56 protein-coding genes and 1 pseudogene (1 of these 57 running past the window's edge) are annotated in these 54,959 nt (G+C 65.6%); 41 read left to right on the top strand and 16 right to left on the bottom strand.

Annotated elements, in window-relative coordinates; all coding sequences use genetic code 11:
- On the top strand, positions 1 to 162 hold the end of the coding sequence (locus DTS01S_RS22715) for a sensor domain-containing diguanylate cyclase (protein ID WP_017404029.1). 2,100 nt of this gene lie to the left of the window's left edge; the window shows 162 of its 2,262 coding nt (coding positions 2,101–2,262); its start codon lies beyond the left edge, outside the window; its stop codon occupies positions 160 to 162.
- Positions 163 to 178: 16 nt separating this feature from the next.
- On the opposite strand, the gene DTS01S_RS22710 is transcribed toward DTS01S_RS22715, so the two are convergent.
- Together DTS01S_RS22710 and DTS01S_RS22705 are read right to left on the bottom strand one after the other, a co-directional pair.
- Positions 179 to 871, bottom strand: a complete 693-nt coding sequence (locus tag DTS01S_RS22710; protein WP_017404028.1) for a Crp/Fnr family transcriptional regulator — start codon at positions 869 to 871, stop codon at positions 179 to 181.
- Between the two features lie 114 nt (positions 872 to 985).
- Positions 986 to 3,310 (bottom strand): DUF6351 family protein, encoded by a 2,325-nt coding sequence (locus tag DTS01S_RS22705; RefSeq protein WP_026062032.1) that lies wholly within the window; start codon positions 3,308 to 3,310, stop codon positions 986 to 988.
- A gap of 276 nt (positions 3,311 to 3,586) precedes the next feature.
- On the opposite strand from DTS01S_RS22705, the gene DTS01S_RS22700 reads away from it, so the two are divergent.
- The 8 genes from DTS01S_RS22700 (at position 3,587) to DTS01S_RS22665 (ending at position 13,123) form a co-directional block, all read left to right on the top strand.
- Positions 3,587 to 4,519, top strand: a complete 933-nt coding sequence (locus DTS01S_RS22700; RefSeq protein ID WP_016449767.1) for a LysR family transcriptional regulator — start codon at positions 3,587 to 3,589, stop codon at positions 4,517 to 4,519.
- Between the two features lie 120 nt (positions 4,520 to 4,639).
- On the top strand, positions 4,640 to 6,229 hold the full coding sequence (locus DTS01S_RS22695; RefSeq protein ID WP_017404025.1) for an ABC transporter ATP-binding protein: 1,590 nt from the start codon (positions 4,640 to 4,642) through the stop codon (positions 6,227 to 6,229).
- Positions 6,216 to 7,322 carry an ABC transporter permease gene (locus tag DTS01S_RS22690; RefSeq protein ID WP_016449765.1) on the top strand — a complete coding sequence of 369 codons (1,107 nt, stop codon included), beginning with the start codon at positions 6,216 to 6,218 and terminating at the stop codon, positions 7,320 to 7,322. Before DTS01S_RS22695 ends, DTS01S_RS22690 begins: the two co-directional genes overlap by 14 nt.
- Positions 7,322 to 8,242 carry an ABC transporter permease gene (locus DTS01S_RS22685; RefSeq protein ID WP_017404024.1) on the top strand — a complete coding sequence of 307 codons (921 nt, stop codon included), beginning with the start codon at positions 7,322 to 7,324 and terminating at the stop codon, positions 8,240 to 8,242. Before DTS01S_RS22690 ends, DTS01S_RS22685 begins: the two co-directional genes overlap by 1 nt.
- 48 nt (positions 8,243 to 8,290) lie before the next feature.
- Positions 8,291 to 9,463: a BMP family ABC transporter substrate-binding protein gene (locus DTS01S_RS22680; protein ID WP_016449763.1), complete on the top strand. Its 1,173-nt coding sequence runs from the start codon at positions 8,291 to 8,293 to the stop codon at positions 9,461 to 9,463.
- Positions 9,464 to 9,713: 250 nt separating this feature from the next.
- The gene (locus DTS01S_RS22675) at positions 9,714 to 10,871 is read left to right on the top strand and encodes a BMP family ABC transporter substrate-binding protein (protein WP_016449762.1); all 1,158 of its coding nucleotides are present in this window, start codon (positions 9,714 to 9,716) and stop codon (positions 10,869 to 10,871) included.
- A gap of 195 nt (positions 10,872 to 11,066) precedes the next feature.
- Complete coding sequence (locus DTS01S_RS22670) at positions 11,067 to 12,074, top strand: aromatic ring-hydroxylating dioxygenase subunit alpha (protein ID WP_017404023.1); 1,008 nt, start codon at positions 11,067 to 11,069, stop codon at positions 12,072 to 12,074.
- Positions 12,074 to 13,123: an adenosine deaminase gene (locus DTS01S_RS22665; RefSeq protein ID WP_017404022.1), complete on the top strand. Its 1,050-nt coding sequence runs from the start codon at positions 12,074 to 12,076 to the stop codon at positions 13,121 to 13,123. The genes DTS01S_RS22670 and DTS01S_RS22665 overlap by 1 nt, the downstream gene beginning before the upstream one ends.
- A 6-nt stretch (positions 13,124 to 13,129) precedes the next feature.
- Here the strand turns inward: DTS01S_RS22665 and DTS01S_RS22660 are convergent, their stop codons facing one another.
- Positions 13,130 to 13,570: an HIT family protein gene (locus tag DTS01S_RS22660; protein WP_026062030.1), complete on the bottom strand. Its 441-nt coding sequence runs from the start codon at positions 13,568 to 13,570 to the stop codon at positions 13,130 to 13,132.
- Positions 13,571 to 14,031: 461 nt separating this feature from the next.
- Here DTS01S_RS22660 and DTS01S_RS22655 point away from each other — a divergent pair, with 461 nt between their 5' ends.
- From DTS01S_RS22655 to DTS01S_RS22625, 7 genes and pseudogenes are all read left to right on the top strand, one after another.
- Entirely contained in the window at positions 14,032 to 15,138 is a 1,107-nt protein-coding gene (locus tag DTS01S_RS22655; RefSeq protein ID WP_026062440.1) for a BMP family ABC transporter substrate-binding protein, read from the top strand.
- Between the two features lie 112 nt (positions 15,139 to 15,250).
- Positions 15,251 to 16,543 carry a guanine deaminase gene (guaD, locus tag DTS01S_RS22650; protein WP_017405635.1) on the top strand — a complete coding sequence of 431 codons (1,293 nt, stop codon included), beginning with the start codon at positions 15,251 to 15,253 and terminating at the stop codon, positions 16,541 to 16,543.
- 68 nt (positions 16,544 to 16,611) lie between these two features.
- On the top strand, positions 16,612 to 17,184 hold the full coding sequence (dcd, locus tag DTS01S_RS22645; protein ID WP_013803686.1) for a dCTP deaminase: 573 nt from the start codon (positions 16,612 to 16,614) through the stop codon (positions 17,182 to 17,184).
- 228 nt (positions 17,185 to 17,412) lie between these two features.
- Positions 17,413 to 18,612, top strand: coding sequence for a tyrosine-type recombinase/integrase (locus tag DTS01S_RS22640; protein ID WP_016451583.1), 1,200 nt, complete (start codon positions 17,413 to 17,415; stop codon positions 18,610 to 18,612).
- Positions 18,613 to 18,787: 175 nt separating this feature from the next.
- A complete protein-coding gene (locus DTS01S_RS22635) occupies positions 18,788 to 19,066 on the top strand; it encodes a hypothetical protein (protein ID WP_012202428.1) in 279 nt (92 codons plus the stop codon).
- Between the two features lie 4 nt (positions 19,067 to 19,070).
- The gene (locus DTS01S_RS22630; protein WP_012202427.1) at positions 19,071 to 19,595 is read left to right on the top strand and encodes a helix-turn-helix transcriptional regulator; all 525 of its coding nucleotides are present in this window, start codon (positions 19,071 to 19,073) and stop codon (positions 19,593 to 19,595) included.
- A pseudogene (locus tag DTS01S_RS22625) lies at positions 19,595 to 19,741 on the top strand (addiction module antidote protein); the annotation flags it as partial. The gene DTS01S_RS22630 and the pseudogene DTS01S_RS22625, both read left to right, overlap by 1 nt.
- Positions 19,742 to 19,824: 83 nt before the next feature.
- Here the strand turns inward: DTS01S_RS22625 and DTS01S_RS22620 are convergent.
- From DTS01S_RS22620 to merR, 8 genes are all read right to left on the bottom strand, one after another.
- A complete protein-coding gene (locus DTS01S_RS22620) occupies positions 19,825 to 20,256 on the bottom strand; it encodes a hypothetical protein (RefSeq protein WP_012202425.1) in 432 nt (143 codons plus the stop codon).
- 95 nt (positions 20,257 to 20,351) lie between these two features.
- Positions 20,352 to 21,074: an arsenical resistance protein ArsH gene (gene arsH, locus DTS01S_RS22615; protein ID WP_012202424.1), complete on the bottom strand. Its 723-nt coding sequence runs from the start codon at positions 21,072 to 21,074 to the stop codon at positions 20,352 to 20,354.
- Positions 21,067 to 21,489 carry an arsenate reductase (glutaredoxin) gene (gene arsC, locus DTS01S_RS22610; protein ID WP_012202423.1) on the bottom strand — a complete coding sequence of 141 codons (423 nt, stop codon included), beginning with the start codon at positions 21,487 to 21,489 and terminating at the stop codon, positions 21,067 to 21,069. Before arsC ends, arsH begins: the two co-directional genes overlap by 8 nt.
- Before the next feature lie 14 nt (positions 21,490 to 21,503).
- Positions 21,504 to 22,589, bottom strand: coding sequence for an ACR3 family arsenite efflux transporter (gene arsB, locus DTS01S_RS22605; protein ID WP_012202422.1), 1,086 nt, complete (start codon positions 22,587 to 22,589; stop codon positions 21,504 to 21,506).
- 10 nt (positions 22,590 to 22,599) lie between these two features.
- Complete coding sequence (locus tag DTS01S_RS22600) at positions 22,600 to 23,097, bottom strand: arsenate reductase ArsC (RefSeq protein ID WP_012202421.1); 498 nt, start codon at positions 23,095 to 23,097, stop codon at positions 22,600 to 22,602.
- Positions 23,098 to 23,109: 12 nt separating this feature from the next.
- The gene (locus DTS01S_RS22595) at positions 23,110 to 23,580 is read right to left on the bottom strand and encodes an ArsI/CadI family heavy metal resistance metalloenzyme (RefSeq protein WP_012202420.1); all 471 of its coding nucleotides are present in this window, start codon (positions 23,578 to 23,580) and stop codon (positions 23,110 to 23,112) included.
- Positions 23,581 to 23,592: 12 nt separating this feature from the next.
- Positions 23,593 to 23,922, bottom strand: coding sequence for an ArsR/SmtB family transcription factor (locus DTS01S_RS22590; protein WP_016451582.1), 330 nt, complete (start codon positions 23,920 to 23,922; stop codon positions 23,593 to 23,595).
- A 175-nt stretch (positions 23,923 to 24,097) separates the two neighbouring features.
- Complete coding sequence (gene merR, locus DTS01S_RS22585) at positions 24,098 to 24,505, bottom strand: Hg(II)-responsive transcriptional regulator (RefSeq protein WP_012202418.1); 408 nt, start codon at positions 24,503 to 24,505, stop codon at positions 24,098 to 24,100.
- A 71-nt stretch (positions 24,506 to 24,576) separates the two neighbouring features.
- Between merR and merT the strand changes: the two genes are divergently transcribed.
- The 3 genes from merT to merA are packed head-to-tail and all read left to right on the top strand — an operon-like array spanning position 24,577 to position 26,918.
- Complete coding sequence (merT, locus tag DTS01S_RS22580; protein WP_046239654.1) at positions 24,577 to 24,927, top strand: mercuric ion transporter MerT; 351 nt, start codon at positions 24,577 to 24,579, stop codon at positions 24,925 to 24,927.
- 12 nt (positions 24,928 to 24,939) lie between these two features.
- On the top strand, positions 24,940 to 25,218 hold the full coding sequence (gene merP / locus DTS01S_RS22575) for a mercury resistance system periplasmic binding protein MerP (protein WP_012202416.1): 279 nt from the start codon (positions 24,940 to 24,942) through the stop codon (positions 25,216 to 25,218).
- Between the two features lie 11 nt (positions 25,219 to 25,229).
- Entirely contained in the window at positions 25,230 to 26,918 is a 1,689-nt protein-coding gene (merA, locus tag DTS01S_RS22570; protein ID WP_047219395.1) for a mercury(II) reductase, read from the top strand.
- A gap of 63 nt (positions 26,919 to 26,981) precedes the next feature.
- Here merA and DTS01S_RS22565 read toward each other — a convergent pair whose 3' ends face one another.
- From DTS01S_RS22565 to DTS01S_RS22550, 4 genes are all read right to left on the bottom strand, one after another.
- Entirely contained in the window at positions 26,982 to 28,931 is a 1,950-nt protein-coding gene (locus DTS01S_RS22565; RefSeq protein ID WP_012202414.1) for a cytochrome c/FTR1 family iron permease, read from the bottom strand.
- Between the two features lie 231 nt (positions 28,932 to 29,162).
- Complete coding sequence (locus DTS01S_RS22560; protein ID WP_012202413.1) at positions 29,163 to 29,966, bottom strand: undecaprenyl-diphosphate phosphatase; 804 nt, start codon at positions 29,964 to 29,966, stop codon at positions 29,163 to 29,165.
- Positions 29,967 to 30,053: 87 nt separating this feature from the next.
- Complete coding sequence (lspA, locus tag DTS01S_RS22555; protein ID WP_016451581.1) at positions 30,054 to 30,560, bottom strand: signal peptidase II; 507 nt, start codon at positions 30,558 to 30,560, stop codon at positions 30,054 to 30,056.
- The gene (locus DTS01S_RS22550; RefSeq protein ID WP_174484806.1) at positions 30,550 to 33,423 is read right to left on the bottom strand and encodes a heavy metal translocating P-type ATPase; all 2,874 of its coding nucleotides are present in this window, start codon (positions 33,421 to 33,423) and stop codon (positions 30,550 to 30,552) included. The genes lspA and DTS01S_RS22550 overlap by 11 nt, the downstream gene beginning before the upstream one ends.
- 232 nt (positions 33,424 to 33,655) lie before the next feature.
- Between DTS01S_RS22550 and cadR the strand changes: the two genes are divergently transcribed.
- The 17 genes from cadR to DTS01S_RS22460 all read left to right on the top strand — a co-directional run bounded on the left by cadR (position 33,656) and on the right by DTS01S_RS22460 (position 50,916).
- Entirely contained in the window at positions 33,656 to 34,096 is a 441-nt protein-coding gene (gene cadR, locus DTS01S_RS22540; RefSeq protein ID WP_012202410.1) for a Cd(II)/Pb(II)-responsive transcriptional regulator, read from the top strand.
- Positions 34,097 to 34,259: 163 nt separating this feature from the next.
- On the top strand, positions 34,260 to 34,781 hold the full coding sequence (locus DTS01S_RS22535) for a MerR family transcriptional regulator (protein ID WP_012202409.1): 522 nt from the start codon (positions 34,260 to 34,262) through the stop codon (positions 34,779 to 34,781).
- Positions 34,778 to 35,251: a hypothetical protein gene (locus DTS01S_RS22530; RefSeq protein WP_012202408.1), complete on the top strand. Its 474-nt coding sequence runs from the start codon at positions 34,778 to 34,780 to the stop codon at positions 35,249 to 35,251. The genes DTS01S_RS22535 and DTS01S_RS22530 overlap by 4 nt, the downstream gene beginning before the upstream one ends.
- A 134-nt stretch (positions 35,252 to 35,385) precedes the next feature.
- Entirely contained in the window at positions 35,386 to 36,699 is a 1,314-nt protein-coding gene (locus DTS01S_RS22525; RefSeq protein WP_016451578.1) for a TolC family protein, read from the top strand.
- A 20-nt stretch (positions 36,700 to 36,719) separates the two neighbouring features.
- The gene (locus DTS01S_RS22520) at positions 36,720 to 38,357 is read left to right on the top strand and encodes an efflux RND transporter periplasmic adaptor subunit (protein ID WP_016451577.1); all 1,638 of its coding nucleotides are present in this window, start codon (positions 36,720 to 36,722) and stop codon (positions 38,355 to 38,357) included.
- On the top strand, positions 38,354 to 41,524 hold the full coding sequence (locus tag DTS01S_RS22515; RefSeq protein WP_016451576.1) for an efflux RND transporter permease subunit: 3,171 nt from the start codon (positions 38,354 to 38,356) through the stop codon (positions 41,522 to 41,524). Before DTS01S_RS22520 ends, DTS01S_RS22515 begins: the two co-directional genes overlap by 4 nt.
- 417 nt (positions 41,525 to 41,941) lie before the next feature.
- Positions 41,942 to 42,247 carry a hypothetical protein gene (locus DTS01S_RS22510; RefSeq protein WP_016451575.1) on the top strand — a complete coding sequence of 102 codons (306 nt, stop codon included), beginning with the start codon at positions 41,942 to 41,944 and terminating at the stop codon, positions 42,245 to 42,247.
- A gap of 108 nt (positions 42,248 to 42,355) precedes the next feature.
- Complete coding sequence (locus tag DTS01S_RS22505; protein ID WP_016451574.1) at positions 42,356 to 42,793, top strand: copper-binding protein; 438 nt, start codon at positions 42,356 to 42,358, stop codon at positions 42,791 to 42,793.
- Positions 42,794 to 43,258: 465 nt separating this feature from the next.
- Positions 43,259 to 43,609 carry a DUF2958 domain-containing protein gene (locus DTS01S_RS22500; RefSeq protein ID WP_012202402.1) on the top strand — a complete coding sequence of 117 codons (351 nt, stop codon included), beginning with the start codon at positions 43,259 to 43,261 and terminating at the stop codon, positions 43,607 to 43,609.
- A 65-nt stretch (positions 43,610 to 43,674) separates the two neighbouring features.
- Positions 43,675 to 43,953, top strand: coding sequence for a hypothetical protein (locus DTS01S_RS22495; RefSeq protein WP_012202401.1), 279 nt, complete (start codon positions 43,675 to 43,677; stop codon positions 43,951 to 43,953).
- Positions 43,954 to 44,663: 710 nt separating this feature from the next.
- The gene (locus DTS01S_RS22490) at positions 44,664 to 45,488 is read left to right on the top strand and encodes a DUF932 domain-containing protein (protein ID WP_012202400.1); all 825 of its coding nucleotides are present in this window, start codon (positions 44,664 to 44,666) and stop codon (positions 45,486 to 45,488) included.
- A gap of 64 nt (positions 45,489 to 45,552) precedes the next feature.
- On the top strand, positions 45,553 to 47,616 hold the full coding sequence (locus DTS01S_RS22485; protein WP_016451573.1) for a ParB/RepB/Spo0J family partition protein: 2,064 nt from the start codon (positions 45,553 to 45,555) through the stop codon (positions 47,614 to 47,616).
- Positions 47,617 to 47,679: 63 nt separating this feature from the next.
- A complete protein-coding gene (locus tag DTS01S_RS22480) occupies positions 47,680 to 47,889 on the top strand; it encodes a hypothetical protein (protein WP_012202398.1) in 210 nt (69 codons plus the stop codon).
- A 260-nt stretch (positions 47,890 to 48,149) separates the two neighbouring features.
- A complete protein-coding gene (locus tag DTS01S_RS22475; RefSeq protein ID WP_012202397.1) occupies positions 48,150 to 48,422 on the top strand; it encodes a metal/formaldehyde-sensitive transcriptional repressor in 273 nt (90 codons plus the stop codon).
- Positions 48,423 to 48,474: 52 nt separating this feature from the next.
- Complete coding sequence (dmeF, locus tag DTS01S_RS22470) at positions 48,475 to 49,422, top strand: CDF family Co(II)/Ni(II) efflux transporter DmeF (RefSeq protein ID WP_017405395.1); 948 nt, start codon at positions 48,475 to 48,477, stop codon at positions 49,420 to 49,422.
- Complete coding sequence (locus DTS01S_RS22465; RefSeq protein ID WP_012202395.1) at positions 49,419 to 49,811, top strand: YkvA family protein; 393 nt, start codon at positions 49,419 to 49,421, stop codon at positions 49,809 to 49,811. The genes dmeF and DTS01S_RS22465 overlap by 4 nt, the downstream gene beginning before the upstream one ends.
- Positions 49,812 to 50,601: 790 nt before the next feature.
- On the top strand, positions 50,602 to 50,916 hold the full coding sequence (locus tag DTS01S_RS22460; protein ID WP_016451571.1) for a DUF736 domain-containing protein: 315 nt from the start codon (positions 50,602 to 50,604) through the stop codon (positions 50,914 to 50,916).
- Between the two features lie 364 nt (positions 50,917 to 51,280).
- Here DTS01S_RS22460 and DTS01S_RS22455 read toward each other — a convergent pair whose 3' ends face one another.
- Positions 51,281 to 51,574, bottom strand: a complete 294-nt coding sequence (locus DTS01S_RS22455; protein WP_012202393.1) for a helix-turn-helix domain-containing protein — start codon at positions 51,572 to 51,574, stop codon at positions 51,281 to 51,283.
- A 216-nt stretch (positions 51,575 to 51,790) separates the two neighbouring features.
- Between DTS01S_RS22455 and DTS01S_RS22450 the strand changes: the two genes are divergently transcribed.
- The 5 genes from DTS01S_RS22450 to DTS01S_RS22430 form a co-directional block, all read left to right on the top strand.
- Positions 51,791 to 52,138, top strand: coding sequence for a DUF2958 domain-containing protein (locus tag DTS01S_RS22450; RefSeq protein WP_012202392.1), 348 nt, complete (start codon positions 51,791 to 51,793; stop codon positions 52,136 to 52,138).
- A 343-nt stretch (positions 52,139 to 52,481) separates the two neighbouring features.
- A complete protein-coding gene (locus DTS01S_RS22445) occupies positions 52,482 to 53,255 on the top strand; it encodes a DUF2285 domain-containing protein (protein WP_016451570.1) in 774 nt (257 codons plus the stop codon).
- A gap of 83 nt (positions 53,256 to 53,338) precedes the next feature.
- Positions 53,339 to 53,629 carry a helix-turn-helix transcriptional regulator gene (locus tag DTS01S_RS22440; RefSeq protein ID WP_016451569.1) on the top strand — a complete coding sequence of 97 codons (291 nt, stop codon included), beginning with the start codon at positions 53,339 to 53,341 and terminating at the stop codon, positions 53,627 to 53,629.
- Positions 53,630 to 53,655: 26 nt separating this feature from the next.
- The gene (locus DTS01S_RS22435) at positions 53,656 to 54,513 is read left to right on the top strand and encodes a replication initiator protein A (protein WP_012202390.1); all 858 of its coding nucleotides are present in this window, start codon (positions 53,656 to 53,658) and stop codon (positions 54,511 to 54,513) included.
- Positions 54,514 to 54,766: 253 nt separating this feature from the next.
- On the top strand, positions 54,767 to 54,959 hold a 193-nt coding region (locus DTS01S_RS22430; protein ID WP_156493784.1), incomplete at its 3' end, for a nucleotide-binding protein.

The raw sequence follows: 54,959 nt of genomic DNA, 5'->3' as shown, positions 1-54,959 counted from the left end.
GCGCACGAGGGCCAGCGCTACCTGATGGGCGCCAGCGTCGGCATGGTGGTGCTCGATGCCCGCCAGCACACGGTCAGCAGCGCGCTGCGCTCGGCCGACATGGCCTGCTATGCGGCCAAGCGCAAGGGCCGCAACCGCGTCGAGGTGCTGGAGGCCGCATGAGCGCCGGGGCCGCGCCTCATTCGAAGGATTCGCTGAAGCGCCGCAGTCCCTCGGGATCGATCAGGGTCAATGCCCCATAGGAGACGCGGACCGCTCCGATGTCCTCCAGCTCTCCCAGGGTGCGATTGACGATCTGGCGCGACACGCCGGCCAGGCTGGCCAACTCCTCCTGCGACATGCCCAGGTGCCGGTTGCCGGTGTCCGGATACAGCCTCGAATCGGTCAGCTCCGAGATGCAGTGCGCCACATGGCGGCTGGAATGGTGCAGCCGCGCATGCTCGCAGCGGCCGATGAACTGGCCCAGGCGCGCATTGAGCTGGTCCAGCAGGAAGCGGTTGAAGCCGAGGCTGCGCTCCAGCAGCCAGTGAAAGGTGCTGGCCGGCATCAGTGCCACCAGCGTATCCTCGATCGCCGTCGCGTCGAACGGCCAGCATTCGTGCTTGAGCAGTGTGCCCTCGCCGAACCAGCAACCCGGGGTAAAGGTGGCCAGCGTGGTGCTGCGCCCGGTAGGCGACAGCGCATGGATCTTGACCGCTCCCTGGACGATGCCGGCCCAGTGGCCGGCCCGGTGCGTCTTGTGGCAAAGCGGGGCGCCGGCCGGTATGTGCCGCAACAGCACCTCCCGCCGCAACCTGAGCAGGTGGGCCCTGCTCAGGTGGGGCGCAAAGGGCGCGGACTTGAGGACGGCGTTGATCGTGGGCGGCTGCATGGTGCTTGATGCAAATCTTCAATGAAAGTCTGCTGCTTCATTGCATGGATTGGCACGCTGCAAACCCTGATCACCGGCCCCCGGACCCCTGCGGGACTTCGCGCAGGGTGCAGCTCAATCGTTGCGCGAGACCGGCGCAGGCCCGGCCTTGGTGCCCGCCGGGCCGGCACTGAAATCGGTCAGGAAGGCCGCCTCCTGGCTCTGGCCCGTTCCGGCCTGGCTCCAGTCGCACACTCCTGCCGCAAACACTGCGGCAAGGCGCTTTTGCTGGGCCGGGCTGAAGGTGATGCCGGCGTACTCCGGGCTGGTGAACGAAAGGGGCTTGAGCTGGCACTGGTAGATGTCCTCCGCGAGCGGACCTCCGGCCACCTGGCGTGGCGACAGGGTCGGCTTGAGGGGACAGGCTGGGTCGTCCAGGGCCAGGACTTTGTCGAGATCCGAAGGGGCGGCTCCCGTTGCGGCGATGCATCCATCCCTGACATCCGAAGGCCTGTTGCGCACCACTTTCTGTGCCAGCGCCGCGCCGGTGGTGTCGCGCTCCACGGCGGTCAGCCAGCGGTCCATCATGACAAAGGCCTCGCGTCGCATGGCAGGGGCGATCAGCAGCGGGACCATGCCCTTGCTGGCGCGGATCACGTGGTTGTCATGGTGGCCGTTGGCGGCATCCAGCCGTGCGCGTTGCTGCAGGCTGCGCCAGGTCATGTGGATGTCGCTGCCGCCCTCGGGCCGCAGGTCGATGATGGCCACCTGGGACAGGTTCCTGCCGTTGCTGGTGAGGCCACTGCTGTAGAGCCTGGGCAGCAGGCTGGCCACGGCCCGCTCGCGGGCTGCCGGCCTGGACGCAGTGCCGCCGGTCCAGTCCATGTCGTTGGTGTAGCTGCCGATGCCTTCGTTGAGCTGCACGAAAGCCTCCGCGTCGATGGCGCCCGACTGCAGTGCCTTGAGTCCGTACTGCAGGCCCGTGTTGTCATACGGCAGCTGCGGCTTGGTGTGGCCGTCGGTGTCCTTGAACGTCCCGAACACCGGGACCAGCATGTCGTGGATCGAGCAGCGCACGCCCTGGCCGCGTGTGCGCGGGTCGTAGACGATGGAGGCGGGAAAGCCCACGCCGCAGTTGTCGGGCAGCCGGGGGTTCTGGGGGGCGATGAAGCTCCCTACCCATTTGTCGCAGTAGCTGGCCGGATGGCCATTGATGGCGGCCTTCGCGGTGTCGCTCAGTGCCTGTCCTGCGGCCGTCCTGTAGTAGTTGGACAGCAGGCCGCAGTCGCGTGTTTCCATCCAGGTGGACACCGCATCGGGATAGCTCAGCCCCGTCTGTATGCCCTGCAGCAGACCCGGCATGGCGGAGGCGATCACTGTCTGCATCATGGAGCCACCCGAGTCGCCGTCGCCCATGGTGTAGCGCACTTCGCCGTAGTTCTCGATCAGGTGCTCCTTGATGCGCATCATGTTCTCGGCGGCCAGCAACTCGTTGTTGTTGTGCAGGTGGTTGGTCAGCATGGCTTTCACGACCATGTGGCCTGCCGCGAGCGCGTTGGGGTCGAACGGCAGGCTGCCGCTGAACTGGTCGAGGAGGTTGACCGCCGGCTCCTGGAAGCGATTGCCGGAAGCGGCTGCGCCGAATCGCCACAGCACCTTGCCGTTCCATCCCTTTTGCGGCTCCCAGGGCGTCCAGGCAAGCGCGGGGTCATGGTAGGCCAGGATCTGGTAGGTGCCGCGGCCCATGACGCCAGTTTCCATGCGCAGCAGGTGCTTGACCGTATCTCCGCGGTCGTTGGTGAAGTCGGCGATCTCGCTGTCGGCCGGGCGCTGCGATGGGTCGTAGGCCACATGGCAGGGCGTGGCGCCTGCCGGACCCATCGTGCAGGCGCTGCCTTGCCTGGCCTTGGGCATGTAGTAGTAGGTGTACTGGGTCCTGGTATTGCACTGGACATCCACCGGATCGGTATCGAGACCGCTGACGCGCGTGGTCACGGTCGCCGAAAGTGCCGTGCCGGGCACCGAAACGGTGGCTTGCGCGCCATTGCGCGTGGCGCAGATCCACGGCGCGGTCTGCGGCCCGGCGAAGATGGGATCGCCCCGGCCATGGTTGGTGATGTCCAGCCGTGCCCTCGCGCTGCCGGCCGCCGTGGCGGTGAGGGTGTTGGCGCCCACCCTCAATCCCTCGACCCGGCCCAGAATGCGGCCATTGGCGCGCTGGGCGAACCGGGCGGTGACATCCGTGCCATTGAGCGCCACCTTCAGCGCACCGGGCGGGCTGCCCTTGGGCAGCACAATTTCAATATAGGCATTGCCGTCGCTGATCATGTCGGCCCGGTTGGACAGGCTGCGTATCTCGATGACACCCAGGCCTGAATCACCGCTGCCGCCGCAGGCGGTCAGCACACTGGCGAGCGTGGCTGCGGCCACCATGCCCGAAAAAGGGGTTGGCTGTTTCATCGTCTTGTCTCCTGCAATCCACTTCCTTTTGAAGCGATTTCATTGAATCACGCTAACAGCCTGGAAGTCTGTATAGGTTTGGACAATGGTTTGCCGGCGACTGGCTCGCATATTGCATGTGCTGCGTGCACAAGTGTTTAACCGCCCCTGCCCAGGGCATTCTTGGTGCTTGTATCTAGCTGGCGGGGGTCATGGCTGGGTTACGCTGCGGGCTCCCCATGACCTGCGGCGCGTCCCCGGCGCGACCGCTCTTTTTTTCGCTGATTGCTTCGCTACATGCGCGACCAGGCCCTGTTCGACAAGATTGATCTGCACCTGATACGGGTGCTGCACACGGTGCTGACCGAGCGCAGCGTCTCGCGTGCCGCATTGCGCCTGGGCATGCACCAGCCGGCGGTGTCCGCCGCGCTCAAGCGCCTGCGCGACCTGGCCGGCGATTCGCTGCTGGTGCGCTCGGGCGCGCACATGCAGCCCACCGAGGCCGGGCTGCGCATGGTGCAGCCGGCGGCCGACATCCTGCGCGCGGCCGAAGGCCTGTTCAGCGATGCACGGCATTTCGATCCCCGCACCTCCACGCGCACCTTCCGCATCGCCGCCAGCGACTACCTGGACCCGCTGTTCCTGCCGCGCCTGGTGGCCCATCTCAAGACCGAGGCGCCCGGCTGCCCCGTGGACATCCTGGCCCTCAACGGCGACGCGCACTACGAGGTGCAACTGGCCCAGGGCGATGTGGACGTGGTGATCGGCAACTGGCCCGAGCCGCCGCAGGGCCTGCACATGGCCAGCCTGTTCGAGGACGAGGTGGTCTGCCTGGTCAGCCCCCAGCACCCGGCCGTGCGCCGCGGCTGGGACGTGGCCCAGTGGCTGGAGGCCGAGCACATCGCGCCCACGCCCACCTACCCGGGCGCGCGCGGCGTGATCGACGACCAGCTCTCCCGCATGGGCCTGCAGCGCCAGGTGGCGGCGCGCTGCGCGCATTTCAGCCTGATTCCCGACATCGTGGCCACCAGCTTGCTGGTGCTGACCACGGGGCGGCTGTTCTGCGAGCGCTTCAGCCAGCGCCTGCCCCTGGTGATCCTGCCTTGCCCGGTGGAGTTTGCGCCGCTGGTGTACTACCAGCTGTGGCATGCCCGCACGCACATGGGCGCGTCCACGCGCTGGCTGCGCGACGCCGTGCGGCAGGTGGCGCTGATGTCCCGTGCCCGCTAGGCGACGGCGACAGGAACCGCCTTTTGGGTGAACAAAGTGATGGCCGATATGAGGGCCGCCGACGCGGTTTCAAGGACTTGTGTTCCAGTTTGTTGCAGAAATTGAAAGACAATCCCAGCCATGAATCCCCCCGATACAGTCCCCCTGCCAGCAGCAGCGCCGCCGCGGCTTCAGCTGACAGGCATCACCAAGCGCTATCCGGCGGTGGTGGCCAACAACGGCATCTCGCTGACCGTGGGCGCCGGCGAAGTGCATGCCATCCTGGGCGAGAACGGCGCCGGCAAGTCCACGCTGATGAAGATCATCTACGGCGCCGTCAAGCCCGACGAGGGCCGCATCGAGGTCGATGGCAAGCCGGTTCACATCCGCAACCCGCAGGAGGCGCGCCAGCTGGGCATCGCCATGGTGTTCCAGCATTTCAGCCTGTTCGACACGCTGTCCGTGGCCGAGAACGTCTGGCTGGGCCTGGACAAGAGCCTGCCGCTGGCCGAGGTGGTGCAGCGCATCGAGTCCACGGCGCATGACTACGGGCTGGAGGTCGATCCCCACCGCCCCGTGCACACGCTGAGCGTGGGCGAGATGCAGCGCGTGGAAATCATCCGCGCCCTGCTCACGCACCCGCGCGTGCTCATTCTTGACGAGCCCACCTCGGTGCTCACGCCGCAGGCGGTGGAGAAGCTCTTCGTGGTGCTGCGCCGCCTGGCGTCCGAGGGCTGCTCCATCCTCTACATCAGCCACAAGCTGCACGAGATCCGCTCGCTGTGCACGGCCTGTACCGTGCTGCGCGGCGGGCAGGTGACGGGCGTGTGCAATCCGGCCGTGGAGAGCAATGCCTCGCTGTCGCGGCTGATGATCGGCTCGGAGCCGCCCGAGCTCACGCACCGCGAATCCCAGGTCGGCGCCAGCGTGCTGCGCGTGCAGGGCCTGGCGCTGCCGCGCTCGGAGCCCTTCGGCGTGGACCTGCATGGCATACAGCTCGATGTGCGCGCGGGCGAAGTCGTGGGCATCGCCGGTGTCTCGGGCAATGGCCAGAAGGAATTGCTGTATGCGCTGTCCGGCGAGGACACGCGCGCAGCGCCCGAAATGGTGCAGATTGCCGGCCGGGAGGCGGGGCGCCTGGGCCCCGGCCGGCGCCGTGCGCTGGGCCTGCACTTCGTGCCGGAGGAGCGTCTTGGCCGCGGTGCCGTGCCCAGCATGGGCCTGGCGCACAACCTGCTGCTGACGCGCAAGACCGCGCTGGGCAAAGGCGGCTGGATTCGCATGGGCCAGCTGCAGGAGCAGGCGCGCGCCATCATTGCGCGCTTCAACGTCAAGGCCGGCGGCCCCAACGCGGCGGCGCAGTCGCTGTCGGGCGGCAACCTGCAGAAATTCATCGTGGGCCGCGAGATCGATGCCAGGCCCGCGCTGCTCATCATCTCCCAGCCCACCTGGGGGGTGGACGTGGGGGCGGCCGCGCAGATACGCGGCGCCATCCTGCAATTGCGCGACGAGGGCTGCGCCGTGCTGGTGCTCAGCGAGGAGTTGGACGAATTGTTCGAGATATGTGACCGCCTGCATGTGGTGGCCAAGGGCCGGCTGTCGCCCTCCGTGGCGCGGGCCGATGCCACCGTGCAGCAGATCGGCGAGTGGATGAGCGGCCTGTGGGACGGTGCTGCCGCCCCGAACGCCGCCCCGAGTGCCACCAAGGGAGGCGCCCATGTTCAAGCTTGAGCAACGCCCCCAGGCCTCGAAACTGTGGACCTACGGTTCGCCCGTGCTGGCGCTGGCCATCACGGTGCTGATCGGCGTGTGCCTGTTCGTGATGCTGGGCAAGGACCCGGTGCGCGGCCTGCAGGCCTTCTTCTGGGACCCCGTCAAGTCCACCTATGCGCTGGGCGAGCTGGCCGTCAAGGCCACGCCGCTGCTGCTGATCGCGCTGGGCCTGGCCGTGTGCTTTCGCTCCAATGTGTGGAACATCGGTGCCGAAGGCCAGTTCGTGATCGGCGCCGTGGCCGCAGGCGGCGTGGCGCTGCTGGCGGACAAGACCACGGGGCCCTGGATCGTGCCCGCCATCCTGGTGGCCGGCATGCTGGGCGGCATGGTCTGGGCCGGCATCGTGGCCCTGCTGCGCGACCGCTTCAATGCCAATGAAATCCTGGTCAGCCTGATGCTGGTCTACGTGGCCACCCTGGTGCTGGGCTTTCTGGTCTACGGGCCGTGGAAGGACCCCATGGGCTACAACTTCCCGCAGACCAAGACCTTCGAGCGCGTCACGCAGATCCCCAAGCTGATGCAGGGCATGCGCACCAATATCGGCCTGCTGCTGGCGCTGGCCGCGGCAGCCATGCTGTGGATCTTCCTGTTCCGCACCCGCGCCGGCTTTGCGCTGCAGGTCGGTGGGCTGGCTCCGGCCGCCGCACGCTACGCGGGCTTTTCCTCGCGCCGTGCGCTGTGGACGGCGCTGCTGATCTCGGGCGCCGCCGCCGGCCTGGCCGGTGCGCTGGAAGTGGCCGGCCCGCTGGGCCAGCTCACGCCCTATGTCCCGGCCGGCTACGGCTTCGCCGCCATCATCGTGGCCTTCGTCGGCCGCCTGCATCCCGTGGGCATGATCTTTTCCGCGATTCTCATGAGCATGTTCTATATCGGGGGCGAACTCGCCCAGTCGCGCCTGGGCCTGCCCAAGGCGCTGACCGGCGTGTTCCAGGGCCTGCTGCTGTTCACGCTGCTGGCCTGCGACACGCTGGTGGCCTACCGCGTGCGCTGGGTGTCCCGCACGCCCGTGGTCCCGCCCGCAGCGGCGCCTGCCGTCAAGGAGGCCCGCTGATGGAATCCTATGCACTGCTGCTGGGCTCCACGCTCAGCGCCGGCACCGTGCTGGCGCTGGCCGCGCTGGGCCTGCTGATCAATGAAAAGGCCGGCATCGTCAACCTGGGTGCCGAGGGCATGATGCTGTGCGCCGCCATCGCGGGCTTTGCCGCCGTGGTCCACACGGGCAGCACCAACGTGGGCTTTCTGGCCGGCATGGGTGCGGGCGCGCTGCTGGCCGCCATCTTCGGCGTGCTGGTGATCTGGCTGAACACCAACCAGTACGCGACGGGGCTGGCCCTGTCGCTGTTCGGCACGGGCTTCTCGGCCTTCCTGGGCCTGGGCTATGTGCAGGCACGCCTGCCCGAGCTGCCCAAGTTCGCCGTGCCCTGGCTGTCCGACCTGCCCGTGGTGGGCACGGCGCTGTTTCGCCTGCATCCGCTGGTCTATGGCGCGGTGGCCATTGCGGCGGCCCTGGTCTGGTTCCTCTACCGCACCCGGGCCGGCCTGGTGCTGCGCGCCGTGGGCGAGTCGCCCCAGTCGGCCCACGCGCTGGGCTATCCGGTGCGCCGCATCCGCCTGGCGGCCGTGGTCTTCGGCGGTGCCATGTGCGGTCTGGCCGGTGCCTACATCTCCACCGTCTACACGCCGCTGTGGGTGGAAGGCATGGTGTCGGGCCGGGGCTGGATCGCGCTGGCGCTGACCACCTTCGCCACCTGGCGCCCTGCGCGCGTGCTGCTGGGCGCCTACCTGTTCGGCGGCGTGACCATGCTGCAGTTCCATTTGCAGGCCACGGGCGTGCAGGTGGCCAGCCAGCTGCTGTCCATGCTGCCCTACCTGGCGACCATCGTCGTGCTGGTGCTGATCTCGCGCAATCCGGCCTGGATCCGTGCCAACATGCCGGCCTCGCTGGGCAAGCCCTTCTACCCGGGCTCATGACGCTTTCATTGTTTCTCTCTCCCTCCAGAACCACAAAAGGACAAACGCATGCCCGCTTTGCGCGAACGCACCCTGAAACCTGGCCTCAAAAGCACGCTTGTGAAGATGATCGGCCTGTCGGCCATCTCGGTGGCGGCCCTGACCGCCTGCGGCAAGAAGGAAGAGGCCGCAGCGCCGGCTCCCGCTGCCGCGCCCGCAGCGCAGGCGCCGGCCGAGAAGCTCAAGATTGGCTTCATGTACGTCAGCCCCATCGGCGACGGCGGCTGGACCTTCCAGCATGAGCTGGGTCGCAAGGCCATCCAGGAGAAGTTCGGCGACAAGGTGGAAACCTCCTTCGTCGAAAGCGTGCCCGAGAGCGCCGATGCCGAGCGCGTGATGCGCGACATGGCCGGCCAGGGCAACAAGCTGATCTTCGCGACCAGCTTCGGCTACCAGGAGTTCGTGCAGAAGGTGGCGGCCGACCTCAAGGACGTGAAGTTCGAGCACGCCACCGGCTACAAGAATGCCGACAACGTGGCCACCTACGACACCAAGACCTTCGAGGGCGCCTACCTGGCCGGCATCGTGGCCGGCGGCATGACCAAGACCAAGACCATCGGCGTCGTGGCCTCGGTGCCTATCCCTGAAGTGGTGCGCAACATCAACAGCTTCGTGCTGGGTGCGCAAAGCGTCGATCCCTCGATCAAGGCCAAGGTGGTCTGGGTGAACGAGTGGTTCGCCCCGCCCAAGGAGTCCGAGGCCGCCACCTCGCTGATCAACGGCGGCGTGGACGTGCTCTATCAGAACACCAACTCCCCGGCCGTGCTCAAGACGGCCGAGGAACGCGGTGCGCGCGCCTTCGGCAAGGACGGCGACATGAGCGCCTTCGCGCCCAAGGCCCACCTGGGCTCGGCCGTGATCGACTGGACGCCTTACTACAGCAAGGTCACCCAGGACACGCTGGACGGCAAGTGGCAGGGCGGCTCCTTCTGGTGGGGCGTGAAGGAAGGCGCCATCGACCTCGTGAAGATCGCCGACGACGTGCCCCAGGACATCAAGGACAAGGTCGCCAAGGCACGCGACGGCTTGAAGGACGGCAGCTTCGCCGTCTGGACCGGCCCCATCAAGGACAACGCGGGCAAGGAAGTGCTGACGGCAGGCCAGGTCGGCGACCTGGGCTTCATGACCAGCATCAACTTCTTCGTCAACGGCGTCGAAGGCAAGGTGCCGGGCGCCAAGTGATCCGGCGGCAGTCCATGCAACAAGGGCCCTTCGGGGCCCTTTTTTCTGCCGCGATCCGCCAGACGGGTCCGCCCTATGCACCACGATTGTGCAAAGCCCCCAAAATGTGGTTTTCCCGCATGCCTGGTGGCTCTGGCGCAGCCGGCTGGCGCCATTCTTGCTTTATTCTCGGGACCCATCGCGGCGGGTCTGCGCCCCTGCGGACACCGCCTTCTTCCTGCCTGCCGCAGGACCACTTGAGGAAACTTCGATGACTGATCTTCACAAACGCTCCCTGATCAAGGTGGCAGCGCTGTCGGCCGTGGCCGCCGCCGCGCTGGCCGGCTGTGGCAAGAAGGAGGAGGCCGCGCCTGCGCCCGCTCCCGTTGCCGAGGCCCCTGCTGCCGCTGCAACCGAGCCTTTGAAGATCGCCTTCGCCTACGTGGGCCCCGTCGGTGACGGCGGCTACACCTTTGCCCACGACCAGGGCCGCCTGGCGCTGGAGAAGGAATTCGGCGACAAGATCAAGACCTCCTACGTCGAGAGCGTGCCCGAGGGCGCCGACGCCGAGCGCGTGCTGCGCGACATGGCCGCCAACGGCAACAAGCTGGTCTTCGGCACCACCTTCGGCTACATGGAGCCCATCCAGAAGATCGCTCCCGACTTCCCCGATGTGAAGTTCGAGCACGCCACCGGCTACAAGACCGCCGCCAACGTCAGCACCTACGACAGCCGCACCTACGAAGGCGCTTATCTGGCCGGCATCATCGCGGGCTCCATGACCAAGTCCAACGTGCTGGGCGTGGTCGGCTCCGTGCCGATTCCCGAAGTGCTGCGCAACATCAACAGCTTCACGCTGGGCGCGCAGTCCATGAACCCCAAGATCAAGACCAAGGTGGTCTGGGTCAACGAGTGGTTCGCCCCCCCGAAGGAAACCGAGGCTGCGACTTCGCTGATCAACGGCGGCGCCGACATCCTGTTCCAGAACACCGACTCCGCCGCCGTGCTCAAGACGGCCGAGGAAAAGGGCAAGCGCGCCTTCGGCTGGGACTCCGACATGACGGCCTACGGCCCCAAGGCCCACCTGGGCTCGGCCATCATCAACTGGACTCCCTACTACACCAAGACCGTGCGCGAGATGCTGGACGGCAAGTGGAGCAGCCAGCAGACCTGGTGGGGCGTGAAGGAAGGCGCGATCGACATCGTCTCGCTGGCCGATGACGTGCCCGCCGAGGCCAAGGCCCGGATCGAAGAGGTCAAGAAGGGTCTGAAGGACGGCACCTTCCACATCTGGAAGGGCCCGATCACAGGCCAGGACGGCAAGGAACTGCTGGCCGCCGACGCCGTGGCCGAAGACAAGTTCCTCACGGGCATCAACTTCTACGTCAAGGGCGTGGAAGGCAAGGTGCCGGGCCAGGACAGCAAGTAAGACAGACGCCAGGCCACCCGGCGCAGGCCGGGTTGCCTGTTGCCGCCAGGGCCGCCTTCGGGCGGCCTTGGCGTTCATGCGCAGCACAGGTGTACCTGTACCGTACCTGTGCTGCGCATCGAGCGGGTTTATGCTCGCTCCCAGCCGCGGCCTGCCCGCCGCCGCGGCACAGACAGACAGCAAGAGATTCCCCCCATGATCGAAAACTCCCTCTGGCATCCCGTGGCCCAGGCCCACGAAGTTGTCGATGCGCCGCTGGGCGTGCAACTGCTGGACCAGCCCCTGGTGCTGTGGCGCGATCCGCAAGGCCTGGTCCGCGTCTTCGTGGACCGCTGCCCGCACCGTGGCGCACGCCTGTCCATGGGCCGTGTCGAGAACGGCCACCTTGAATGCCCCTACCACGGCTGGCAGTTCGCCGACAGCGGCCAGTGCGTCAAGGTGCCGGCCCTGCCCAGCTTCACGCCCCCGCCCTCGCAGTGCGTGAAGGCCTTCGAGGCACAGGAAGCCTACGGCCTGGTCTGGGTGCGGCTGGCCACGGGCGAGGAGCTCTCGGCTGTTCCGGCCCTGGCGGCCCTGGCGGCACTGCCAGCGTTTGAAGCCGAGGCGGACGCGCACCTGCGCAAGCTCAACTGCGGCCCCTACGACGTGGCCGCCAGCGCGCCGCGCATCATCGAGAACTTCCTGGACATGTCGCACTTCGGCTTTGTCCACGAAGGCTGGCTGGGCAGCCGCGACGCCACGGCCATCGAAGCCTATGCCGTGGAGACCACGGCCACGGGCGTGCTGGCCACGGGCTGCAAGGCCGTGCAGCCGCAGTCCAACCTGCACTCCACCAGCGCGGCCGAGGTCGAGTACACCTACGAAGTCACGGCGCCCTATGCCGCCGTGCTGACCAAGCTGCCCGAATCCGGCACCACCCGGGCCGGATGGCGCGAGTCCATCGCCCTGTTCATCTGCCCCGTCACGCCCGAGACCAGCCGCGTCTGGTTCCGGCTGGCCGTGGCAGACTTCGACTCGCCCGACGCCCAGCTACAGGAATTCCAGCACACCATCTTCTGCCAGGACCAGCCCGTGCTGGAGTCGCAGCAGCCCAAGTGCCTGCCGCTGGACCCGCGCGCCGAAATGCACTCTGCGGCCGACCGCATGTCGTCCGCCTACCGCCGCTACCTCCGGGCCAGCGGCATCACCTTCGGAGTCTGCTGATGCACACCGTACCCGCCGTGGATGCCGCGCATCTGCCCCAATTGCTCCAGGCCATGCCCAAGGCCGAGCTGCACATGCACATCGAAGGCTCGCTGGAGCCCGAGCTGATCTTCGCGCTGGCCCAGCGCAACGGCGTGAAGCTGCCCTATGCCAGCGTGGAAGACCTGCGCCGCGCCTATGCCTTCACCGACCTGCAAAGCTTTCTGGACATCTACTACGCCGGCGCCAGCGTGCTGCTGTACGAGCAGGATTTCTACGACATGGGCCGCGCCTACCTGACGCGCGCCGCGCAAGACAACGTGGTCCATGCCGAGATCTTCTTCGACCCCCAGACCCACACCCAGCGCGGCGTGGGCATGGAGACCGTGATCAACGGCCTGTACCGCGCCTGCCGCGATGCGGAGATAGAGCAGGGCATCTCGTCGGCGCTGATCCTGAGCTTTCTGCGCCACCTCAGCGAGGAGGACGCCTTCGCCACGCTGGAGGCCGCGCTGCCGCTGCGCGACCGCTTCATCGGCGTGGGCCTGGACAGCAGCGAGGTCGGCAACCCGCCCGAGAAGTTCGCCCGCGTGTTCGCGCGCTGCCGCGAGCTGGGCCTGCACCTGGTCGCGCATGCGGGCGAGGAGGGACCTCCCGCCTATATCTGGGGCGCGCTGGACGTGCTGCATTCCGAGCGCATAGACCACGGCGTGCAGGCCGCGCGCGACGAGGCCCTGATGCAGCGCCTGGTGCGCGACGGCGTGCCGCTGACCGTGTGCCCGCTGTCCAACCTCAAGCTGTGCGTGGTGCCCGACCTGGCGCAGCACAACCTGCCGCAGCTGCTGGAGGCGGGTCTCAAGGTCACGGTCAATTCCGATGATCCGGCCTACTTCGGCGGCTACGTGAACGAGAACTACCTGCAGCTGTTCGCCGCCACGGGCATGAACTCGCAGCAGGCCTGGCAGCTGGCGGTCAACAGCTTTGACGCCAGCTTCGTCACGCCCCAGCAGCGCGCCCACTGGATGCGCCAGCTGGAGGCCGTGTTCGCCAAGTACGCAGCCCTGGCCTGAGTCCGCTCAGGCCAGCGCCTGCCTGAGGCGCTCGGCATGGTCCTGCAGCGCCTGCATGCCGGGCTCCTTGCGCGGCCAGCCCAGGCCCACGCCGTCGCCCTCGTGGCGCGGCAGCACATGCAGGTGGAAGTGGAAGACGGTCTGCCCGCCGGCCGCGCCGTTGGCCTGGAACAGGCTGATGCCATCGGGGTCGAACGCTGACTGCACGGCCCGCGCCACGCGCTGGGCCGTGCGCATCACGGCGCCGGCCTCGTCGGGCGTGAGGTCCAGCAGGGTTACGGCATGGCGCTTGCTGGCCACCAGCACATGGCCGGGATTGACCTGGCCGATGTCCATGAAGGCGATGGTCTGCTCGTCCTCGAACACCTTGGCGGACGGGATCTCGCCCGCCACGAGGCGGCAGAAGATGCACTGGCCCGGGGGCGAGGTATCGACGAACATCGGCATGGTCTTGTACTCCTTGGTGGTTGCTTGGGGGTGGAATTTGCCGACGATCTTAGAGCGTGTTATGCACTTTTAAGTACCCGCGTTGGCTCTGCGCGCTGGTGATCGCAAGGCGCAGTGCGCCGCCAAGGCTGGAGCCTTGGCAAGCGCTGCAACGCCGCGAGCGCCTGCGCGCAGAGCCAACCCATGGGGAAAGCCGGGAAATGGGCCCGGCCCTTCGTTGCAGCACACTTGCGGTATGGCAACCGCGGCGCGCGCTGCGCCTCGTTCCGGGCCCATTTCCCGGCTTTCGCGGGCACTTAAAAGTGCATAACACGCTCTAGTAGACGGTATCTGCCGTCCCTTATGGAGGCCATAAGCGCAGGCCCAGGCAGCCCCCGGGGCCGCTGCCTATAATCGCGCCCCGCACCGGCCGCTGCCCACGGCAGGTGCGTTTTCATTTCCGGGCCATGTAGAGGAACACCATGTACAAAAACCTCGCAGCCGCAGTCGCGGCCGCAAGTCTTGTATCCACGGCCTTGTCCCAAGGCCATCCCGCCCCTTCATCCCCCGCAGGTTCCACGCCCCTCAAGGCGGCCTTCGTCTATCTGACGCCCGTGCTCGACGCCGGCTGGACGCGCCAGCACGACGAGGGCCGGCGCACATTGCAGGCGGCCCTGGGCCCGCGCGTGCAGACCCGCGCCGTGGACAGCGTGCCCGAGGGCCCCGACGCCGAGCGCGTGCTGCGCGACCTGGCCGCCAGCGGCAACCAGCTGATCTTCACCACCAGCTTCGGCTACACCGAGTCCGTGATGCGCGTGGCGCGCGACTTCCCGCAGGTGAAGTTCGAGTCGGTCACGGGCTTCAAGCGCGCCGACAACGTGGCCACCTCGAACGCGCGCTACTACGAGGGCCGCTATCTGTCGGGCATTGCCGCAGGCCGTGCCAGCAAGACGGGCGTGGCCGGCTTCGTGGTCGGCTTTCCGATTCCCGAGGTGCTGCAGGGCATCAACGCCTTCACGCTGGGCATGCGTTCGGTCAATCCCAAGGCCACGGTCAAGGTGGTCTGGCTGGATACCTGGTTCGACCCGCCGCGCGAGCGCGATGCGGCCATGGCGCTGTTCAACGGCGGCGTGGACGTGGTGTCCTTCCAGGTCGCATCCACCGCCGTGATGCAGGCCGCCCAGGAGCGCGGCCGCATGGCGATTGCCTACCACTCCGACATGCGCAAGGACGGGCCCGACGCCCAGTTGCTGGCCGTCACCCACCAGTGGGGCGACTACTACACGGCGCGCGCCAAAGCGGTGCTGGACGGCAGCTGGAAGAGCCAGGACACCTGGGGCGGCGTGCGCGAGGGCATGATCCGCGTGGAGGGCTTCGGCCCCAAGCTGCCGCCCGCCGTGCGCGAGGAAGTGCTGCAGCGCCAAAAGGACATGGCCCAGGGCCGTCTGCAGCCCTTCAAGGCCGGCGACCAGCCGGTGCGCGACAACCAGGGCCAGGTGCGCATTCCAGCCGGCAAGCAGCTGGACGATGCGCAGATCCTGCAGATGAACTGGCTGGTGGAAGGCGTGCAGGCCACGCTGCCCAAGTGATGCGGCCTGCGGGGCGTCCGGTCCTGGCGTAAACCCTAGGATGGCGCCTGCCGATGGCGCCTATAGCGCTGCGGATATGGCATCTGCCTGTCCGCCCGCTAAGCTTGGCGGCATGCAAATCTACCGTTCCTCATTGCTGCGTTTTGCCGACGATGGCCAGGCGCTCTACGACGAAGACGGCCTGCTGGCCGTCGCCCCGGATGACAAGGGGCAGCAGCGCGTGGTCGCCGCCGGCAGCTGGCAGGCGCTGCAGGCGCAGTTCACCGGACAGCCGGGCGCCGAAGTCACCCATCTGCCGGGCCGCATCCTGGCGCCAGGCTTCATCGACCTGCACATCCACTATCCGCAGACCGATGTGATCGGCGCGCCTGCCGCAGGCCTGCTGCCCTGGCTGGAGAAATACACCTTTCCGCACGAGTCGGCCTTCTGCGAACGCGCGCATGCCGACAGCGTGGCCGAGTTCTTCCTGGACGAGCTGCAGCGCAACGGCGTGACCACGGCGCTGGCCTTTGCCACCTCGCACCCGGGGTCGGTCGATGCGCTCATGGGCGCGTCGCAGGCGCGCGGCATGCGCATGATCACAGGCAAGGTCCTGCAGGACCGCCACAGCCCCGACGGCGTGCGCGACCAGACCGAGCAAAGCCTGATCGACACCGAAACCCTGATCCAGCGCTGGCATGGCGTGGACCGCCTGGGCTACGCGATCACGCCGCGCTTTGCCCCCACCAGCACGCATGAGCAGCTGCGTGGCGCGGGCGAGCTGGCCGCCCGCTACGCCGATGTCTGGATCCAGTCCCATGTGGCCGAGAACCTGGACGAGGTGCGCTGGGTGGCCGAACTCTTTCCGAAGGCCCGCAGCTATCTGTCGGTCTACGACGACTTCGGCCTGATGCGCGAGCGCGCCGTCTACGCGCACTGCATCCACCTGGACGATGAAGACCGCGCCCTGATGCGTGAACGCAGCACCGCCGCCGCCGTGAGCCCCACCAGCAACCTGTTCCTGGGCAGCGGCTTCTTCGACTTTGCGCGGGCCGACGCCGCGCAGTTCCTCTACGGCCTGGCCAGCGACGTGGGCGGCGGCATGAGCTTCAGCCCTTTCCGCACCATGCAGGCCGCCTATGTGGCGGGCCGCGAGGGCCAGACCAAGCAGGGCCTGAGCCTGTCGCCCGGCAACCTGTGGTGGCAGCACACGGCGGGCGCGGCGCGCGCATTGGGGCTGGCCGGCCAGGTGGGCAATCTGCAGCCGGGCTGCGAAGCCGACTTCGTGGTCATCAACCCGGCCTGCACGCCGCTGCTCGAGCGCAAGACCCGCCAGGCCGAGAGCCTGGACGAGCTGCTGTTCGCCATGATCATCCTGGGCGATGACCGCCTGATAGAGCGCACCGTCGTTTCTCAAGCAAAATAGCGCCTTTGCGCCAGTGCCCGGCCGGGTGCTGGCGCCTGACAAGGACAGCTAGGGAACGAGGAATTGCCATGAGCATCAAGAGCGACAAGTGGATCCGTCGCATGGCCGAGGATCACGGCATGATCGAGCCTTTCGAGCCGGCCCAGGTTCGCAACGTCGATGGCCGCAAGATCATCAGCTACGGCACCAGCAGCTATGGCTACGACATCCGCTGCGCACCCGAATTCAAGGTGTTCACCAACATCCACAGCACCGTGGTGGACCCCAAGAACTTCGATGAGAAAAGCTTCGTCGATTTTGAGGGTGACAGCTGCATCATCCCGCCCAACAGCTTCGCGCTGGCGCGCACGGTCGAGTACTTCCGCATCCCGCGCAACGTGCTGACCATCTGCCTGGGCAAGAGCACCTACGCGCGCTGCGGCATCATCGTCAACGTCACGCCCTTCGAGCCCGAATGGGAAGGCTATGTGACGCTGGAGTTCTCCAACACCACGCCGCTGCCCGCCCGCATCTACGCCGGTGAAGGCTGCGCCCAGGTGCTGTTCTTCGAGAGCGATCCCGACGATGTCTGCGAGGTCAGCTACCGCGACCGTGGCGGCAAGTACCAGGGCCAGGTGGGCGTGACGCTTCCCAAGGCCTGACGGCTTTGGCCCGGAAGACAAGGCCCGCAGCGAAAGCTGCGGGCCTTTTTCATTTCACACTGACTTCAGTACCGTAATTCGCTGGACTACGCCGAAGCCAGATACAGCAGGTTTATCAATAACTTAGGCGCGTTCATCATATGCCGGTGCTTTCTGAAACCTGATCCGGCTTCCTGCCTCGTGGCTCCCATGTGGCCCCTGGAAACCGGGTCTTTCCGAGGAGTCATCGTGGCAAAAATCAAGCTCACCAAGTCCGCAGTGGATGCGGCACAACCCCAGGCGCAGGCCGTCGAACTGCGGGACACGCTGGTGCCCGGCTTCCTGTGCAAGATTACACCAGCGGGCCGCAAGGTGTTCATGCTCCAGTACCGCACGAACGCCGGCGAGCGCCGCAAACCCGCTTTGGGCCTGTATGGCGAACTGACCGTCGAGCAGGCCCGCTCGCTGGCCCAGGAATGGCTGGCCCAGGTACGCCGGGGCGGCGACCCGGCCGCCGACAAGGCGGCGGCGCGCAAGGCGCCCACGGTCACGGAACTGTGCGTGAAGTTCATGGAGGATCACTCCAAGCAACGCAACAAGCCCAGCACCCGCCGGGGCTACCAGGGCGTCATCGACCGCTGCATCGTCCCCTTCCTGGGCCGCATCAAGGTTCAGGACGTGAAGCGCCCGGACGTGGCCGGGGCGATGAAGAAGATGGCGCACAAGCCCGCCGAGGCGAACCGCGCTTTCAGCGTCATGCGCAAGATGTTCAACCTGGCCGAGGTCTGGGGTTATCGGCCGGACGGCACCAACCCATGCCGCCACGTCCCGGTGTACCCCGACGGCAAGGCCACCCACCTCATCAGCGACGAGGACATGGGCAAGCTGTTCCGGCACCTTGACGGTATCGAGGCCGAAGGGCTGGAGAACTACGTCATCCCGCTGGCGATCCGCCTGCAATTCGAGTTTGCCGGGCGGCGCTCCGAGATCATCTCGCTGGAATGGGCATGGGTGGATCTGGACAACCGCCGCGTGGTCTGGCCCGATAGCAAGACAGGTGGCATGTCCAAGCCCTTGAGCGAGGAAGCCTACCGGCTGCTGTCCACCGCGCCGCGCCGGGACGGCTGCCCCTACGTGCTGCCGTCGCCGAACGACCCGGCCAAGCATCTCACCGAGGGCGAGTATTACGGTGCCTGGTGCCGCATCCTGAAGGCGGCGGGCGCTACGCACGTGGGCACGCATGGCATCCGCCACCGTTCGGCCACTGACATCGCCAACTCGGGGATTCCGGTGAAGGTGGGCATGGCGCTGACGGCGCACAAGACCGTGGCGATGTTCATGCGGTACGTCCACACGGAGGACGATCCGGTGCGGCAGGCCGCCGAGCTGGTGGCGAACCGGCGCAAGACGATCACCGGGGCGCAACGCACCGAGCAGGCGTCCGCATGAACGGCAAGATGCCGTCGGCTGCGGCAGGCGCGGCGTTGCCAGCCTTTCGTGTCGGAAATCAGGCCCGCCGAATTGTCGCGACGCTGTCGCGACAATTCGAGCGTGGGTCACCAAGCCTTGCAGCAAGGTTGTCACTTGACAACCTTGCGCATCATCCCCATACTGGAGGTCGCTGATGGCCCGTTCCTCTCACCCGAAGAAAGAGGTCGAGGATGCGCTGCGACACGCCGAAGGGCAAGGCTGGCGTGTCGAAGTCGGCGGTAGCCATGCCTGGGGGCGGATGTACTGCCCGTACAACGATGAGGAATGCCGTTGCGGCGAGTTCTGCATTACCAGTGTATGGAGCACGCCGAAGAACCCCGGCAACCATGCCCGCGCCTTACGGCGCGCCGTGGACAACTGCACCATGGACCGCCAGCAGCGCGAGGCGGATGACGATGGCACCCAGGAATAGCGCGATGGAATACACCTTTACCCTCAAATACCAGCTCACCGATGACGACCGCGATTCGCAGACACTGGTCGAGCGCCTGGGTGAAGCCGGCTGCGACGATGCCCTGGTCGGCATCGGGCAGCCGGGGCGGCTGGCGCTGGAATTTACCCGCGAGGCGGTGGATGCAGATGAGGCAGTGCGCAGCGCGCTGGCCGATGTGCGCCGTGCCGCACCCTCGGCCCGGCTGATCGAAGTGGCGCCTGATCTGGTTGGGCTGACCGATGTGGCCGACATCGTGGGCGTGTCGCGGCAGAATATGCGCAAGCTGATGCTGGCCCATCCGGGTAGCTTCCCGGCGCCGGTGCATGAGGGCAGCGCGTCGATCTGGCATCTGGCGGATGTGCTGGGCTGGATGCAGGCCAAGGGCGGTTATGCCCTGGCGCGGGAGGTGCTGGACGTGGCGCGGGCCGCCCTGCAGGTCAACGTGGCCAAGGAAGGCCGGCGCTTGCCGCGCCTGGCGTTCGAGGAACTGGAAGCGCTGGTGGGCTGATGAAAAGCAGACCCCATGACGAAGCGATGGCCGAGCTGTACCGCAGCGACCCGGCGCTCGCGCTCGAAGTCATCAACGGTGTTCTGGAGGACGGCGACCAGGCCGAACTGCCGACTGTGCTGCGCCAGATGGCGCGGACGTTCGGTGCTGACGCTCGATCTTCCGCAGCCGATGAATTCTCGTATCGCTGATACGAGAATTTCGGCTCGGAGGTGCCACCAGCTTCCCATCAGAAAAGGTCGTCCTCGCACGCTTGCGGCGCTGTCGGACGATCCATTGATGGCTTCTTGACCATGGCCTCCAGTGCGTCAAGGGCCGCTTCGCGGAGCTTTCGGACGCGGGGCAGCAAATCGAACAGGGACAGCCCGAGCTGTGGCGACAGCAGTTCGACGATCAGCCGGTAATGCTCGTCCTCCCGCAAAACTTTCGTCTGGAACAACAGCCAAAAGCAGGACTCGCCCAGTTCCTGCCTGGAGGGCAAGTCCTCTATGGACCGCGACTCAGCGGCCTCGATGTAGGTGTCCACGATGGCTTCTGCCTCAAGCCACAATTCCGAAGCCGTCTCGTCATCGACGGGTTCCTTTTCTGCGAGCTCCCTGATATGCGCAAACGCAGCGGCCTCATCGGCCTGCTTGTAGACCTTGCTGCTGGAAATTCCCATTCTGTTCTCCGATCCGTTTCTGTCGCTGCGATGGCGCATCAGATTAGCGTCACGACGGATTGGTGAGTGAAGTGCTTGTTTTTTAGGGGGAGTGTTCAGATAGCCGTCTGCTGGACGCGCCGGCTCAGTGCTTCCGCACTTTCCTTGCGCTCGCTGTAGCGGTCCACGAGGTACGGCGCCGCATCGCGCGTGAGCAGGGTGAACTTCATCAGCTCCTCCATCACGTCCGCGATGCGGTCATAGTAGGCCGAGGGCTTCATGCGCCCGGCCTCGTCGAACTCCTGGTACGCCTTGGCGACCGAGGACTGGTTGGGGATGGTCAGCATCCGCATCCAGCGGCCCAGCACGCGCATCTGGTTGACGGCGTTGAAGGACTGCGAGCCGCCCGAGACCTGCATCACCGCCAGCGTCTTGCCCTGCGTCGGGCGCACTGCGCCGGCCGACAGCGGAATCCAGTCGATCTGCGTCTTCATCAACCCCGTCATGGCCCCATGGCGCTCGGGCGAACTCCACACCATGCCTTCGGCCCACTGGGCCAGCTCGTGCAGTTCCTTGACCTTGGGATGGTCGGCGGGTGCATCGTCCACCAGTGGCAGGCCCGAGGGATTGAACATGCGCGTCTCACCGCCGAGCGCGCGCAGGATGCGAGCCGCTTCCTCAGCGGCCAAGCGACTGAACGAGCGCTCGCGTAGCGAGCCATAGAGCAATAGGAAGCGCGGCGCGTGCGTGGCGCGCTCGGGTGTCAGCAGCCGTTGGGTATCGGGCAGTTGGAATAGCGCGGTGTCGATATTGGGTAGGTCGATTCTGGATTCAGACACGGCGGCCTTCCGCGTCCACGACCGCTTCGCCGTCTTCCTTGTTGAACGCGCCGCGCTGTGATTGCGGCAGGATGTCCAGCACGGCCTCCGAAGGCCGGCACAGCCGCGTGCCCAGCGGCGTCACCACGATAGGGCGGTTGATCAGAATGGGATGCTGGAGCATGCAGTCGATCAACTGCGCATCGCTCCACTTCGGGTCATCGAGGCCGAGTTCCGCGTAGGGCGTGCCCTTCTCGCGCAATACCGCGCGCACCGGCACGCCCATGTCCGTGATCAGGCGTTGCAGGGTTTCGCGGTCGGGCGGTGTCTTCAGGTATTCGATGACCGTGGGTTCCTCGCCGCTGTTGCGGATCAGGGCCAGCACGTTGCGCGACGTGCCGCAGACGGGGTTGTGATATATCGTGATACTGCTCATGGGAAATGCCTTGCTTATCTGCGGGCAGGGTTCGGGCCGCACTCATACCAGCCCTTGCTTTGGTTGACGATCCGAACGACCAGCAGCATCACCGGCACCTCGATCAGCACGCCGACCACGGTGGCCAGCGCCGCGCCGGACTGGAAGCCGAACAGGCTGATGGCGGCCGCTACAGCCAGCTCGAAGAAGTTGGAGGCGCCGATCAACGCCGAGGGGCAAGCGATGCTGTGCTGCTCGCCGGCCTTGCGGCTGAGCCAATAGGCCAGGCCGGAGTTGAAGAACACCTGAATCAGGATCGGCACCGCCAGCATGGCGATGACCAGCGGCTGGCGGATGATGGCCTCGCCCTGGAAGGCGAACAGCAGCACCAGCGTGAGCAGCAGCGCCGCGATCGACAGCGGGCCGATGCGCTCCAGCGCCCGGTCGAAGGCGGCTTGGCCCTTGTTCAGCAGAGCACGGCGCCAGAGCTGGGCCAGGATGACCGGAATCACGATGTACAGGCCGACCGATACCAGCAGCGTGGCCCACGGCACCGTGATGGACGACAGGCCCAGCAGCAGGCCGACAATGGGCGCGAAGGCAAACACCATGATGGTGTCGTTCAGCGCCACCTGCGACAGCGTGAATACCGGATCGCCCCCGGTCAGCCGGCTCCAGACGAACACCATCGCCGTGCAGGGCGCGGCGGCCAGCAGGATGAGGCCGGCAACGTAGCTGTCGAGCTGGTCGGCCGGCAGCCACTGAGCGAAGACCTGGCGGACGAAGATCCAGGCCAGCAGCGCCATCGAGAACGGTTTGACCGCCCAGTTGACGAACAGCGTCACGCCGATGCCGCGCCAGTGCTGCTTGACCTGGCCCAGCGCACCGAAGTCCACCTTCAGCAGCATCGGCACGATCATGATCCAGATCAGCAGACCGACCGGCAGATTAACCTGGGCGATCTCCATGCGGCCAATGGCCTGAAATACGTTGGGTGCGAACTGGCCCAGCGCGATGCCGGCGACGATGCACAGCAGCACCCACACGCTCAGGTAGCGCTCGAAGACGCTCATGGTGGAGGTGGCCGGCACGCGGCCGGCCGTTTGGGTTCCAACACTCATCGCGCAGACCTCACTTCGTACCAATGCTGCGCAGCTCGTGCTGCAGCGACATGGCATCGAGCCGCTGCAATGGCAGCGACAGGAACAGCTCAATGCGCCGGCGCAAGGTCAGCGCCGCATCCGTGAACGCCTTGCGCTTCTGCTCGTCGGTGCCTTCAACGGCTGCAGGATCAGGCACACCCCAATGCGCTGACATCGGGCGCCCAGGCCATACGGGGCAGACCTCGCCGGCGGCGTTGTCGCACACCGTGAAGATGAAATCCAGCTCCGGTGCACCGGGCGCCGCGAACTCGTCCCAGTTCTTGCTGCGGTAGCCGACGATCGGCATATGCAGCCGTTCCAGCGTGGCAAGCGCCAGCGGGTGGACTTCGCCCTTGGGGTGGCTGCCCGCCGAGTAGGCGCGAAAGCGCCCCTGGCCCAATTCATTGAGGATGCCTTCGGCCAGGATGGAGCGGGCCGAGTTACCCGTGCAGATGAACAGGGCGTTGTAGGTCTTGTTGGTGGTCATGGATGTCTCACATCAGCAGCAGGACGAAGCCGGCTTCACCGCAACGCCCACCGGCTTGCCGCGCGCCGGGGCGCAGCAGGCTGCGGCAGAACCCGTTGCAGGCGCCGCTTCGTTGAAGACCGGGATGCTGCCCAGCGTATGAAAGTGTTCCCAGGCCACGCCCTGCGGATCGGTGATCCAGTGCTTCTCGCTGCGCGCGTAGCAGCAGGTGGTGGTGCCTTCGTCGAGCAGCGCCATGTCGGCCGCCTCGGCGCGTGCCTTCAGCACGGCCAATTCCTCCGCATCGTCGGTCTGGATGCCCAGATGGTCGATGCCTGGTTTGTTGCCCCGTGTGGAGATAGCGAAGTTGACCGGCGGGTCTTCGAGCATCCACTTGGCGTAGTCGCCCTCGACACGCGCGGGCTGCGCGGCGAACAGTTGGGAATAGAAGCCGATGCTGCGGTTCAGGTCATCGACGTGCAGGTGAACGTGAAAGCGCTTCATGGGGAGATCCTTTCAGCAGGAAGTACAGGCAGAGGAGGAATCACTGACCTCGCATGTGCTGCCTTGGCAGCAGTGCTCGGTCAGGTAGCCGAGCAGTCCGTTCATCTGGGTGAAGTCGGCGCGGTAGATCAGGTTGCGGCCCTGCTGCTCGATGGTGACCAGGCCGGCATGGGCCAGCTCCTTCAGGTGGAAGGACAGGGAATTGCGGGCCACGTCGAGCTGGTCGGCGAGGGCGCTGGGTGTCAGCCCTTCGGGGCCGGCGACCACCAGGGCGCGGAAAACCCGCAGGCGCTGGGTGTGGGCCAGGGCGCCGAGGGCGGAAACGGCTTGGGTCTCTTTCATATTTCGATAATACAACATTTATTGAATTAATGTGCAAAAGGGCACTATCGCGCCGAATTGTGGCCATCCGGTCTTGATCCCATCGCGCCTCCGGCTCAATACCTTAAATCTGGTTCGCGCGCCGCGCTTGCCTGTCCGCCCCTTCGCCGCGAGGTGAACGGCCGAACTTCTCCGCTCAACAGCAGTGCAATGCCGCGATCAGCGGGCAGGACACATTGCCATGGTGCGCGTCGCATTCACCCACCAATTTCGACAATGCCGCCTCAATCCGTGTGAGGTCCACCAGGCGGGCGCGCACATCGGCCAGCCGCAGCGAGGCCAGCTCCGCCGCCTCATTGCAATGGGTGCCGTCCTCAAGTTTCAGAAGCTGGCCGATTTCATCCAGGCTGAACCCCAGGCGCTGGGCTGACTTCACGAACTTCACCCGCGCCACATCTGCCGGCCCGTAGCGGCGGATGCGGCCGTAGGCCCGCTCCGGCTGGGGCAACAAGCCCTTGAGCTGATAGAACCGGATCGTCTCCACATTGACTGTGGCCGCCTTGGCAAAGGCGCCGATGGTCAGATTGTCCGAGGCGCTTTCCATGACGCTTGACTCCGTAGTTGACTACGGAAGTAACCTTACAGCATCAAGCGAAGTCCCGGAAGGAAAACCATATGTCGGAACCCAAGAGCGGGCGTGGCGCCCTGGCCGCTGGCGGCCTCGCCGCCATTCTTGCGTTGGCCTGTTGCCTCGGCCCCCTCATCTTGGTCTTGCTCGGTTTCTCGGGCGCCTGGATCGCCAACCTGGCCGTGTTGGAACCCTACCGGCCGATTTTCATCGGCGCGGCCCTGATGGCGCTGTTTTTCGCCTGGCGCAGCATCTTCCGGCCGGTTCACGCCTGCAAGCCGGATGAGGTCTGCGCCGTGCCCCGCGTGCGGACGGCCTACAAGATCATTTTCTGGATCGTGGTCGCGCTGGTCTTGATTGCCCTCGCTTTTCCGTACGTCCTGCCGTTGTTCTATTGAGAGGAATCCACCGTGAAGAAACTTGCCACCGCTATTGCCCTGGCCGTTACCCTGGGCGCTCCGGCGTGGGCCGCCACCAAGACCGTCACACTGTCGGTGCCCGATATGACCTGCGCGTCGTGTCCGATCACGGTCAAGATGGCCCTGTTCAAGGTGGCCGGGGTCCAGAAGACCGAGGTCAGCTATGAAAAGCGGGAAGCCGTCGTGACCTTCGACGATGCCAAGACCAACGCCGGGGCCTTGGCCAAGGCCACCGCAAACGCGGGCTACCCCGCCACCGTCAAGCAGTGAGGTTGCCCGCCATGGCCGAAGCGATCGCCTTGCACATCGACGGCATGACCTGCGCGTCGTGCGCCGAGCACGTCAGAGAGGCGCTGGAGAAGGTGCCCGGGGTGCGCTCGGCCTCGGTGTCCTATCCGCGGCGACGGGCCGAGGTCGAGGCGGATGCGGACATGAACCATGGTCCGCTGGTCGCGGCGATGGCCGCGCTCGGTTACCGCGCACGGGTGTCCGACACGCCGAACAAGGCTGCGGGCTTGTTGGGCAAGGCGCTGGGCTGGCTGGGCAGCGAACCGAGTCACGGTGGTGGCGAGCGGGCGCTGCATGTGGCCGTGATCGGCAGTGGCGGCGCGGCGATGGCGGCGGCACTCAAGGCGGTCGAGCGAGGCGCGCGCGTGACGCTAATCGAGCGGAGCACCATCGGCGGCACCTGCGTCAATGTCGGCTGCGTGCCGTCCAAAATCATGATCCGCGCCGCGCACATTGCGCATCTGCGCCGGGAAAGCCCGTTCGATGCCGGCCTGCCGCCCACGCCGCCGTCCATTCTGCGCGAGCGGCTGCTGGCCCAGCAACAAGGCCGCGTCGATGCGCTGCGCCATGCCAAGTACGAAGGCATCCTGCAGAGCACCCCGGCTATCACCGTGCTGCATGGCGAGGCCCGTTTCATGAATGAAAACTGCCTGACCGTGCAACTGGCGGAAGGCGGTGAGCGCACGGTGGCCTTCGACCGCTGTCTCATCGCCACTGGTGCGAGCCCCGCGCTCCCGCCGATTCCTGGCTTGAAGGGCACTCCCTACTGGACCTCCACCGAGGCGCTGGCGAGCGATGCCATTCCCTCGCGGCTGGCCGTGATCGGTTCGTCGGTGGTGGCAGTCGAATTGGCGCAAGCCTTTGCCCGGCTGGGCAGCCAGGTCACGATCCTCGCGCGCAGCACACTGCTCTTTCGCGAAGACCCCGCCGTCGCCGAAGCCGTCACGGCCGCGTTCCGTGCCGAGGGCATCGAGGTGCTGGAGCATGTCCAGGCCAGTCGAGTCGCCCATGCAGAGGAAGAGTTCATCTTGACGACGGATCGCGGCGAGCTGCGCGCCGACAAGCTGCTCATTGCCACGGGGCGCGCGCCGAACACCCGCACGCTGAACCTCGAAGCGGCGGGCATCGAGGTCAATCCCCAGGGGGCCATCCTCGTCAGCCACACCATGCGTACCAGCGCGCCGCACATCTACGCGGCCGGCGACTGCACCGACCAGCCGCAATTCGTCTACGTCGCGGCGGCGGCCGGCACGCGCGCCGCCATCAACATGACCGGCGGCGACGCGACGCTGGACCTGACGGCGATGCCGGCCGTGGTGTTCACCGATCCGCAGGTGGCGACGGTGGGCTACAGCGAGGCGCAAGCGCGCCACGACGGCGTCGAGACCGACAGCCGCACGCTCACGCTCGACAACGTGCCGAGGGCGCTGGCCAACTTCGACACGCGCGGCTTCATCAAGCTGGTTGCCGAGGCCGGCACCGGACGGCTGATCGGCGTGCAGGCGGTCGCGCAGGAAGCGGGCGAACTGATCCAGACGGCGGCGCTGGCGATCCGCAACCGGATGACCGTGCAGGAGCTGGCCGATCAGCTATTCCCCTACCTGACGATGGTCGAGGGCCTGAAGCTCGCGGCGCAGACCTTCAGCAAGGACGTGAAGCAGCTGTCCTGCTGTGCCGGATAGCGTCATCTCTTGCTGAGCGCGATTTTTTCCAGGAGTCACGCTCGGCAGTGACGCCGGCTTGTTTCACGCGGGCCGGGGATTTCGCGCCTTCACGGCGTTCATGGCAAAGCCTGCCAGAGCAACGGCAAGCACCACGGCTTGCGCAATGGCGGTTTCCGCTGACGGATAGATGCCAAGCACTTCGATGCGCGGCCAATGGATCGGGCTGGCGCTCAACCGGCCGGCCTCCTGGAGGCCGGCAACCCCCTTGCCGGCGAGCACGACCGCGAGCACCGCTACCAGGATCGAGCTGAGACTGAAGAATTTGCCGATCGGCATGCGGGCGCTGGTGCGCAGCATGAACCATGCGAGGACGGCCAGAACGGCCACTCCGCCCACCAATCCACCGAGCAGGGCTCCATTGTTGCCGTCGCCGGCCAGGGCCGAATAGAAAAGCACCGTCTCGAAAACTTCGCGGTAGACCGCAATGAACGACAAGGCGAACAATGCCCATGCCGAACGCCGCGTCATGGCTGCGGAGAGTTTTTCCTTCAGGTAGGCCTGCCACTTGCCCGCCGTGCTTTTCTGGTGCATCCAGAGCCCGACGCTCAGCAGCACAACGGCCGCAAACAGGGATGAAACCCCCTCGGTCACCTCACGGCTTGCGCCGCTGATGCTCACGAAGTAGGTGGCCACCGCCCAGGTCAGGCCACCGCAAGCCAGTGCGGCCATCCAGCCGCCATGCACATAGCCCAGCACATCGCGCCGTTCTGCCTTCTTCAGGAAGGCCAGCATGCCCACGACGATCAACAGCGCTTCAACCCCTTCGCGCAGCAGGATGGTGAGGGAGGCGATGAACGTGGTCAGCGGGTCTGCCTTGTCCGCGCCGAGTTCGGCGTCCACCTGGGCAAAGAGATAGTCCAGCTTCTGCGCCGTGGCATCGGCTTGTTCCAGTTTCCCGCCGGCGAGCGCGCCGCGATAGGCCAGCATGGCGTTTTCGACTTCCGTGAGAAGTGTCTGGTTGCGTGCGCGCAATGCCGGCTCCAGAGGCTCAAATCCATCCAGGTAGGCCGACAGGCCCAGGCGCGTTGCGCTGGCCCGGTCGCCCGCGCGCGCCGCGGCAAGGCTCTCCTGAAGGCGTGTGCGGGCCAAGGCCAGTCCGCCCGAGCCGCTCGCGGCAGCGGTGACTTCCGGGTGGCGGCGAACATAGGCGGTGAGGTCGCGGGCTGCGTCCGGGGGCATCCGCTCGGACAAGGCGGCTTCGGTCAAGGTGGCGGCAGCAGCCAGGTCGGGAAAGACAGCCTTGGCGCTGGCGTCTCGCCCCCAGGACTGTTCGCCGCGTGCGCGCATGGCATCGTCATGCGACAGTGTGCCGGCGAAAAATGCCAATGCCCACCGATCCTCGTCGGAGAGCGTGGCGAAGCTGGGCATCGACGTGCTGGTCACGCCTTGAGAAATGACCTGGTACAGCGCGAGCACGCTGCGCGAACGGGCACGATCACGATCGGTGAAGGCGATCGGCGGCGGTTCGAGCTTGGCGCCGAGCGGGCCGTCGCCTGCACCGGTTGCCCCGTGGCATGCCGCGCAGTTGGCTTCAAACAGCACCTTGGCGCGTGCGAGATCCGGCGGCTGGGTCGGCGAGAGCGGAAACGGATAGGCTTTGACCAGCGCTGCGGCCAGCGAATGGGCGCTGTCGGCCACGGCCTTGGCGTCCGCCTTTGCGGCGATGAGGTCTCCGAGCGCTTTGGCCTGCCGCTGCAACTCGGGCAGCGCCGCAGTGCTCGGCAGTGCGGCAAGCTGCTGTGCGGCGGTTGCCGCGAACTCCTTCATCTCCTCGTACTCGCTGGCACTTTGAATCTGGCCGTTGCTCACCGCGCCGCCGTAGTCAACCGCGAGGTAGTCCAGCAATTGCCAGGTCTGCTTGGCCTGGTCGCTGGCGGCAGGGGCGGCAGCCCAGGCGGGAGAAGCCGACCAGAGTGCGAACAACGCGGCTATTGCCAGGAATCGCCTGGCGCAAAGAGAAAGCATTTTCATGATGTATAAATGTTATTGATTCTCATTTTATCGATGACTCGGACCACTGGGCGTTGCACGATGCAGTGCGAGCGAAGGTTCTAAAACGAAGATTTGCCTGTTGCCGGCGAAAAATGATGGGGCTAACTACGCCGCGCACCTTTCGCTGCACGTATGGCCCTGCGCCACGGCCTGTTGTGCAGAAGGCCTTCAACAGCGTCCACATGGGTCGTCGTCATCGCCAGTGAAAGGTTACGTGGCGACCGCTACCAAGATTAGCGTTCCCAGTGCAATGCGATACCACGCAAAAACTCCAAATCCATGTCCGGTCAAATAACGCATCAGAAGGCGTATCGCAAGCAGCGCAAATGCGAAAGAAGCAATGAAACCCATTGCAAAAACGCCGATGTCGTCGCTCGACAATGCGCCCCAGTGCTTGAAGAGGTTGTATACCGAGGCGGCCCCCAAGATTGGAATGCCGAGGAAAAACGAAAACTCCGTCGCAGCCTGCCGCGAAGCCCCGAACCATAGCCCGCCGATAATCGTCGCGCCTGAGCGCGAAGTACCCGGCCAGAGCGCAAGGCACTGCACGAAACCAATCTTCAGTGCGTCGATTCGGCTGATCTGTTCGGCACGCTCAGCCTTCACTTGCACGGGGCGTCGCTCAGCCCACAGGATCGCGATGCCACCGACAACGAGTGCGACGGCCACCGGCCCCGGACTGAAAAGCAGCCTCTGCACATGAGATCCAATCAGCAGTCCGAGCACTGCCGCGGGCATAAATGCAATGGCAAGGTTCACTAAAAACCGGCGGGATCCTTGGTCGGCATGCGCTGAGACAACAACGCTTGCCAGACGAGCCCTATATTCCCAGATGACCGCGAGCATCGCGCCGAACTGGATGAACACTTCAAAGACGTCGCGCTTCTCTTTCGCAAGGAATGAGAGCGCATTGCCCGCTAGGATCAAATGCCCCGTCGAGGAGACTGGCAAGAATTCCGTGATGCCTTCGACGACGCCCATCATTAGCGTCTTGAGAACGAGTTCAGCGTGCATTTGCAGGCGGCAGTGGTAGCGCCGAGTGGGACATCGGTTTCTCCGAAGCCGTGCTCACGGCTCCGCATGTGTCAATGAAAATCTGGATCATCGTGCTGGCGAATGGGAATCTGCGCCGTTTCGGCCGCGGCCGCGAAACGCGGCGATCAGCAGAAGCCCCGCTCCCAGGGTGATGCCAACGTCGGCTGCATTGAACGCAGGCCAGTGCCAATCGCCCCAATGAAAATCGAGCCAGTCCACCACGGCCCCATGCCGCACTCGATCAAGAACATTGCCGAGCGCGCCGCCGAGAATTGCTGCATAGCCCACGGCCTCAGGTGTTGCAGTCTTCTCGCGGGCAATGAGCCAGGTGAGAAAGGCAGAAGCAGCGACGCCAATAACAATAAAAAAGCCGCGTTGCCACCCACCCGCCTGCGCCAAGAAGCTGAAGGCCGCGCCTGGATTCAGCCAATGCCCGATGTTGAACCATGGCGTGATTTCATGGGAGCCATACAAGGGAATCCACGCGACGATGGCCGCCTTGGTCGCTACGTCGGCGGCAAGCACCGTCACGGCCAACAGGTACATCCGCAAGACAGCCCTATCAATGGCCATGTGGCTTGATGTCCTCAGACGACCGCAGCAAGCGCATCCCATTGAAAACGACCGCCAGACTGGCACCCATGTCGGCCAGAATCGCCAGCCACAGACTTGCATGTCCAGTAAAGGCCAAGGCCATGAACACCGCCTTTGTTCCAAGCGCAAAGACGATGTTGGCCGTCAGGATGCCGGCTACGCGCTGTGACAGCCGGATGAACTCTGGAAGCTTGCGCAGGTTGTCCTGCATCAATGCGACGTCGGCCGTTTCGATTGCCGTGTCGGTGCCAGCTGCGCCCATTGCGAAGCCTATGCTCGACTTGGCCAATGCCGGTGCGTCGTTGACGCCGTCGCCCACCATGCCGACTGGCCCGCGTGAGAGCAGTTCTTCGATTGCCTGCAGCTTGTCCTGCGGCAGCAACTCGCCCTTGGCGCTGGTGATGCCGACCTGGGCAGCCACGGCTTGCGCGGTTTTCGCGTTATCGCCAGTCAACATGACTGGTTCGATTCCCAGCGACTTGAGTTCGGCGATCGCTTGCCGGCTGGTGTCGCGCACTGTGTCGGCCACGGCCAGCAGGGCGAGTACTTGCTGGTCCGTGGCGAGGAGCACAACGGTCTTGGCCTGGTACTCCAACGCATCGAGCTGAGTCTCGACCTCAAGTGTTGAAAGTCCCAGCTCTTTGATCAGCCGGTGGTTGCCGACGTAATAGACATCTCCATCGACGTTGCCTTTGACGCCGCGTCCAGGGATCGCCTCGAACTTGTCCACCTGGGCATGCGGTTGGTTGTAGCCCGCCACGATGGCGGTGGCCACAGGATGCTCCGACAGAGCATCGATGCTCGCTGCAATGCGCAGAACTTCTTCCTTCGGCAGGCCGCGCAGCGATATGACATCGGTCAGTGCGGGGCGCCCATGGGTCAGGGTCCCGGTCTTGTCCAGGGCCACCGATTTCAGGTGCCGCCCTTGTTCGAGGTAAAGACCGCCCTTGACCAGGATGCCTCGGCGTGCGGCAGCTGCCAGGCCGCTGACCACGGTAACCGGCGTGGAGATCACCAATGCGCAGGGGCAGGCAATGACCAGCATCACCAGCGCCTTGTAGACCCATTCGAACCAGGGCTGCCCGAAAGCGAGCGGAGGAATGACCGCCACGGCAAGGGCAAGCGCAAACACCGCGGGTGTATAGATGCCGGCGAACTTGTCCACGAAGCGTTGCGTGGGCGCGCGTTGTCCCTGCGCTTCCTGGACCGATCGTGCAATGCGGTCGAGGGTGGTTTCGCCCTTGCGCGAGGTAACGCGGAACTCCAGCGTGCCGCGCTCGTTGATGGTGCCGGCGAAGACCGTGGCACCGGCGGTCTTCTCCACCGGCATGCTTTCGCCGGTGATCGGCGCCTGGTTCACCGACGACTGTCCCGCGACGACTTCGCCATCCAGTGCGATGCGTTCGCCCGGACGCACCCGCACAACACTTCCGAGTGGCACGGTATCCGCCTTGACCTCGCGCCATTGACCGTCGGGCTGGCGCACCAATGCGTTCTCTGGCGCCAGGTCCATCAGCTTGCGGATGGCATTGCGGGCCCGATCCAGGCTCAAGGCCTCGATCATCTCGGCGATGCCGAAGAGCCAGATGACCACCGCCGCCTCGGGCCACTGGCCGATCAGCGCCGCGCCGATGACGGCGACCGTCATCAACAGGTTCATGTTCAGCGAACGCGTCTTCAGCGCGATCCAGCCCTTCTTGAGGGTCTCGACCCCACCCAGGCCGATGGCCGCGAGGCAAGCAAGAATGATGGGCCAGGAGGCCTCGGGAGCACCCGCGAAGACCATGGCCTCCGCGCCGAGCGCCAGCACGCCGGAGACCGCCATCCGAATCCATTGCCCGCGCGAGATGCCGGTGCCGAACTCACGGGGAGCGGATGGCGCCGGGTCGGAGGCGCTTTGGAGCACTGGAGCCATGCCGAGCCGCTCGATCGCGCTGGTCACCGGAGCCAGATCGACAAGCTCGTGGCTCACGGTCAGCGTGCGGCCCATCAGGTTGAAATCCAGGGCCTTCACCCCAGGCATGCCTTCGAGCGCCTTGCGCAGCAGGCCCTCCTCGGTCGGGCAGTCCATTTTTTCGATCAGGTACACGGCCTGGCCCTGCGGCCCGGTGTCGTCAGCGTGCTCAATGCTGGCCTTCATGCCTACATCGTTCAGGGCCTTGAGGATCGGCGCGGGGTCGGGCAGACGGTGCTGGACATCGAGCCGTCGCCCCATCAGGTCGAAATCCAGCCGTTCGATGCCATCGACCGCACCAAGGCGCTTGCGGATCGTTGCCTCTTCGGTAGGGCAATCCATGTTCGGAATAAGGAAGCGTGTACCGTTCCCTGTCGCCGGTGCCGGGGTTTGCGACGCCGCCGTGCTGGGGATGAGGGCTTCGACAGCGATTGGCATGCTGCCCGCCGTCTTTTCCACCGGCTTCATTCCCAGGCCTTCGATGGTCCTGGCAATCGGGGCTGTATCGGTCAGCGAATGGGTCACCGTCAGCGTGTGGGCCTTCAGATCGAAGTCCACCGCCTGCACGCCCGCCAGTGGCTCCAGCATCGAGCGCAACTGGCGCTCTTCGCTGGGACAGTCCATCTCCTTGATGAAGTAGATGACCTGCTGCGGCGCGGGTTCCACGACCGCCCGCATGCCGATGTCGTGCAGCGCGCGCAGGATGGCGTTCTGTCCAGCTGGTTCGTGTGTGACCTCAAGGCGGCGACGGGTCAAGTCGAAAGCCATATCCCGGACGCCATCGACCTGCGCCAAGCGCTTGCGAATCTGAGCCTCCTCGCTGGGGCAATCCATGTTGGCTATCCCGAAGTGGGTCACGAGTGGCTCAACGGTCGCCGCTGCGCTCATGGCGCTCGCTGAACAGCACGCCGTGGTGCAGGAGGTTTCGGTGTCTGCTTTCATGGATCGATCCGTTCTTCTTCAAGAGTCAGGTGGTGAGACGGGCCAGCTTTGCCAGTCTCCGCGCAGGAGAGCCAAAGCGCAGACGCCGACAGCGTTGCGACAGGTGCCGTTCCCCTTGTGCTTTCATTTACAAGGGCTATTTCACACCTTGGAGTAGCTCCAAGGTCAAGCGGCTACGATGCATGTCCTGACAACATGTGAGTGTTCTGCGATGAAAATTGGCGAGTTGAGCCACGCCACCGGCGTGGACACCGACACGATCCGGTTCTACGAGAGGACGGGGGTGTTGCCGCCGCCAGCTCGGCAGACCAATGGATACCGGGTATACGGGACGGAACACATCGATGGACTGTCCTTTGTCCGCCACTGCCGGGCCTTGGACATTCCTCTGGCCGATGTCAGGCGGCTCCTGAACTTCACATCCCGTCCGGATGAGGATTGCGCGGACATCAACCGGCTGGTCGACGAGCAGATTGCGAGGGTGCGTGCCCGCCTGACCAGCTTGAAAGCACTGGAAAGGCAACTGACGACGCTGCGCGCCCGCTGCTCCGCAGGACATCAAGCGAAAGAGTGCGGCATCCTTGGCGAGCTGGTCTCTGCAGCGCAGCGGGAAGCGTAGTCAAACAGATCTATCGATGGCGCAGGGCAAGACGCCTGTGCGCAAGCACTGGCAGCAGGCGAAGGCTGTGTTGACATGCGCCGGCAAGACCGCCTAAACTACGTACCAAACAACAGACATAGAGTCTTTTCGTCGTTCGATCGCCTGAGCCATTCTTTTCCCCATGCCGACCCATGCATTCACCATACGCAAACTCGCCGACGCGGCAGGCGTTGGCGTGGAGGCGGTGCGCTATTACCAGCGCGGTGGATTGCTGGCTGCGCCGGATCGCGTGGACGGCGGCTTCCGGCAGTATTCGGAGGACGATGTCCGTCGTCTGCGCTTCATCAAGCGGGCTCAGGCATTGGGGTACTCGCTGGAGGACATCGCCGAACTGATGTCCTTGAGTACCAAGCGTGATCGGCTGCGCGTGCGGGAAATCACCCGCGAACGCATCGCGGAGATCCGGGAGCGCGTGGCCGACCTGCAGTCGATGGCCTCGGCGCTGGAAAATCTGGCCGATTGCTGCGCCAAAGCGCCAGAAGGTTCGGCCTGTTCGATCATCGCCGCGCTGACCGGGGAGCAGGACTTAGATCCGGCCATCGCCGATCCGAGCCTCGTTGCGCAGGCAAGCGTTGCCGGCCGACGCAGATCCGTGCGGCCGGGCGCTGAAGCCTATCACCGCACTGATGGGGTGGCCGCATGACGATGACGCGCATGTTCAGGCGATTCGTCTGCCGGCTGATGCTCGGTGTGCTGGTCTTCGGCCAGTTGGCCATCGCTGCCTACGCCTGCCCCGCACTGTCGGGCATGCCGCAGTCGCTTCCGACGATGGCCCTGAATGCGTCGGCCGCGGCGATGCCCGGTGATGAGGCCGGTGCTGCGATGGCCGTGTCGCCCGACATGGTCGCAACGTCAGACATGGCCGCCATGGCGAGCTGCGACCAAATCGACGACAACGCCGCCAACTTGTGCGTAGAGCACTGCCGTTTCGGCCAGCAAAGCGCCGACCATGCGTCGGCCCCGACCGTACCCGCGGCGCTGCTGACGACCCTCTACACCCTTCCGGTGCAACCCGAGCCTCTCGGGCATGGCTGGCCTTCGGCCGACGTGATATTCCGGCGCGTCGCGGCGTCTCCGCCGCACGCCATCCTGCACTGCTGTTTTCGCATTTGATCTCCTGACGCTGGTGCGGCCGGCCTGAGCCGGCTGAACCAGACCGATCGGTCGCGCTTGCGCGTGTCCGCGAGTTTCCGCTCGCCCCCGCCAAGCTCCATTCGACCTGATGGCATTCGTCAACTGGAGATCCCATGTTCATCGACTCTTTTTCTTTCCGCACGCCGGGCGGCGCTGTGCCATGGCGCAGGCTTGCTGCCGGCATCGTTGCGGCATTCGCCATGGGCGCCGGTGCAGCCCATGCCGCCGACGGCCTGACGCTGGATCAGGCGCTGCGCCTGGCACAAACCCGTTCTCGCGCGCTCGTGGCCCAGGATGCGACGGCATCGGCCGCACGGGACATGGCGGTCGCCGCCGGACAGCGGCCAGACCCCACCCTCAAGCTCGGCATCAACAACCTGCCCGTCAACGGCGCGGATCGGTTCAGCCCGACGCGCGACTTCATGACCATGCGCTCCATCGGCGTGATGCAGGAGTTCACACGCGAAGACAAACTCAAGGCCCGTGCCGGGCGCTACGAGCGCGAGGCCGAAGTCGCCGAGGCCGGGCGCAGCCTGGCGCTCGCCAACCTGCAGCGCGACACCGCCTTGGCCTGGCTGGACCGTCTCTTCCAGGAGCGTGTGCGCGACATGCTGGTGACCCAGCGCGACGAAGCGCGCCTGCAGATCGACGCCGCTGATGCCGCCTACCGGGGCGGGCGCGGCACGCAAGCCGATGTGTTCGCCGCCCGTTCGGCGGTCGCCCAGATCGACGACCGCATCGAGCAGGCCGAGCGCCAGGTCGCCACGGCCCGCACGCAACTGGCGCGCTGGATTGGCTCCGTCGCAAGCGATCCCCTGGGCTCGGTTCCGGCATTGGATACGGTTCGCCTGAGCCCGCAGGATTTGGAAGCCCAGTTGGCCCACCACCCTGAAATCGCCGTGATGCAAAAGCAGGAAGAGGTCGCGCAGGCCGAAGCCGACATCGCGCAAGCCAACAAGAAGACCGATGTGAGCGTCGAGCTGATGTACAGCCAGCGCGGCCCGGCCTACTCGAACATGGTCTCGCTCAATGTTTCGATCCCGCTGCAGTGGGACCAGAAAAACCGCCAGGACCGCGAGCTGGCCGCCAAGCTCGCCAGTGTCGAGCAAAAGCGCGCCGAGCGCGAGGAAGCCACGCGCGCCCATGTGGCCGAGGCACTGGCGATGCTGCAGGAATGGCGCAGCGACCGAGAGCGCCTGGCGCGCTACGACAGCTCGCTGCTGCCACTGGCCACCGAGCGCACGCGCGCCTCGATCGCCGCCTACCGCGGCAACGCGGGCACCTTGACCGCGGTGCTAGAGGCACGCCGCGCCGAGATTGACACGCGCGTCGAACGCTTGCGCCTGGAAATGGGCGCGGCGCGCCTGTGGGCACAACTGAACTACCTGGTGCCGGCTGGTCACGACACGGCCGCACCCCGCCCCTGAGCACAACCGAGAGACCTCCCATGAAAACCAAAAACCTCGTGATGGCCCTCGTCGCCGCCGGCGTGCTGGGCGCCGCCGGCTACGGCCTCTACACCCTCGGCATGCGCCACGGAGCCGACATGCCGGCCACGCCTTCGAATCCCAGTGGCATGGCATCGCCGCAAGCGGCGACTCCCGCTGTTGCTGCGCCTGCCAATGAGTCGGGCGAGGACGCCACGCGGCGGCATATCGCGGCCGGCCTCAAGGCCGGCGACGTCGATCCCGCCAATGGCAAGAAGATCCTGTACTACAACGATCCCATGGTACCGGCGAACAAGTTCGACAAGCCGGGCAAGTCACCCTTCATGGACATGATGATGTCGCCGGTCTATGCCGACGGGGATGCAGATAAGGGAAACGTCACTGTCAGCTCGCGCATCCAGCAGAACCTCGGCGTTCGCACCGCCGAAGTGACCGAAGGCACGCTGTCGCCGCAGGTGTCGGCGGTGGGCAGCATCGCCTTCAACGAGCGTGACCAGGCGATCGTGCAAGCGCGTGCCACCGGGTACGTCGAGCACCTGTACGTGCGTGCCACGCTGGACCCGGTCGCCAAGGGGCAACCGCTGGTCAGCCTCTATGTCCCGGACTGGGTTGCTGCGCAGGAAGAGTTCCTGTCAGTACGGCGCATGAAAGGCACGGACCTGGGTGGGCTGGTCGACGGTGCGCGCCAGCGCATGCGCCAGGTCGGCATGGACGATGCCCAGATCGCGCTGGTCGAGCGCAGCGGCAAGACCCAGCCACGCATCACGCTGAGCGCGCCCATCGGCGGCGTGGTGGTCGAATTGCTGGCGCGTGAAGGCATGACGGTGATGCCGGGCGCGACGCTGTTCCGCATCAACGGCTTGTCCACCGTGTGGGCCAACGCCGAGGTGCCCGAGAGCCAGGCCGCGCTGCTGCGCCCGGGCGCCAAGGTGCAGGCCCGTAGCCCGGCCGCGCCCGGCAGCAGCTTCGATGGCAAGGTGCAGGCGATCCTGCCCGAGGTGAATCCGAGCACGCGCACACTGAAGGCTCGCCTGGAGCTCGCCAATCCTGGCAGCCGGCTGGTACCGGGGATGTTCGTCACGATGAACTTCGTGGACATGCGGCCCGACAAGACGCTGCTCGTGCCCACCGAGGCGGTGATCCAGACCGGCAAACGCACGGTGGTGATCGTGGCCGAAGACAACGGGCGCTTCCGTCCGGTCGATGTCGAGGCGGGCCTGGAGAACAGTGGCCAGACCGAGATCAAGCGCGGCCTGTCGGCGGGGCAGCGCGTCGTCGTGTCCTCGCAGTTCCTGATCGACTCGGAGGCCAGCCTCAAGGGTGTCGAGGCCCGCTTGAACAGCGAGCCGGCCGTGGTTGCCCCAGCTTCGCCTTCGGCCCCGGTGGCCGCCAGCGCGCCACGGCATGTCGGTGAGGCCAAGGTCGTCAGCGTCGGCAAGGACGCGTTGACCCTGTCGCACGGCGCCATTCCCACAATGAAGTGGGGCCCGATGACGATGGACTTCAAACTGCCGCCCGACGGCGCGGCGCGCAACGTGCAGGTCGGTGATCGCGTGCGCTTCGAGTTCTTCATGGGCGCGGACGACCTGCCGCAGCTCACGCACGTCACGCCGATGGCGGCCGGAGGCAAGCCATGATCGCCAAGCTGATCCGCTGGTCCATCGCCAACCGCTTCCTCGTGCTGCTGGCCACCTTGGCACTCAGCGCCTGGGGCATCTATGCGGTACAGCGAACGCCGCTGGACGCGCTGCCCGACCTGTCGGACGTGCAGGTCATCATCCGCACCACCTATCCGGGCCAGGCGCCGCGCATCGTCGAGAACCAGGTCACGTACCCGTTGACGACGACGATGCTCTCGGTGCCGGGCGCAAAGGCGGTGCGCGGCTACTCGTTCTTTGGCGACTCCTTCGTCTACGTGCTGTTCGAGGACGGGACCGACCAATATTGGGCGCGCTCCCGCGTCCTCGAATACCTCAACCAGGTGCAGTCGAGGTTGCCGGCCCAGGCTAAGGCCTCGCTCGGTCCGGACGCTTCCGGCGTGGGCTGGATCTACGAGTACGCACTGGTCGACCGCAGCGGCAAGATGGACATCTCGCAACTGCGCGCCCTGCAGGACTGGTTCCTCAAGTACGAGCTCAAGACCGTGCCCGACGTGGCCGAGGTTGCCTCGGTAGGCGGCATGGTGCGCCAGTACCAGATCGTGCTTGATCCGGACAAGCTCGCGGCCTACGGCATCCCGCACACCAAGGTCGTGGAGGCGATCCAGCGCGCGAACCAGGAGACCGGCGGCTCGGTGCTCGAACTCGGCGAGGCCGAATACATGGTGCGCGCCTCGGGCTACCTGGGGAGTCTTGAGGATTTTAGGAAGGTGCCGCTGATGACGACAGCCGCCGGCGTATCAGTGCGCCTGGGCGACGTGGCCCGGGTGCAGATCGGTCCGGAGATGCGCCGCGGTATCGGCGAACTCAATGGCGAGGGCGAAGCCGTCGGCGGCGTGATCGTCATGCGCTCAGGCAAGAACGCGCTGCAGACCATTGCCGCGGTCAAGGACAAGCTCAAGGGCCTGGCGTCCAGCTTGCCGCGGGGCGTGGAGATCGTGCCGGTGTACGACCGCTCCGGGCTGATCGAACGCGCGGTCGACAACCTCACGCACAAGCTGATCGAGGAGTTCATCGTCGTCGCGGTGGTCTGCTTCATCTTCCTGTTCCACCTGCGCTCGGCGCTGGTCGCGATCATCTCTCTGCCCCTGGGCATCCTGGCGGCGTTCATCGTGATGCACTACCAGGGCGTCAACGCCAACATCATGTCGCTGGGGGGTATCGCGATCGCCATCGGTGCGATGGTCGACGCGGCGGTGGTGATGATCGAGAACGCCCACAAGCATCTGGAGCACTGGAGCCATGAGCACCCCGGCGAGGTGCTCGAAGGGCCGGCCCGGTGGCGGGTCATCGGTGACTCGGCGGCGGAGGTGGGGCCGGCGTTGTTTTTCTCGCTGCTGATCATCACGCTGTCCTTCGTGCCTGTGTTCACGCTGGAAGCGCAGGAGGGACGCCTGTTCTCGCCGCTGGCGTTCACCAAGACCTACGCCATGGCGGCTGCGGCCGGCCTGTCGGTGACCTTGATTCCGGTGCTCATGGGCTACCTGATCCGTGGCCGCATCCCCGATGAGAAAAACAATCCACTCAATCGCCTGTTGATCGCGGTCTACCGGCCGCTGCTCGACAGGGTGCTGCGCGCCCCAAAGCTCACGCTCGTGGTGGCGGTCGTGGTGCTGGCCACCAGCCTGTGGCCGCTGCAGCACATCGGCGGCGAGTTCATGCCGCGGCTGGACGAAGGTGACCTGCTGTACATGCCTTCGGCGCTGCCGGGACTGTCGGCAGGAAAGGCGGGAGAGCTGCTGCAGCAGACCGACCGCCTGATCAAGACGGTGCCGGAGGTCGCGAGCGTCTACGGCAAGGCCGGCCGCGCGGAGAGCGCCACCGACCCCGCTCCGCTGGAGATGTTCGAGACGACGATCCAGTTCAAGCCGCGCGACCAGTGGCGCGCCGGCATGACGACCGACAAGCTGGTCGAGGAACTTGACCGCATCGTCAAGGTGCCGGGCCTGTCCAACATCTGGGTGCCGCCGATCCGCAACCGCATTGACATGCTGGCCACGGGCATCAAGAGCCCTGTGGGGGTTAAGGTCGCGGGCACCGACCTAGCAACCATCGATCGCATCACCGCAGAGATCGAACGCACGCTCAAGGACGTGCCCGGCGTCAGCAGCGCTTTGGCCGAGCGGCTCACGGGTGGGCGCTATGTGGATGTGAACATCCGGCGCGACGATGCGGCCCGCTACGGCCTGAACATCGCCGACGTGCAGTCGGTGGTCTCGTCCGCCGTGGGCGGCGAGAACATCGGCGAGACGGTGGAAGGCCTGCAGCGCTTCCCGATCAACCTGCGCTACCCGCGCGAGATGCGCGATTCGCTGGAAAAACTGCGCTCCCTGCCCGTCGTGACCGAGCGCGGCCAGCGCCTGGTGCTGTCCGACGTGGCCGACATCCGCATTGCCGACGGGCCGCCGATGCTGCGCAGCGAGAACGCGCGCCTGTCGGGCTGGGTGTACGTCGACATCCGGGACCGCGACCTGCGCTCCGCGGTGCAGGACATGCAGCAGGCCGTGGCCAAGCAGGTAAAGCTGCCGCCGGGCTACTCAATCTCCTGGTCGGGACAGTTCGAGTTCCTGGAGCGGGCCACCGCCAAGCTCAAGGTAGTGGTGCCCTTCACGCTGCTCATCATCTTCGTGTTGCTGTACCTGACCTTCGGCGCGTTCGGTGAAGCGCTTCTGATCATGGCTGCGCTCCCATTCGCGCTGGTGGGCGGCATCTGGCTGCTGTACCTGCTGGGCTACAACCTGTCGATCGCGGGTGCGGTGGGCTTCATCGCACTGGCTGGCGTGTCCGCCGAATTCGGCGTGATCATGCTGCTGTACCTCAAGAACGCCTGGCAGGAGCGAGTCGGCCGCGGCACGACCAGCGAGGCCGATCTGCTGAATGCCATTCGCGAGGGCGCCGTGCTGCGCGTGCGGCCCAAAGCGATGACGGTGGCCGTCATCCTGGCCGGCCTGCTGCCGATCATGTGGGGCACGGGCACCGGCTCCGAGGTGATGCAGCGCATCGCCGCGCCGATGGTGGGAGGGATGGTCACGGCCCCGTTGCTGTCGATGTTCGTCATTCCCGCGGCCTACCTGTTGATGCGGCGGCCGCGCGAGCGCAAGGCATCGCGGCGGATGTTCTGGAGGCGTCGTCATGCGGCCACTTGAACGCTCCGGTGGCGGCCGCGCATGGGGTGCGGCGGTGCTTTGCCTGTCGCTGCTGCTGGGCACAGCGACACGCGCTGCCGTTTCCGCCCAGGAGATTCAGCACGCCGGCCCGGTGATGACGGCAATGGTGGCCTCGCGCCCGTTGCCCAGCAGCGCCGACGATTGCCAGGTATGCCCGGCTTGTGCCATCGCACCGGCACCAGCGGCTCACGCATTCACCGGCGAATGCGAAGCGCGAGAGCAGGCTCCGGTGGCCTGGCTCGCGCTTGCGACGGTGGCGCCGGCGCCGACCTGGTTCTTTGATGCGGGAGGCGGTCGACTGCGATGGCCTGTACGCCTAGCGTTCTGCCGGTGGCTGGATTGATCCGATGAGGCTCCTCTCGGACTTTTTGGATCAACCAACCTTGGAAAACCATCATGAAAAAATCACTGCTCCCCCTCATCGCCGCCCTGGCGCTGGGCGCTTCTCTGCCTGCACTGGCCGGCCCCGACTTCCAGGCCATCGAGAAGGCACGCGCAGCCAAACAGGCGGCAGCAGCATCGCAAACGGCCAGTACCACCCGAGTCGACGGCACCACAGGTCAGCGGGTGAACTGCCCGACCGACCCGCTGGTGCTGCCGCTGGATCACGGCCCGCGTGCCCAAACGACGCCTGGAGAAAACCGGATGCGCAAGGCGCGTTACGAGGCCCAGGTCAAGGCATGCACGAACCCCGGGTCGTGAGCACCAGCCCATGACTCTCCAACGCTGGCCATTCCCAGTGGCCGCGTTCCATCCGGGGCCTGCCAGAAGGCCGGCCCCATTTTTAAAGCTCAGAAAAGGAAATCCATCATGAAACTCGTCTCAACCGCAACGCTGATCGCCGCCTTGGCGTTTTCTGCTGCCACCTTCGCCCAATCCGGCGACATGGGCAGCATGAAGATGGAGGGTAAGGGCATGCAGGAGTGCATGGACATGAAGGGGATGAAGGGCATGGACATGAAGGACATGGATGCCAAGAAGTGCCAGGACATGATGAAAGGCATGGACGCCAAAGGCACCGCCAAGTCCGCGGCCCATGAGGCCGATGCCGTGGTGAAGGAATTTGACGCGGTCCAGGGCAAGGTCACCCTTGCGCATGGCCCCGTCAAGAGCCTGGGGTGGCCCGCGATGACCATGGCGTTTGGCGTCAAGGACAAGGCCCTGTACGACAAACTCGCCGTGGGCGCGAAAGTCCACGTCGGGTTCAAGAAAGAGGGTGACGGCTACGTCGTGACCTCGGTCAAATAACGCGCCGCAGACGATGTGAGCCTGCGACTACGGTGAACGCGCACGCGTTTCGTAGTCGCATCCTTCCTGCAAATTGATCAAGGTGATCAGCATCGTCACCCAAGGCGTTTTTCTGTTTCACCGCAGATGCAGGGCGATCCCGGCCACTGGAGCATGGCCGGCCACGCTGTCGTGCTGCGCATTGAACCCCTGCGGGTTTCGCCCCATGCGGGCTCTCATCGCTGACACCTCCGGCCCAACTTGCTGACCAGGGCCTGCGCGCTGCGCTTGCCAAGACCGGGTGTAGCTGGATGGTGGGGTGTGGCGGCTTGCTGTCTCCCCATGGTGCCACGGCGTTCGCGCCGTAAAGGGCGGCGCGCCATGGGCGCTTGCGGCCTGCGGCCGTCGTGCCCCTTGACGGCTTGCGCTGCGCCGTGACCCGCAGGGGCTGGGCAATTCCGCCCGGCATCCTTTCAGGAGTTCAGCATGAACTACGCATTCATCACCGACGAGCAGCGTGCGCTGCTGCTGGCCAACGGCCGCGCATCCTTGGAGAACCCGGACTTCGATCCGGCGCCCGTAGTCAAGCTGTTCACGCCCGATGCGGGCGCGACCTGGCTGCTGACCGAGATTGATCCCGACGACCACGACCACGTCTTTGGTCTTTGCGACCTAGGCCTGGGGATGCCGGAAATCGGCTGGGTCAGCCTGGGCGAGCTGGCAGCGGTGCGCGGGCGGCTGGGGTTGCCGATCGAGCGTGACCTGTCTTTCCGCGCCGAGAAGCGGTTGAGCGCCTATGCGCGCGATGCGCGCTTGGCCGGGCGGATCGCTGTCTGACCTGGCCTTGGGAGCGCCGCAAGGCGCTCCTTGTGCTTTCTCGACCATCGAAGGAGATCAATGCCATGAGCAGCCATCACGACTACATCATCGAAATCACGGCGCAGCACGATGCGCTCAAGCCGTTCGCGCCGGAGAACGGCCAGCCCTTGCGCTTCAAGATCGGCGACGCGGTGATCTACACCAACGAGTACGGCGCACAGTTCCGGCGCCGCGTCACCGGGTTCTACCAGCCCACCGGGCTGTCGGGTCTGTACGCGCGCGGTGCGCGATACCTGCTGGACTCGTCATCGCCGTGGATGCCGGTTGCGGAATCCAGCCTGCGTCCTGACGACTCGGCATGATGCCTACGCGCCCCTGACGGGGCGCTGCGCGCTTCGCTTGCCTCCAGGGGAAAGCCCTGCGGGCTATCCCCGCCGCGCGATGCTTGGCACCCCTCAAAGACCGCCGAACCGGCTGCGCCGGATCGGCCAGACAACATCAGCCGCAGATCGACGATGCCTCGCGTTTGCTCATCCTGATCCAGTTGTTCATTCCACTTTGAAGGCTGGGCGTCCCCGGCCACCTGGGAGATAGCCGGTCGCGCTGTCGTGCGCGTGGCGCATCGAGCCGCCTGCGGCGTCTCGCCCCTTCGGGCTTCCATCGTTCCCTCGCTCCGCTCGGCTGACGCCTCCGGCCCGGCTTCCAGCTTCGGGCCTGCGCGCTTCGCTTGCCGTGCGGTCGGTGTGTAGGGACGGCCGTTGCCATGTCCAGCCGTCTTCCCTGACTTCATCACCTTCACCGCGACTGTAGCCCGCGGCTGTGTGCCGTCAAGGCGCGCAGGGCCGTGTCCTCGGCTGCGCCTGCGGGCCGCACCAACCCTGCGCTTGTCTCCTTGACGGCCCCCGTCCGCGCGCTCCTGACCGTCGCGGGCGATGAACTCAGGAAGGACGGTGGCAACAGGGCCAACCGGGTTCCTCGTGCCGACCGCACCGAACAGCCGAAAGGCTGGGCTCCGAATCTAGGAATCCGGTGTGCGGTTTTCTTCAACAGCCTTTTTGTTCAGGAGAACGACATGCTTGCAACCCGTTTCGCTTCCCACTCCCCGGCGCTGCGCAGCGGCTACCCGCTGTCCGATGACCAGATTCGCAGGGTGGCCCCGTCCATCTTCGCGGATGCACCGCATGAGAGCCGTTCCGAGCGGTACGCCTATATCCCCACCGCCGCCGTGCTGACCGAACTGCGCAAAGAGGGGTTTCAACCCTTCATGGTGACGCAGACCCGCGTGCGCGATGAAGGCAAGCGCGAGCACACGAAACACATGCTGCGCCTGCGCCATGCCAGCCAGATCAACGGCGCGGAAGCTAACGAAATCGTGCTGCTGAACTCCCATGACGGCACGAGCAGCTACCAGATGCTGGCCGGAATGTTCCGCTTCGTGTGCAGCAATGGGCTGGTGTGCGGTGACACCGTGGCCGATGTGCGCGTACCCCACAAAGGCAACGTGGCCGGGCACGTCATCGAAGGCGCTTATGAGGTGTTGAGCGGCTTCGAGCGGGTGAAGGAATCGCGCGACCTGATGCGCGGCATCACCTTGGACGATGGCGAATCGGAGGTGTTCGCCCGTGCTGCGCTGGCGTTGAAGTACGACGACCCGGACAAGCCAGCGCCTGTCACCGAATCGCAAATTCTGATGCCGCGCCGCTTCGACGACCGCCGCCCGGACTTGTGGAGCGTGTTCAACCGCACTCAAGAAAACCTCACCAAAGGCGGCCTGTCCGGGCGCAGCACCAACGGACGCAGGCAGCAGACCCGCCCCGTGCAGGGCATTGATTCCGACATTCGGCTGAACCGTGCCCTGTGGCTGCTGGCCGATGGTATGCGCCAGCTTAAGGCTTGAACCGTTCCCCCGCCGGAGGGGCGGTTCCCCTCCATTTCCTTGTTTCACTTATTGGAGATTCACCATGAACGCCGTTACCACTACCGAAGCCCGCGCCGTCCACACCGCAGCCAGCAGCGCAGCGAACGTGCTGCAAGCCGCCGACCCGAGCAAGCACATGATTCTGGTTCCGCTGTCGCGGCTGGTGCTGCGCCCCACGGGCCGCAATGTGCGCAAGACCCCGCGCATGTCCATCCCCGAACTGGCCGCGAGCATCCAGCGCGTTGGCCTGCTGCAAAACCTGATCGTGATTCCCGCCGCTGATGGCGAGCATTACGAGGTGGTGGCCGGTGGCCGACGCCTTGCAGCCCTCAAGCTGCTGGCGAAGAAACACCGCATCGCCAAGGATTGGGAGGTGCCTTGCCTGCAGGTGGCCGATGGCACGGCCCGCACGGCCAGCCTCACCGAAAACGTGCAGCGCGAAGCCATGCACCCCGCAGATCAGTTTGAAGCGTTTGCGGCATTGGTGGCCGAGGGCCGGCCCATCGAGGACATTGCGGCGGATTTCTCCGTCACGCCGCTGGTGGTGCAGCGCCGCTTGAAGCTGGCGAATGTCTCGCCCCGCCTGATGGCCGACTATCGCGCCGATGCCGTGACGCTGGATCAGTTGATGGCGCTGTCCATCACCGACGACCACGCCGCGCAGGAGGCCGCGTTCTATGATGCGCCACAGTGGCAGCGCAACCCGTCCAACTTGCGCGAGCGGCTGACCGAGCGCGAGATTGGGGCATCGCATCCGCTGGTGCGCTTTGTCGGGTTGGACACCTACGAGCAGGCAGGCGGAGGCATCCGCCGCGACCTGTTCGCGGAAGGCGATGCGGGCGTGTACCTCAACGATGCCGCTCTGCTGGAAACGCTGGTGCGCCAGAAGCTGGCGAGCATTGCCGACACAATCCGCACCGAGGGCTGGGCATGGGTGGATGCCACGCCGGGCGTGACCCATGCCGACCTGCACGCCTTTCAGCGTGCGCCGAGGGAGCGCCGCGCACCGGGCAAGCGCGACGCACAGCGCATCGAGAAGTTGCAGGCCAAGATGCAGGAAGTGGCCGAAGCCATTGATGCCGCGATGGACGCCGACGACGAGGACAAGGCCGAAGCCTTGCAGGAAGAAGGCGAGCGCCTGGGCGAGCAGTTGCAGGCATTGGAGGATGGCTTGCTGGACTATGCCGCGAGCGTGAAGGCCGCAGCCGGTGCCATCGTCACCATCGACCGCAACGGCGAAGCCGTCATTCATCGCGGGTTGCTGCGCGAAGCCGAGGCCAAGGCGCTGCGCACGCTGGAGAAGCTGCGCCAAGGTTTTAGCGGCGCGGAAATCGAAGGCGACGACGACGGCGAAGATGCCGACGAAGCACCCAAGGCCGCAGCCATGTCCGACCGGCTGGCCCAACGCTTGAGCGCCCACCGCACCGCCGCGCTGCAAACCGAAGTCGCCCGGCATCCGCAGGTGGCGCTGGCGGCGCTGGTGCATGGCATGGTGCAAACCATCTTGCAGGGCAGTCACTACGGCCACGATCTGCCGCTGGGGGTTCGCCTCACGGTGCAGGACAGGCTGGAAGGCATGGCCCCGGACTGGCCGGAATCGCCTGCTGCTGTGGCTCTGCACGAGGCGCAGCAGGCATGGGGCGAGAAGCTGCCCGAGGACAGCGCCGAACTGTTCGCTGCGCTGCTGGCGATGGAGCAAGGCGAACTGGTCAAGCTGCTGGCCGTGTGCGTGGCTTCGACGGTGGACGTGGTGACGCCGCGTGCCACGGTGCAGCAGCCGGGCGCGGAACTAGCGCAGGCCGTGGGGCTGGACATGGCCGCGTGGTGGCAGCCGACTGCCGAGGGGTATTTCCGGCATGTTCCAAAGGCCGTGATTCTGCGAGCCGTGGGCGAGTACGCGCCCGAGCACGTCACCCGGTTGGCAAAGCTGAAGAAAGCCGACATTGCCAGCGAAGCCGAACGACTGGCCGATGGTACGGGCTGGATGCCCGCCATCTTCAAGGCCATAGGCTCGCAGGGAGCTGCGCAGGAGGAAGGCCCGGAACAGGACGCCCCGGAGGATGCCGAGGTAATGGCGGATGAACCCGCCGAGGCGCTGGCTGCTTGACCCGCGCCAATGGCAATCGCCCCGGCCTTGACCGGGGCGCTTCGCTGGAAGGAGAACCGCCCCATGACCCGCACCACGACCAGCCGCCCGCGCATGGCGGCGATCTACGCGCCCGGCACGGTGCGCGCCCGCCGCTGGCGCGGCGATGGCGACGTGTGCGGCTACCTCCCGCCCTCGGGCTGGACGACGCGCGCCGACCTCGCCGACATTCACCCCATCACGGGACGCGCCTTGCCGCGCGCCGTGTGGTGGCTCATCAAAACGAAGGAATAACCGCGATCAGCACCGCGCCCAGGCCGTTCCGTCCTGGGCGCGGTAAAAGCCCAATCCGGGCGCGGCGGTGGCCGCGCCCGGTGTTGAAGGCCCAACAGCTCCATCAGAACGCCGCCGCCTTCGCTGGCACTCAGGCGGCGGCGTTGAAATTGCCGGGCGTCACGCCCGGCAACGCGCTGTCGGGTTTTCCGGCTGCGCCTCATGCCGTCTTTGCTGTTGTTATAATATAGCCCCCTAGACTATATTAATTGTCGGCTGTCATGTCCCATACCTCTCGCCAGAAAGACAAGCTGGTCGCCCGTGTTCGCCGCATCAAAGGGCAGTTGGAAGGCATCGAGCGCGCTTTGGAATCAGACGCGGCGTGCGTGGAAGTGCTACGCCAGATCGCGTCAGTGCGCGGCGCGGTCAATGGCCTGACCGCCGAGGTGATGGAAGACCATTTGCGCGAGCACGTCCTGGAAGTTGAAACGGACAAGGAGCGCCGCCAGGGCGGCGAGGAAATGGTCGAGGTCATCCGAGCCTACATGAAATAAACCCGCCGCCCGCCGGCGACCTTTTCCAGATGACAGGGACTCCCCGATGACAATGACCTATACCCCCTCGGCCTCAGGCCACGACCATTTCTTTCTCGGCAGCGACCACCAGCGCAATGAGCGCAAGGTGTGGCTGGTGATCGCTCTCACGGCCAGCATGATGCTGGTGGAAATCGTGGCCGGTTCGATCTACGGCTCCATGGCGCTGGTGGCCGATGGATGGCATATGTCCACCCATGCGGGCGCGATGCTGATTACCGCGCTGGCCTACCGCTTTGCGCGCCAGCATGTGGGCAATCCGCGCTTTACCTTCGGCACGGGCAAGCTCGGCGATCTGGCCGGCTTCGCCAGCGCGATCGTCCTGGCCTTGATTGCCCTGCTGATCGCTTGGGAAAGTCTGGTACGGCTCACCCAACCCATCCATATCGACTTTAACCAGGCGATCGCCGTGGCTGTCGTGGGCCTGGGCGTCAACCTGGTCTGCGCTTGGCTGCTGAAGGACGACCATGCGCATCACGGTCACAATCATGGACATCACCACCACGATCACGACCATCATGTGCCAGGCAAGAGCCGCGACAACAATCTGCGCGCCGCGTACATCCATGTGTTGGCCGATGCGCTGACATCCGTATTCGCCATCGTCGCGCTGCTGCTCGGCCGCAGCTACGGCTGGCTGTGGGCTGATCCGGTCATGGGTGTGGTGGGCGCGCTGGTGATTGCCCGCTGGTCATGGGGGCTGATCCGGGACTCCGGCAGCGTGTTGCTCGATGCGGCAGTCGAGGGCGAGGAAGTGCGGCAGGAGATTCGGGAGGCCGTGGAGCCGACGGGAAGCGAGGTTACAGATCTGCATGTCTGGCAGGTGGGGCCAGGGCATTTCGCGGCCATCGTCTCACTGGTGGCTCGGGAGCCCCAGGAGCCCGCGCACTACAAGGCACTGCTCGCGCATATTCACGAACTGTCGCATGTCACGATCGAAGTGCAGCGCGGGGCCGCATGAGCATCGGCGTCACCTTGAAGGCTTGGGCCAGGCGGATCAAGCGTGATGGCGTGACGCTGTGGTTTGCCGGCAAGCATCCCGGCACGCCTTGGTATGCCAAGGCGCTGGGGCTGTTCGTGGTGGCCTATGCGCTCAGTCCCATTGACCTGATTCCAGACTTCATTCCGGTGCTGGGTTATGTGGACGATGTGATCTTGTTGCCCGTGCTGATCTGGTTGACTGTGAAGCTGCTGCCATCCGATGTGCTGGCGCAATGCCGTATTCAGGCCGATGAATGGATGCTGGCGGAAGGCGCCAAGCCGCGGAGCCGGTTCGGGGCAGTGATGATCGTGGCGCTGTGGCTGGTGATGGGGGTGGCATTGTGGTTCTGGCTCATGCCGCATCTTTAGTTTTTCCTGAGGGCATATTGAATGGCATGGGCGTGTCGGCGCGAAGCGCCGCCGGGCTTTCGAGCTGCGTCCCGTGCTTCGTGCCGAATTACGGCCATTCGGCTTCAATCCCTCACGCCTTCGCGCCTGCGCTTGCCTCCTGAGGATCGGCGCAAGGCTCATCCCTGCCGCGCGGTGCTTGACGCCCGTCGAATACCGCCGAACCGGCAACGCCGGATCGGCCAAGCCGGCGCCCCCGCCGCGATGGGCGGGGAACTGGCGAATACGCTGGAGCTTGCTGCGGCAGGTTGTACGGATGCGTGCCGTCCCCGACGCTGACGGTTCCTGCCCATCACGTTACGAAGGACGGTTCACGGGCATCCCGCCCGGCATCGCTATGGAGCTTCCATGCCACGCCTCAAGACTGGCGCCGCAAGGTGTGACCGGGGCGTTCTCGCCCGTCATTGGGGTGTTGACCTGGCCCGCGTCTGGGAGCGAGCCAGTGCAGCGTTCGTGCGGGGATGCCGAGTCAGCCCTGTCTCCTTTCGAAGCGGTTCGGCCCAAGGCGTCCTTGTCTTGTTGTGAATCCTGGCGGTGGCACGGCTGCGCCTCGGGCTTTATGGCTGCAACCGTCCGGCGAAAACAATTTCCCCCTGCGCTGCGCGCATTCCTCGCGGGACAAATTCTTTTCGCCTCCCGGTTCTCCACTGCGTTGCGACCGCAAGCGGTGCAGCCAGCCCGTCTCCCGCCGGTCGGATCACAACAAGGACGCGATGGGCGCGAACCTTGTTCAATCGTAAGGAGATTCATCATGGCAACCATCGGCACCTTCACCGCGGACAAAGACGGCTTCACCGGCACGCTGCGCACCCTGACCCTCAACGTCAAGGCCAAGCTGGTTCCCAACGACAAGGGGGACAACGAACACGCCCCCGACTTCCGCGTGCAGGCGGCGGGCTTCGACATCGGCGCGGCGTGGAAGAAAGTCAGCAAGGCCGAACGGCCCTACGTGTCCGTGACCCTCGACGATCCTTCGTTCCCAGCAACGGTCTATGCCCGGCTGATCGAGGAAGAGGACGGCACGCACACGCTGATCTGGTCGCGCAGCAAGCCCCAGGCGGCCTGATGGCCGCCAGCGCCCCGCCCACGCGGCGGGGCGCCGTGCCGCTTTCGCAGAGCTGCATGGAAGCCTGGTCATTGCAGGAGCGTGGCCCATGTTGGGCCGCTTCTGTTGAGGCATGGGGCGAGTCTGCGGCTGCAAGAACGGCCGGGCGTGTCGGTGCCTTGCACCGCCGGGCTTAGCTGGCTGCGCCCCGTGCCGTCTTTGTCGTCACGGCCATTCGGCGCCAATCCCTCACGCCTTCGCGCCTGCGGCGCTGCGCGCGTCGCTTGCTCCAGGGGATCGGCGCAAGGCCCATCCCCGCCGCGCTGCACTTGGCGCCCCTTGAACACCGCCGAACCGGCTTGCGCCGGATCGGCCGGGCCAGCGCCTACGGCGGGGCCGCCGCTGCGAGCTGGCTTTCAGCCTCGCTCATTAGCACTGCCGTGCTGCATTCGAGCGCGCCAGCGATCTTGAAAATGATCGCCAGCGTGGGCATGTGCTCGCCGCGCTCGATCTTCCCCATGTGGGAACGCTCGATGCCGGCCTGGTGTGCCAGCGATTCCTGCGCGATGCCGCGCTCCATCCGCAGAGCACGCACCGCCGCGCCGAAGGCGTGGGCCAGCTCGGCGTCATGGGTGGTGGAGCCGGCCGGTCGGCCGCGCTGGACGGTTCGCTTCTGCATAGACAGAAGCGTCAATTCGCAGCACAATTAAAACCACGTTATCTTTAACTCATTCATTCCGAATCAATCCTTTTTCGTGCTTCTACGTCTTTACAGAAATACGCATTTGCGGTTTTTCACGGAAGCACAAAACCGAATCCGTGCATTTCCTCAAATCCGCCGATACGGCTTTACGCTTTCACGCTTCGGTGGATTTGTTCCAAGAAAGGGCTGCCCATGAACCGACTCATCACCGAGGACGAGCGCAGGCAGTTGCTGGCCCACGGCCAGAATCGCGCCGCTGGCGGCTCCATCGACCCGTTGCCCGTGGTGCGGTTGTTCACGCCGGACGCGCATCTCACTTGGCTGCTGGCCGCGCTCGATCCGGCCGATGGCGATACGGCCTTTGGCCTGATCGACCTGGGGCTGGGAATGCCCGAGCTGGGCACCGTGAAGCTGTCCGATCTGGAATCCATCGTCGGGCCACGCAAGCAGCCCGTGATGCGGGATCGGTATTTTCAGGCGGCACGCCCGCTGTCGGAATATCTGCGGCTGGCCCAGGAGAATGGTTCCATCCTCGATTGAACCGTTCGCACTGCGGCCAAGCGGGGCGTATTGGGACTATTTCAGTCTTATTCCAGACCTGTCCGGTCTGAATCCGCACTCTTGCATTCAACCCGTGCTGGTGTGACCCAATCAGTCACGATCTTTTATGCGGGTACGGGCACGGTGTTTTGTGCCGCATGACGTTGTCGGGTCGGGCGGTCGTCGCATTCGGACGGGATTCGCAATACACCGGAGCCAATCAGTCTTGACACCGCATGTTACATGCTTGAATTGATGCAGATGATGGTTTTGATCTGGATGCGATAGCTTCGTTTTGATCGGCCCGTGGCGACGTTCCTGCTGTTCGACAGGAGCTTTCGTCATGGTCAGCCCTCACCATTTCCCGCACTGGTATCCCACCGCCGCCTACCTCTACGTTCTGCGGCTCGATGCACTCGCACTGGCCTGGGAGTACCTGCGGCGCCATCCCGACTACCGGCTCGACTGGCTGCACCGTCATCGCCGGCCGCAGGCGGCACAGCACGCGGCGCATCGCTGGGGCTTACGCCTGCTGGAAGACCCAGCCTTGGATGCGCGCGACGCGCATCCGGCCTGGCTCCCCGGCCATGCCGGCGTGGTGCAGCTCTACCCCGATGCCGACCCACCGCAGAATGCCACCGCCTTCGCGTTCTGGCGCATCCCTGGTCACAAGCAATTGATCCACGATGGCAAGCGGCTGGTGCTGATCGCGCGCAGCCCTGGCCATTGCCTGCGCTTCGCGCTGGCACCCGGCCTGGAGGACGGCATGGCTGTCGCCTATGCCCATCACGGCGGTGCTGCCGCACCTGCACGCGGCCATGCGCCCGGTGCGGCGCTGGCCAATGCTCGGCCCCGGCCATCGCATTCGGCCTTGCTGGAACTGCACACCTTGCAGGCGCTCGACGCAACCCTGGCGGGTGCGTCCTTGCGCGATGTGGCCGAAGGCTTGTTCGGCGTGGATGCCGCAGCCGGTTGGTACAGCGACGGCGGCCTGCGCTCCAAGGTGCGCCGCCTGACGCGGCGCGGCGATGCGCTGATGCGCGGCGGCTATCGCCGCCTAGCACAGCTTGCGCCGCTTGAGAAGGGTCGTTTTGAAGGCCACGCAAAACGACCCTGAGCAAGAGAGCTTCATTTTCTGAGACTGCCTCCATCCGGTTGCGCTGTGTGGCCGGAGCCCTGCAACCGATGGAGGTTCTCACCATGCGTCCTGCTCCCTTGCGGCCTGCCGCCGCTCCCGCAACCACCTCGGCCGCTGTCGCGCAACCGCAGCGTTATCTCACCAACGACGAAGCCGCCGACTACCTGCGACTGTCACCGCGCACGCTGGAAAAGCAGCGCGTGCTGGGCGGCGGCCCCAAGTTCCGCAAATTCGGCCGCCGCGTCATGTACGCCGTGGCCGATCTCGATGCCTGGGCTTCCGAGCGCAGCTTCGAGAGCACATCCGATCCCGAGTACGCCGAGCAGCATTCGGCGGACAGCCGTGCGCGCTGACCGCTGGCGCGCGGGTGGCTTTCGCCATGTCCAGCCCTGCGCTGCCGTCCCGGCAGCGGCTCGTGCCAGAGCGCGAACAGCTCGACCTGTTCCGTGCCCTGCCGGGCGACATGGCGCCGCGCGACAGCCAGGATTTGATGGCCTTTCCGTTCTTCTCGCTGGCGAAGTCGCGGCGCGTGGCGCCGATCGACTTCCGCGCCAGCGGCATCACGATCCGCGTGGAGGGAACGCAGGAGCATGGCATCGCCACGATTTGGGATGCAGATGTGCTCATTTGGGCGGCTTCGCAGATTGTGGAGGCGCGCGACGCGGGCTTGCGTCCATCGCGGCTCATGCAGGCCACGCCCTACGAGATCCAGCGATTCATTGGGCGCGGTACGTCGCTGCGCGACTACCAGCGCCTCAAGGCGGCCTTGGATCGCCTGCAATCCACGACGGTGGCCACGTCCATTCGGGAGACCACGGGAAGACGGCTGCACCGCTTCTCGTGGATCAACGAATGGAAGGAACTGGCCGATACCAAGGGCACGCCCTTAGGGCTGGAGCTGATCCTGCCGGACTGGTTTTACGCGGGCGTCATGGATGCCGCGCTGGTGCTGACCATCGACCCAGCGTATTTCCGGCTCACGGGCGGCATCGAGCGATGGCTGTACCGGCTGGTGCGCAAACACGGCGGGCGACAGCCGGGTGGTTGGCAATTCGATTTCCGACACCTGTATCGGAAATCGGGCAGTGCCACGCGCTTCTCAGACTTCGCCTACGACCTGCGCGCACTGGTCGCGCGGCAGTCGCTGCCCGGCTACGTCCTAGGCATCGAGCGGATGCCGGACAACAGCGCCGAGCTGCTGACCTTCCGGCCCGTGCCGTTCGCGGCACGGGGATAAACGGTGCGCAGCTTGTGGACGGGCTCGTGCTATCAGGAGTACGAGGTATCGTGCTATCGGGAGTACGACTCTCGTGCTATCAGGAGTACGGATCGGCCGCAAAGCCAATAACGGCGCGGGTTTCGGCCTCCCCTAACTTCCCTAACTTAAAACATCTAACTGGTAGTAGAAGCGCCGCACCTCGGTGGAAAACCGCCACGCGGCGCGAAGCACAGCGGCAACAACCGGGCTTTCCAACAGGGAGGGCCAGGCCATGATCGTCGCGCTGCTCAACCAGAAAGGCGGCGTCGGCAAAACCACGCTGGCTACCCACATCGCTGGCGAGCTGGCGATGCGCGGCCAACACGTCGTGTTGCTGGACGCCGACCCGCAAGGCTCCGCGCTGGACTGGACGCAGCGCCGCAGCCAGCAAGGTTTGCCAAGGCTGTTCAGCGCCGTGGGCCTCG

Origin of the sequence: Delftia tsuruhatensis NBRC 16741 (assembly GCF_001571325.1) — a bacterium.
GTDB lineage: Bacteria > Pseudomonadota > Gammaproteobacteria > Burkholderiales > Burkholderiaceae_C > Comamonas > Comamonas tsuruhatensis.
Note: the sequence above shows the minus strand (reverse complement) of the source record. Positions and strands in the feature narration are given on the sequence as shown.

What these genes read in the sequence shown, in the direction of transcription:
- DTS01S_RS22505 (WP_016451574.1), top strand. Translation starts at nt 42,356, where the DNA reads ATGAAACTCGTCTCAACCGCAACGCTGATCGCCGCCTTGGCGTTTTCT.
- DTS01S_RS22500 (WP_012202402.1), top strand. Translation starts at nt 43,259, where the DNA reads ATGAACTACGCATTCATCACCGACGAGCAGCGTGCGCTGCTGCTGGCC.
- DTS01S_RS22675 (WP_016449762.1), top strand. Translation starts at nt 9,714, where the DNA reads ATGACTGATCTTCACAAACGCTCCCTGATCAAGGTGGCAGCGCTGTCG.
- arsB (WP_012202422.1), bottom strand. Translation starts at nt 22,589, where the DNA reads ATGAGTGTTGGAACCCAAACGGCCGGCCGCGTGCCGGCCACCTCCACC.
- DTS01S_RS22680 (WP_016449763.1), top strand. Translation starts at nt 8,291, where the DNA reads ATGCCCGCTTTGCGCGAACGCACCCTGAAACCTGGCCTCAAAAGCACG.
- DTS01S_RS22670 (WP_017404023.1), top strand. Translation starts at nt 11,067, where the DNA reads ATGATCGAAAACTCCCTCTGGCATCCCGTGGCCCAGGCCCACGAAGTT.
- dmeF (WP_017405395.1), top strand. Translation starts at nt 48,475, where the DNA reads ATGACCTATACCCCCTCGGCCTCAGGCCACGACCATTTCTTTCTCGGC.
- DTS01S_RS22550 (WP_174484806.1), bottom strand. Translation starts at nt 33,423, where the DNA reads ATGAGCGCAGCGGCGACCGTTGAGCCACTCGTGACCCACTTCGGGATA.
- DTS01S_RS22520 (WP_016451577.1), top strand. Translation starts at nt 36,720, where the DNA reads ATGAAAACCAAAAACCTCGTGATGGCCCTCGTCGCCGCCGGCGTGCTG.
- merT (WP_046239654.1), top strand. Translation starts at nt 24,577, where the DNA reads ATGTCGGAACCCAAGAGCGGGCGTGGCGCCCTGGCCGCTGGCGGCCTC.
- DTS01S_RS22595 (WP_012202420.1), bottom strand. Translation starts at nt 23,580, where the DNA reads ATGAAGCGCTTTCACGTTCACCTGCACGTCGATGACCTGAACCGCAGC.
- DTS01S_RS22685 (WP_017404024.1), top strand. Translation starts at nt 7,322, where the DNA reads ATGGAATCCTATGCACTGCTGCTGGGCTCCACGCTCAGCGCCGGCACC.
- DTS01S_RS22445 (WP_016451570.1), top strand. Translation starts at nt 52,482, where the DNA reads ATGGTCAGCCCTCACCATTTCCCGCACTGGTATCCCACCGCCGCCTAC.
- guaD (WP_017405635.1), top strand. Translation starts at nt 15,251, where the DNA reads ATGCAAATCTACCGTTCCTCATTGCTGCGTTTTGCCGACGATGGCCAG.
- DTS01S_RS22440 (WP_016451569.1), top strand. Translation starts at nt 53,339, where the DNA reads ATGCGTCCTGCTCCCTTGCGGCCTGCCGCCGCTCCCGCAACCACCTCG.
- DTS01S_RS22465 (WP_012202395.1), top strand. Translation starts at nt 49,419, where the DNA reads ATGAGCATCGGCGTCACCTTGAAGGCTTGGGCCAGGCGGATCAAGCGT.
- DTS01S_RS22590 (WP_016451582.1), bottom strand. Translation starts at nt 23,922, where the DNA reads ATGAAAGAGACCCAAGCCGTTTCCGCCCTCGGCGCCCTGGCCCACACC.
- DTS01S_RS22530 (WP_012202408.1), top strand. Translation starts at nt 34,778, where the DNA reads ATGACGATGACGCGCATGTTCAGGCGATTCGTCTGCCGGCTGATGCTC.
- DTS01S_RS22695 (WP_017404025.1), top strand. Translation starts at nt 4,640, where the DNA reads ATGAATCCCCCCGATACAGTCCCCCTGCCAGCAGCAGCGCCGCCGCGG.
- DTS01S_RS22510 (WP_016451575.1), top strand. Translation starts at nt 41,942, where the DNA reads ATGAAAAAATCACTGCTCCCCCTCATCGCCGCCCTGGCGCTGGGCGCT.
- DTS01S_RS22660 (WP_026062030.1), bottom strand. Translation starts at nt 13,570, where the DNA reads ATGCCGATGTTCGTCGATACCTCGCCCCCGGGCCAGTGCATCTTCTGC.
- merR (WP_012202418.1), bottom strand. Translation starts at nt 24,505, where the DNA reads ATGGAAAGCGCCTCGGACAATCTGACCATCGGCGCCTTTGCCAAGGCG.
- DTS01S_RS22495 (WP_012202401.1), top strand. Translation starts at nt 43,675, where the DNA reads ATGAGCAGCCATCACGACTACATCATCGAAATCACGGCGCAGCACGAT.
- DTS01S_RS22630 (WP_012202427.1), top strand. Translation starts at nt 19,071, where the DNA reads ATGGAATACACCTTTACCCTCAAATACCAGCTCACCGATGACGACCGC.
- DTS01S_RS22480 (WP_012202398.1), top strand. Translation starts at nt 47,680, where the DNA reads ATGACCCGCACCACGACCAGCCGCCCGCGCATGGCGGCGATCTACGCG.
- DTS01S_RS22460 (WP_016451571.1), top strand. Translation starts at nt 50,602, where the DNA reads ATGGCAACCATCGGCACCTTCACCGCGGACAAAGACGGCTTCACCGGC.
- DTS01S_RS22455 (WP_012202393.1), bottom strand. Translation starts at nt 51,574, where the DNA reads ATGCAGAAGCGAACCGTCCAGCGCGGCCGACCGGCCGGCTCCACCACC.
- DTS01S_RS22665 (WP_017404022.1), top strand. Translation starts at nt 12,074, where the DNA reads ATGCACACCGTACCCGCCGTGGATGCCGCGCATCTGCCCCAATTGCTC.
- DTS01S_RS22600 (WP_012202421.1), bottom strand. Translation starts at nt 23,097, where the DNA reads ATGACCACCAACAAGACCTACAACGCCCTGTTCATCTGCACGGGTAAC.
- DTS01S_RS22485 (WP_016451573.1), top strand. Translation starts at nt 45,553, where the DNA reads ATGAACGCCGTTACCACTACCGAAGCCCGCGCCGTCCACACCGCAGCC.
- DTS01S_RS22450 (WP_012202392.1), top strand. Translation starts at nt 51,791, where the DNA reads ATGAACCGACTCATCACCGAGGACGAGCGCAGGCAGTTGCTGGCCCAC.
- DTS01S_RS22620 (WP_012202425.1), bottom strand. Translation starts at nt 20,256, where the DNA reads ATGGGAATTTCCAGCAGCAAGGTCTACAAGCAGGCCGATGAGGCCGCT.
- DTS01S_RS22475 (WP_012202397.1), top strand. Translation starts at nt 48,150, where the DNA reads ATGTCCCATACCTCTCGCCAGAAAGACAAGCTGGTCGCCCGTGTTCGC.
- DTS01S_RS22705 (WP_026062032.1), bottom strand. Translation starts at nt 3,310, where the DNA reads ATGAAACAGCCAACCCCTTTTTCGGGCATGGTGGCCGCAGCCACGCTC.
- DTS01S_RS22700 (WP_016449767.1), top strand. Translation starts at nt 3,587, where the DNA reads ATGCGCGACCAGGCCCTGTTCGACAAGATTGATCTGCACCTGATACGG.
- DTS01S_RS22655 (WP_026062440.1), top strand. Translation starts at nt 14,032, where the DNA reads ATGTACAAAAACCTCGCAGCCGCAGTCGCGGCCGCAAGTCTTGTATCC.
- DTS01S_RS22535 (WP_012202409.1), top strand. Translation starts at nt 34,260, where the DNA reads ATGCCGACCCATGCATTCACCATACGCAAACTCGCCGACGCGGCAGGC.
- arsC (WP_012202423.1), bottom strand. Translation starts at nt 21,489, where the DNA reads ATGAGCAGTATCACGATATATCACAACCCCGTCTGCGGCACGTCGCGC.
- DTS01S_RS22690 (WP_016449765.1), top strand. Translation starts at nt 6,216, where the DNA reads ATGTTCAAGCTTGAGCAACGCCCCCAGGCCTCGAAACTGTGGACCTAC.
- DTS01S_RS22560 (WP_012202413.1), bottom strand. Translation starts at nt 29,966, where the DNA reads ATGCACGCTGAACTCGTTCTCAAGACGCTAATGATGGGCGTCGTCGAA.
- DTS01S_RS22635 (WP_012202428.1), top strand. Translation starts at nt 18,788, where the DNA reads ATGGCCCGTTCCTCTCACCCGAAGAAAGAGGTCGAGGATGCGCTGCGA.
- lspA (WP_016451581.1), bottom strand. Translation starts at nt 30,560, where the DNA reads ATGGCCATTGATAGGGCTGTCTTGCGGATGTACCTGTTGGCCGTGACG.
- DTS01S_RS22710 (WP_017404028.1), bottom strand. Translation starts at nt 871, where the DNA reads ATGCAGCCGCCCACGATCAACGCCGTCCTCAAGTCCGCGCCCTTTGCG.
- DTS01S_RS22490 (WP_012202400.1), top strand. Translation starts at nt 44,664, where the DNA reads ATGCTTGCAACCCGTTTCGCTTCCCACTCCCCGGCGCTGCGCAGCGGC.
- cadR (WP_012202410.1), top strand. Translation starts at nt 33,656, where the DNA reads ATGCATGTCCTGACAACATGTGAGTGTTCTGCGATGAAAATTGGCGAG.
- DTS01S_RS22565 (WP_012202414.1), bottom strand. Translation starts at nt 28,931, where the DNA reads ATGAAAATGCTTTCTCTTTGCGCCAGGCGATTCCTGGCAATAGCCGCG.
- DTS01S_RS22435 (WP_012202390.1), top strand. Translation starts at nt 53,656, where the DNA reads ATGTCCAGCCCTGCGCTGCCGTCCCGGCAGCGGCTCGTGCCAGAGCGC.
- DTS01S_RS22525 (WP_016451578.1), top strand. Translation starts at nt 35,386, where the DNA reads ATGTTCATCGACTCTTTTTCTTTCCGCACGCCGGGCGGCGCTGTGCCA.
- DTS01S_RS22515 (WP_016451576.1), top strand. Translation starts at nt 38,354, where the DNA reads ATGATCGCCAAGCTGATCCGCTGGTCCATCGCCAACCGCTTCCTCGTG.
- merA (WP_047219395.1), top strand. Translation starts at nt 25,230, where the DNA reads ATGGCCGAAGCGATCGCCTTGCACATCGACGGCATGACCTGCGCGTCG.
- dcd (WP_013803686.1), top strand. Translation starts at nt 16,612, where the DNA reads ATGAGCATCAAGAGCGACAAGTGGATCCGTCGCATGGCCGAGGATCAC.